54 protein-coding genes and 1 tRNA gene (1 of these 55 only partly in view) are annotated in these 54,762 nt (G+C 76.1%); 35 read left to right on the plus strand and 20 right to left on the minus strand.

Going from position 1 to position 54,762, the window contains the following annotated elements; all coding sequences use genetic code 11:
- Positions 1 to 749: 749 nt before the first annotated feature.
- From SH587_RS20110 to SH587_RS20120, 3 genes are all read left to right on the plus strand, one after another.
- Positions 750 to 1,541, plus strand: coding sequence for a ParA family protein (locus tag SH587_RS20110; RefSeq protein ID WP_320672445.1), 792 nt, complete (start codon positions 750 to 752; stop codon positions 1,539 to 1,541).
- Positions 1,541 to 2,368: a hypothetical protein gene (locus SH587_RS20115; RefSeq protein ID WP_320672446.1), complete on the plus strand. Its 828-nt coding sequence runs from the start codon at positions 1,541 to 1,543 to the stop codon at positions 2,366 to 2,368. The genes SH587_RS20110 and SH587_RS20115 overlap by 1 nt, the downstream gene beginning before the upstream one ends.
- Before the next feature lie 186 nt (positions 2,369 to 2,554).
- Positions 2,555 to 4,057 (plus strand): carboxypeptidase-like regulatory domain-containing protein, encoded by a 1,503-nt coding sequence (locus SH587_RS20120; protein ID WP_320672447.1) that lies wholly within the window; start codon positions 2,555 to 2,557, stop codon positions 4,055 to 4,057.
- Positions 4,058 to 4,144: 87 nt separating this feature from the next.
- Here the strand turns inward: SH587_RS20120 and SH587_RS20125 are convergent, their stop codons facing one another.
- On the minus strand, positions 4,145 to 4,405 hold the full coding sequence (locus tag SH587_RS20125) for a hypothetical protein (RefSeq protein ID WP_320672448.1): 261 nt from the start codon (positions 4,403 to 4,405) through the stop codon (positions 4,145 to 4,147).
- A gap of 174 nt (positions 4,406 to 4,579) precedes the next feature.
- Between SH587_RS20125 and SH587_RS20130 the strand changes: the two genes are divergently transcribed.
- The gene (locus tag SH587_RS20130; protein ID WP_320672449.1) at positions 4,580 to 5,035 is read left to right on the plus strand and encodes an SRPBCC family protein; all 456 of its coding nucleotides are present in this window, start codon (positions 4,580 to 4,582) and stop codon (positions 5,033 to 5,035) included.
- A gap of 8 nt (positions 5,036 to 5,043) precedes the next feature.
- A complete protein-coding gene (locus SH587_RS20135) occupies positions 5,044 to 5,373 on the plus strand; it encodes an ArsR/SmtB family transcription factor (RefSeq protein WP_320672450.1) in 330 nt (109 codons plus the stop codon).
- Between the two features lie 119 nt (positions 5,374 to 5,492).
- Here SH587_RS20135 and SH587_RS20140 read toward each other — a convergent pair whose 3' ends face one another.
- Positions 5,493 to 6,293, minus strand: coding sequence for an enoyl-CoA hydratase/isomerase family protein (locus SH587_RS20140; protein WP_320672451.1), 801 nt, complete (start codon positions 6,291 to 6,293; stop codon positions 5,493 to 5,495).
- Between the two features lie 238 nt (positions 6,294 to 6,531).
- On the opposite strand from SH587_RS20140, the gene SH587_RS20145 reads away from it, so the two are divergent.
- From SH587_RS20145 to SH587_RS20175, 7 genes are all read left to right on the plus strand, one after another.
- Positions 6,532 to 7,716: an acyl-CoA dehydrogenase family protein gene (locus SH587_RS20145; protein ID WP_320672452.1), complete on the plus strand. Its 1,185-nt coding sequence runs from the start codon at positions 6,532 to 6,534 to the stop codon at positions 7,714 to 7,716.
- Positions 7,717 to 7,718: 2 nt separating this feature from the next.
- Positions 7,719 to 8,993 (plus strand): acyl-CoA dehydrogenase family protein, encoded by a 1,275-nt coding sequence (locus SH587_RS20150; protein ID WP_320672453.1) that lies wholly within the window; start codon positions 7,719 to 7,721, stop codon positions 8,991 to 8,993.
- A gap of 242 nt (positions 8,994 to 9,235) precedes the next feature.
- A complete protein-coding gene (locus SH587_RS20155; RefSeq protein WP_320672454.1) occupies positions 9,236 to 9,853 on the plus strand; it encodes a hypothetical protein in 618 nt (205 codons plus the stop codon).
- A gap of 40 nt (positions 9,854 to 9,893) precedes the next feature.
- Positions 9,894 to 10,301: a hypothetical protein gene (locus tag SH587_RS20160; protein ID WP_320672455.1), complete on the plus strand. Its 408-nt coding sequence runs from the start codon at positions 9,894 to 9,896 to the stop codon at positions 10,299 to 10,301.
- Between the two features lie 78 nt (positions 10,302 to 10,379).
- Positions 10,380 to 11,939, plus strand: coding sequence for a helicase HerA-like domain-containing protein (locus SH587_RS20165; protein WP_320672456.1), 1,560 nt, complete (start codon positions 10,380 to 10,382; stop codon positions 11,937 to 11,939).
- 6 nt (positions 11,940 to 11,945) lie between these two features.
- Positions 11,946 to 12,674, plus strand: a complete 729-nt coding sequence (locus tag SH587_RS20170) for an acyl-ACP thioesterase domain-containing protein (protein WP_320672457.1) — start codon at positions 11,946 to 11,948, stop codon at positions 12,672 to 12,674.
- 59 nt (positions 12,675 to 12,733) lie between these two features.
- On the plus strand, positions 12,734 to 13,561 hold the full coding sequence (locus tag SH587_RS20175) for an SDR family NAD(P)-dependent oxidoreductase (protein WP_320672458.1): 828 nt from the start codon (positions 12,734 to 12,736) through the stop codon (positions 13,559 to 13,561).
- A gap of 113 nt (positions 13,562 to 13,674) precedes the next feature.
- Here the strand turns inward: SH587_RS20175 and SH587_RS20180 are convergent, their stop codons facing one another.
- Positions 13,675 to 14,421 (minus strand): hypothetical protein, encoded by a 747-nt coding sequence (locus tag SH587_RS20180; RefSeq protein ID WP_320672459.1) that lies wholly within the window; start codon positions 14,419 to 14,421, stop codon positions 13,675 to 13,677.
- A 114-nt stretch (positions 14,422 to 14,535) separates the two neighbouring features.
- Between SH587_RS20180 and SH587_RS20185 the strand changes: the two genes are divergently transcribed.
- Both SH587_RS20185 and SH587_RS20190 read left to right on the plus strand, forming a co-directional pair.
- On the plus strand, positions 14,536 to 16,866 hold the full coding sequence (locus SH587_RS20185) for a hypothetical protein (RefSeq protein WP_320672460.1): 2,331 nt from the start codon (positions 14,536 to 14,538) through the stop codon (positions 16,864 to 16,866).
- A gap of 627 nt (positions 16,867 to 17,493) precedes the next feature.
- Positions 17,494 to 17,628 (plus strand): hypothetical protein, encoded by a 135-nt coding sequence (locus SH587_RS20190; protein ID WP_320672461.1) that lies wholly within the window; start codon positions 17,494 to 17,496, stop codon positions 17,626 to 17,628.
- 87 nt (positions 17,629 to 17,715) lie between these two features.
- Here the strand turns inward: SH587_RS20190 and SH587_RS20195 are convergent, their stop codons facing one another.
- The 3 genes from SH587_RS20195 to SH587_RS20205 are packed head-to-tail and all read right to left on the minus strand — an operon-like array spanning position 17,716 to position 21,060.
- A complete protein-coding gene (locus SH587_RS20195) occupies positions 17,716 to 18,480 on the minus strand; it encodes a lysophospholipid acyltransferase family protein (RefSeq protein WP_320672462.1) in 765 nt (254 codons plus the stop codon).
- A gap of 10 nt (positions 18,481 to 18,490) precedes the next feature.
- Positions 18,491 to 19,978, minus strand: coding sequence for a glycerol kinase GlpK (glpK, locus tag SH587_RS20200; protein WP_320672463.1), 1,488 nt, complete (start codon positions 19,976 to 19,978; stop codon positions 18,491 to 18,493).
- Positions 19,975 to 21,060 (minus strand): alpha/beta hydrolase, encoded by a 1,086-nt coding sequence (locus SH587_RS20205; protein WP_320672464.1) that lies wholly within the window; start codon positions 21,058 to 21,060, stop codon positions 19,975 to 19,977. Before SH587_RS20205 ends, glpK begins: the two co-directional genes overlap by 4 nt.
- 79 nt (positions 21,061 to 21,139) lie before the next feature.
- Between SH587_RS20205 and SH587_RS20210 the strand changes: the two genes are divergently transcribed.
- The gene (locus SH587_RS20210) at positions 21,140 to 21,946 is read left to right on the plus strand and encodes an enoyl-CoA hydratase/isomerase family protein (RefSeq protein WP_320672465.1); all 807 of its coding nucleotides are present in this window, start codon (positions 21,140 to 21,142) and stop codon (positions 21,944 to 21,946) included.
- A 28-nt stretch (positions 21,947 to 21,974) separates the two neighbouring features.
- Positions 21,975 to 22,793: an exodeoxyribonuclease III gene (locus tag SH587_RS20215; protein WP_320672466.1), complete on the plus strand. Its 819-nt coding sequence runs from the start codon at positions 21,975 to 21,977 to the stop codon at positions 22,791 to 22,793.
- 27 nt (positions 22,794 to 22,820) lie between these two features.
- Here the strand turns inward: SH587_RS20215 and SH587_RS20220 are convergent, their stop codons facing one another.
- Positions 22,821 to 24,146 (minus strand): mannosyltransferase family protein, encoded by a 1,326-nt coding sequence (locus SH587_RS20220; RefSeq protein WP_320672467.1) that lies wholly within the window; start codon positions 24,144 to 24,146, stop codon positions 22,821 to 22,823.
- A gap of 106 nt (positions 24,147 to 24,252) precedes the next feature.
- On the opposite strand from SH587_RS20220, the gene SH587_RS20225 reads away from it, so the two are divergent.
- The 4 genes from SH587_RS20225 (at position 24,253) to SH587_RS20240 (ending at position 27,876) form a co-directional block, all read left to right on the plus strand.
- On the plus strand, positions 24,253 to 24,894 hold the full coding sequence (locus tag SH587_RS20225; RefSeq protein WP_320672468.1) for a TetR/AcrR family transcriptional regulator: 642 nt from the start codon (positions 24,253 to 24,255) through the stop codon (positions 24,892 to 24,894).
- A gap of 129 nt (positions 24,895 to 25,023) precedes the next feature.
- Positions 25,024 to 26,463, plus strand: coding sequence for a DHA2 family efflux MFS transporter permease subunit (locus tag SH587_RS20230; RefSeq protein WP_320672469.1), 1,440 nt, complete (start codon positions 25,024 to 25,026; stop codon positions 26,461 to 26,463).
- 79 nt (positions 26,464 to 26,542) lie between these two features.
- Positions 26,543 to 27,181: a hypothetical protein gene (locus SH587_RS20235; RefSeq protein ID WP_320672470.1), complete on the plus strand. Its 639-nt coding sequence runs from the start codon at positions 26,543 to 26,545 to the stop codon at positions 27,179 to 27,181.
- Complete coding sequence (locus SH587_RS20240; protein ID WP_320672471.1) at positions 27,178 to 27,876, plus strand: alpha/beta hydrolase; 699 nt, start codon at positions 27,178 to 27,180, stop codon at positions 27,874 to 27,876. The genes SH587_RS20235 and SH587_RS20240 overlap by 4 nt, the downstream gene beginning before the upstream one ends.
- Here the strand turns inward: SH587_RS20240 and SH587_RS20245 are convergent.
- The gene (locus SH587_RS20245) at positions 27,873 to 28,043 is read right to left on the minus strand and encodes a rubredoxin (protein WP_320672472.1); all 171 of its coding nucleotides are present in this window, start codon (positions 28,041 to 28,043) and stop codon (positions 27,873 to 27,875) included. The genes SH587_RS20240 and SH587_RS20245 overlap by 4 nt on opposite strands.
- A gap of 132 nt (positions 28,044 to 28,175) precedes the next feature.
- Between SH587_RS20245 and SH587_RS20250 the strand changes: the two genes are divergently transcribed.
- Positions 28,176 to 28,829, plus strand: a complete 654-nt coding sequence (locus SH587_RS20250) for an NUDIX hydrolase (RefSeq protein WP_320672473.1) — start codon at positions 28,176 to 28,178, stop codon at positions 28,827 to 28,829.
- A 115-nt stretch (positions 28,830 to 28,944) separates the two neighbouring features.
- Positions 28,945 to 29,994, plus strand: coding sequence for an NAD-dependent epimerase/dehydratase family protein (locus SH587_RS20255; RefSeq protein WP_320672474.1), 1,050 nt, complete (start codon positions 28,945 to 28,947; stop codon positions 29,992 to 29,994).
- Between the two features lie 29 nt (positions 29,995 to 30,023).
- Here the strand turns inward: SH587_RS20255 and SH587_RS20260 are convergent, their stop codons facing one another.
- Complete coding sequence (locus SH587_RS20260; RefSeq protein ID WP_320672475.1) at positions 30,024 to 30,449, minus strand: SCP2 sterol-binding domain-containing protein; 426 nt, start codon at positions 30,447 to 30,449, stop codon at positions 30,024 to 30,026.
- A 113-nt stretch (positions 30,450 to 30,562) separates the two neighbouring features.
- Entirely contained in the window at positions 30,563 to 31,750 is a 1,188-nt protein-coding gene (gene bktB, locus SH587_RS20265; protein WP_320672476.1) for a beta-ketothiolase BktB, read from the minus strand.
- Between the two features lie 122 nt (positions 31,751 to 31,872).
- On the opposite strand from bktB, the gene SH587_RS20270 reads away from it, so the two are divergent.
- Together SH587_RS20270 and SH587_RS20275 are read left to right on the plus strand one after the other, a co-directional pair.
- The gene (locus SH587_RS20270; RefSeq protein ID WP_320672477.1) at positions 31,873 to 32,571 is read left to right on the plus strand and encodes an MBL fold metallo-hydrolase; all 699 of its coding nucleotides are present in this window, start codon (positions 31,873 to 31,875) and stop codon (positions 32,569 to 32,571) included.
- Positions 32,568 to 33,155 carry a TetR/AcrR family transcriptional regulator gene (locus SH587_RS20275; RefSeq protein WP_320672478.1) on the plus strand — a complete coding sequence of 196 codons (588 nt, stop codon included), beginning with the start codon at positions 32,568 to 32,570 and terminating at the stop codon, positions 33,153 to 33,155. The genes SH587_RS20270 and SH587_RS20275 overlap by 4 nt, the downstream gene beginning before the upstream one ends.
- Here SH587_RS20275 and SH587_RS20280 read toward each other — a convergent pair.
- From SH587_RS20280 to SH587_RS20290, 3 genes are all read right to left on the minus strand, one after another.
- The gene (locus tag SH587_RS20280; protein ID WP_320672479.1) at positions 33,152 to 33,970 is read right to left on the minus strand and encodes an MBL fold metallo-hydrolase; all 819 of its coding nucleotides are present in this window, start codon (positions 33,968 to 33,970) and stop codon (positions 33,152 to 33,154) included. The two genes, SH587_RS20275 and SH587_RS20280, sit on opposite strands and share 4 nt — an antisense overlap.
- A gap of 107 nt (positions 33,971 to 34,077) precedes the next feature.
- Positions 34,078 to 35,100, minus strand: coding sequence for a glycosyltransferase family 2 protein (locus SH587_RS20285; protein ID WP_320672480.1), 1,023 nt, complete (start codon positions 35,098 to 35,100; stop codon positions 34,078 to 34,080).
- A gap of 19 nt (positions 35,101 to 35,119) precedes the next feature.
- Entirely contained in the window at positions 35,120 to 35,737 is a 618-nt protein-coding gene (locus SH587_RS20290) for a TetR/AcrR family transcriptional regulator (protein ID WP_320672481.1), read from the minus strand.
- A 92-nt stretch (positions 35,738 to 35,829) separates the two neighbouring features.
- On the opposite strand from SH587_RS20290, the gene SH587_RS20295 reads away from it, so the two are divergent.
- Both SH587_RS20295 and SH587_RS20300 read left to right on the plus strand, forming a co-directional pair.
- Complete coding sequence (locus SH587_RS20295) at positions 35,830 to 37,221, plus strand: MFS transporter (protein WP_320672482.1); 1,392 nt, start codon at positions 35,830 to 35,832, stop codon at positions 37,219 to 37,221.
- A 20-nt stretch (positions 37,222 to 37,241) separates the two neighbouring features.
- On the plus strand, positions 37,242 to 37,907 hold the full coding sequence (locus SH587_RS20300; protein WP_320672483.1) for an SGNH/GDSL hydrolase family protein: 666 nt from the start codon (positions 37,242 to 37,244) through the stop codon (positions 37,905 to 37,907).
- A gap of 18 nt (positions 37,908 to 37,925) precedes the next feature.
- On the opposite strand, the gene SH587_RS20305 is transcribed toward SH587_RS20300, so the two are convergent.
- Entirely contained in the window at positions 37,926 to 38,957 is a 1,032-nt protein-coding gene (locus SH587_RS20305) for a TerC family protein (protein WP_320672484.1), read from the minus strand.
- Positions 38,958 to 39,140: 183 nt separating this feature from the next.
- Here SH587_RS20305 and SH587_RS20310 point away from each other — a divergent pair, with 183 nt between their 5' ends.
- On the plus strand, positions 39,141 to 41,015 hold the full coding sequence (locus SH587_RS20310) for a nicotinate phosphoribosyltransferase (RefSeq protein ID WP_320672485.1): 1,875 nt from the start codon (positions 39,141 to 39,143) through the stop codon (positions 41,013 to 41,015).
- A 161-nt stretch (positions 41,016 to 41,176) separates the two neighbouring features.
- Here the strand turns inward: SH587_RS20310 and SH587_RS20315 are convergent, their stop codons facing one another.
- Both SH587_RS20315 and SH587_RS20320 read right to left on the minus strand, forming a co-directional pair.
- Positions 41,177 to 41,722 carry a methylated-DNA--[protein]-cysteine S-methyltransferase gene (locus tag SH587_RS20315; RefSeq protein WP_320672486.1) on the minus strand — a complete coding sequence of 182 codons (546 nt, stop codon included), beginning with the start codon at positions 41,720 to 41,722 and terminating at the stop codon, positions 41,177 to 41,179.
- On the minus strand, positions 41,719 to 43,251 hold the full coding sequence (locus SH587_RS20320) for an AlkA N-terminal domain-containing protein (RefSeq protein WP_320672487.1): 1,533 nt from the start codon (positions 43,249 to 43,251) through the stop codon (positions 41,719 to 41,721). The genes SH587_RS20315 and SH587_RS20320 overlap by 4 nt, the downstream gene beginning before the upstream one ends.
- 108 nt (positions 43,252 to 43,359) lie before the next feature.
- Here SH587_RS20320 and SH587_RS20325 point away from each other — a divergent pair, with 108 nt between their 5' ends.
- Together SH587_RS20325 and SH587_RS20330 are read left to right on the plus strand one after the other, a co-directional pair.
- Positions 43,360 to 44,028, plus strand: a complete 669-nt coding sequence (locus tag SH587_RS20325) for a TetR/AcrR family transcriptional regulator (protein WP_320672488.1) — start codon at positions 43,360 to 43,362, stop codon at positions 44,026 to 44,028.
- 261 nt (positions 44,029 to 44,289) lie between these two features.
- A complete protein-coding gene (locus SH587_RS20330; RefSeq protein WP_320672489.1) occupies positions 44,290 to 45,480 on the plus strand; it encodes a S1C family serine protease in 1,191 nt (396 codons plus the stop codon).
- Here SH587_RS20330 and SH587_RS20335 read toward each other — a convergent pair.
- The 4 genes from SH587_RS20335 to SH587_RS20350 form a co-directional block, all read right to left on the minus strand.
- The gene (locus tag SH587_RS20335) at positions 45,462 to 46,499 is read right to left on the minus strand and encodes a nitronate monooxygenase (protein ID WP_375341794.1); all 1,038 of its coding nucleotides are present in this window, start codon (positions 46,497 to 46,499) and stop codon (positions 45,462 to 45,464) included. The two genes, SH587_RS20330 and SH587_RS20335, sit on opposite strands and share 19 nt — an antisense overlap.
- A gap of 126 nt (positions 46,500 to 46,625) precedes the next feature.
- Positions 46,626 to 46,699: transfer RNA gene (locus SH587_RS20340), tRNA-Pro, on the minus strand.
- A 95-nt stretch (positions 46,700 to 46,794) separates the two neighbouring features.
- Positions 46,795 to 47,073, minus strand: a complete 279-nt coding sequence (locus SH587_RS20345; RefSeq protein ID WP_320672491.1) for a hypothetical protein — start codon at positions 47,071 to 47,073, stop codon at positions 46,795 to 46,797.
- A complete protein-coding gene (locus SH587_RS20350) occupies positions 47,063 to 48,673 on the minus strand; it encodes a sigma-70 family RNA polymerase sigma factor (protein ID WP_320672492.1) in 1,611 nt (536 codons plus the stop codon). The genes SH587_RS20345 and SH587_RS20350 overlap by 11 nt, the downstream gene beginning before the upstream one ends.
- A gap of 152 nt (positions 48,674 to 48,825) precedes the next feature.
- Between SH587_RS20350 and SH587_RS20355 the strand changes: the two genes are divergently transcribed.
- The 6 genes from SH587_RS20355 to SH587_RS20380 all read left to right on the plus strand — a co-directional run.
- Positions 48,826 to 49,593 carry a Nif3-like dinuclear metal center hexameric protein gene (locus SH587_RS20355; RefSeq protein WP_320672493.1) on the plus strand — a complete coding sequence of 256 codons (768 nt, stop codon included), beginning with the start codon at positions 48,826 to 48,828 and terminating at the stop codon, positions 49,591 to 49,593.
- A 144-nt stretch (positions 49,594 to 49,737) separates the two neighbouring features.
- Complete coding sequence (locus SH587_RS20360) at positions 49,738 to 51,516, plus strand: AMP-dependent synthetase/ligase (RefSeq protein ID WP_320672494.1); 1,779 nt, start codon at positions 49,738 to 49,740, stop codon at positions 51,514 to 51,516.
- Positions 51,517 to 51,655: 139 nt separating this feature from the next.
- The gene (locus SH587_RS20365) at positions 51,656 to 52,120 is read left to right on the plus strand and encodes a hypothetical protein (RefSeq protein ID WP_320672495.1); all 465 of its coding nucleotides are present in this window, start codon (positions 51,656 to 51,658) and stop codon (positions 52,118 to 52,120) included.
- A 2-nt stretch (positions 52,121 to 52,122) separates the two neighbouring features.
- A complete protein-coding gene (locus tag SH587_RS20370; protein WP_320672496.1) occupies positions 52,123 to 53,235 on the plus strand; it encodes a pyridoxal phosphate-dependent aminotransferase in 1,113 nt (370 codons plus the stop codon).
- A 17-nt stretch (positions 53,236 to 53,252) separates the two neighbouring features.
- Positions 53,253 to 54,356: an adenylate/guanylate cyclase domain-containing protein gene (locus SH587_RS20375; protein ID WP_320672497.1), complete on the plus strand. Its 1,104-nt coding sequence runs from the start codon at positions 53,253 to 53,255 to the stop codon at positions 54,354 to 54,356.
- A 12-nt stretch (positions 54,357 to 54,368) separates the two neighbouring features.
- On the plus strand, positions 54,369 to 54,762 hold the 5' portion of the coding sequence (locus SH587_RS20380; protein WP_320672498.1) for a D-alanyl-D-alanine carboxypeptidase/D-alanyl-D-alanine-endopeptidase. Its footprint extends 896 nt past the window's final position; the window shows 394 of its 1,290 coding nt (coding positions 1-394); the start codon lies at positions 54,369 to 54,371; its stop codon lies off the right edge, out of view.

A 54,762-nucleotide genomic window follows, 5' to 3' on the forward strand; every position in this document is an offset into this window, starting at 1 on the left:
GCCGTGGGCGGGCCGCCGCCCGCGGGGCCGGGCGGACGGCGAGCCGTGCGCTCGCTCGCGGGCGGATCCGGGGGGACGTCCGGCCGCGACGAGGGCCGGCGGAGCGTGCGGTCGCGGCGGCGGACGGTCCGCGGGACGGCCGGGCGACCGGCGGCCGGACCGGACGGACCGCCGGGCGCGCCCCCGCGCGATCAGCCGCGAGGGGCGCCGCGCGACGGGGTGATCGGCCGCGCGGTCGGGCGCGCCGGCGGGCGGTGCGGCGGCCGTGGTGGCGGGCGCGGGGCCGGTCGGGCGGCGGGGCTGGCGTGCGCGGCGGTGGTCGTGGTGGCGGGCGCGGGGCCGGTCGGGTGGCGGGGCGGCCGGACGCGGTGGTGGTCGCGACCGCGTGCGGCCGAACGGTCGGCCGCCCGAGCTGCGGGCCGGGCGAACGGCCGCCCCGACGCGCGGCCGGGGCCGCGAACGGGCGCGGCGCCGGACGGCGGCGGGGGCGCACGGCAGGCCGGACGGCCGAGCGGGTGAGCGCGAGGTCGCCGGGACGGCCGCCCGGACGCGGGTGCGGGCGGCCGGTCGGACGGCGGCGGGCGGGGCCGGCGGGGTGGCCGGACGGGGGCGCGGGGCGGCGGTCGGGCGGTCGCTCGATCGGCGGGAAGGAGAACCGCGGGCGGCGACGAAACGGCATCGGGGACGCGCCCCCGCGCGGTCCGCCATCGCCGCCCGCGCACTCCGCCAGCCAAGGACGCCTGAAACCGATGACCCGCGTGATCGCCATCGCCAACCAGAAGGGCGGTGCCGGAAAGAGCACCGTGACCGTCAACCTGGCCGTCGCGCTCGGTCAGGCCGGTCGCCGGACCCTCGTCGTCGACATCGACCCCCAGTTCGACTCGACCGCGATGTTCGGCCTCTCCCCCGACCAGGCGCCCGGCACGATCGCCGACGTCTTCCTCGGCGAGACCGAGGCCGGCGAGGCGCTCGTCCCCGCCGTGACCGAGAACGTCGACCTGATCGCGGGCGACGGCCGGATGGCGGACGTCGAGCTGACCCTGGTCTCGCAGGTGCGGCGCGAGGAGTTCCTGGCCGAGGCGCTGCGCGAGACGCTGCCCGCCTACGACCTGGTGCTGATCGACTGCCCGCCGAACCTCGGCCTGCTGACCGTCAACGGCTTCCTCGCCGCCGACGAAGTGCTGGTGCCGATCTCGATGGTCGACCGCAACGCCTACAAGGGCGCGGCGACGCTGCTCTCGACCCTCCAGACCCTGCGTCGCCGCCGCGTCAGCGTCGAGACCCTCGGCCTGCTGCGCAACAACGTCGACGAGCGCCGCAACACCTACCAGACGCTGAACGAGGCGCTGCCGGCGCTCGACGCCCCGCTGCTCGACGCCCAGATCCCGATGCGCGCCGGCTTCCACGACGCCACCACCGAGGGCATCCCGCTCGTCGTCCGCAAGCCGGACGGCCGCGCCGCGGAGGCCTTCCGCGAGCTGGCGGCCGAGATCGAGGCGCGCGGCGCCACCCACACCACGACCCTGGCGGAGGCCGCCTGATGGCTCGACTGAAGCTCTCCCCCAGCGGCCTGCGAAGCCCGCTGGACCTGACCGTTCCGACCGAGGAGGAGCCGTCGGCCCCCGTCGCCCTGGCGCCGGCGCCCACGCTGGCCCCGGTCCCGGACGCGCCGGTCGCGGACGCCCCGGCGGTCGACGCAGCGTCGGCTCCGCGGCCCGTGGCCGCGGTCGCGGCTGACGCCGAGGCGCCGGTGGCGCCGGCCGCCCCGGCCGCCGCCGCCGCCGTCGCGGCCGCCCCGACCGAGACGGAGGCCGAGACCGAGGCACCGGCTGAGGTCGAGGCCGAGGTCAAGACCGAGGCCGCCGCCGAGACCCCCGCCCCGGCCACCGCCGACGACGACCGTCCGGCCTGGACCGCGGGCCTGGACGCGGCCGCGCTGCGTCCCGACCGCCTGCTCGGCCGGCCGAAGCAGACGGCGCTGATCCTCGATCGCGAGCTGTCGGCCCGCGCCGACGCCCTGGTGGCCGCGACCGGCCCGCGGGTGACCTTCGCGGCGCTGGTGACGGCGGTGCTGCACTTCCACCTGCCGGCCGACGGCGACGCCGCCGCCCGCGCGATCGGCGGCTACCGCCGTCGCCGGCTGGAGGCGCTCGACCACCCGTGGGAGGAGCGCAACGCCCGCGTGCCCGAGGCCCTGCGTCGCGAGCTGGACGACGTCGTCGCCGGCGCCACCGGGATCGTCGCCTCGGTCCGCCGCTCGACGCTGGTCAACGCGCTGCTCGACGCCCACCTGCCCGAGGACGCCGACGACGCGGCCCGGCTGGTGACGCGGATGGAGATGGTCCGCGGCGGCGCCTTCCTCGACTGACCGTCGGTCCCCCACCGATCCCCCGCGCGCGCCGCCGGTCCTCCGGCGGCGCGTTCGCGTTGCGGGGCCCGGCGAACATCCGTCCACGCTGCCCGGCATCGCTCGCTCGTCGCGGATCGCGAGGCCGACCGGGAATCCATGCGTGTCCAACCACCGTCCTTCCTTCTCGCCGCTCTGCTCCGTCGGTTGCTGACCGTCGTGCTGGCCCTGACGACGGCGGCCGTCCTGGCGGTGCCGGCCTCGGCGCAGGACGACGGGCGAGTCGGGACGATCGCGGGAACGGTCCGCGATCCAGCGGGTGCCGCGGTAACGGGCGTCGAGGTGCGGATCTTCCGCGCTGGCCACCTCTACCAGGACCCCTATCCCGCTCCAGAGGACCTCGTGGCCCTCCAGACGACGACCACGCACGGCGACGGGAAGTTCCGCTTCGACGACCTCGCCGTCGACAGCTCGCAGGGCTACTGGCTGCACGTCCGGCGGGCGGGGTACGAGTCCGCGTTCCACTGGATGCGCTGGACCAACGTCCACAACAACATCGCCGAACTGCGCCCGGACTGGGACGGGCCGGCCTTCGACCATCAGGTCGAGATCCGCCCCCTTGACGTCCTGCTGCGCGGTCGGGTAGCCGACCCGACCGGCCGCGGGCTGGAGGGGGTCGCCGTCGACGTCGCCGAGAGCAACTTCTGGCAGCCTACGGACCTCCGGATCGCGACCACCACCGGCGCGGACGGCCGTTACGCACTGCGCCTGCCCCGTGGCATCTACGTGATGCGAGCCAGCCGCCACGACCTGGTCACGGCGTGGAGCGGTGCCGGAGGCCTGCCCTACCGGGCACCTTCGCGGTGGGACGCCTTCCAGGAGCACGGATACCTCGATCTGCGGGCTGGCGGCAACACGGACGCGGACTTCCAGATGGCGACTCGCCCCCGCCGCAGCTGCTGGGGCCGCGGTCTCCCGCATGACGGCCACAAGACGATGTCGTGGATGATCGGCCTCGAGGACCAGCCCGAGCCGCGCTTCCCGCCGCGGCCCGAGGACCGGTGCGATCCGCCGCTCGCTCCGGACGACGTCGTCCCTGCGAACGAGGGGCCGTTCCTCGTCGGTGACCAGCACATGAACATGTTCGAGGCCGACTTCGCGACGTCGCTGCCGGGTGCGCTCGTGACCCCGATGGTCCGCGCGGGCCTGACACCGGAGGAGAAGCGCGCACAGGCCGACCAGCAAGCGCTGGCCGCGATGCTCGGCGGCTGGTTGCAGGTTGGTGGACCACTGTTGGCGCTAGTGCCGACGCCCGCTCCGCCCCCCACGCGCCCAGGGAGCGCGCCGGCTCCCGAACGGCCTTCCCTCGCTGCCCCGGCCACCGCACCCACGATCGGCGGTCCGAGGACGGCCACGGTCCGGTCTGGGCGGCTCCGGCTCCGGACCCGCTGCGCGACCGCGACCTGCTCGGGGACCATCCGCCTGGTGGCCGCGCGGACCACCGGTCCGCGGGCGCGGCGGGGCGGGGCTCCTGTCACGGTCGCCCGCGGCGTCCTCTCGTCCAAGGCCACCGAGCTCTGGCTGCGCCTCACCCGGACGGGCGCGACGCTGCTTCGGCGGCGGCCGGGCCTGCCGGTCGCGGTCATCTGGACCAGCGGCCGCGGCGGAACCGGACCGTTGGTTCTCCGAACGATCCGCTTGCGTGGCTGACTGATCGACCGGCCCGCCGTCTTCGCCGACGAGCGATCCCCCGCGCGCGCCGCCGGTCCTCCGGCGGCGCGTTCGCGTTGCGGGGGCTCAGCCGGAGCCGTCGGCCGCCCGCGGCGGCAGCCGGTCGAGGACCTGCAGCAGGGCCTCGGTCTGCGAACGACCGATGTCCCGCAGGTCAGCGATCTCGGCCACCATCGCGTTCGTCCCCCGTTCCATCCGCAGGGTCATCTCGCGGATGAACTCGCGGGTGTCGTCGAACATGGCGGCGTGACGCTCGGCGGCCTCGCGCGAGAGACGCACGTCCTCGTCGATCCGGTCCAGGGCCTCGCGGAGGGTGCGGCTTCTCATGCGATCCAGTGTTCCGCCGAAGCCGTCACGGAACAAGAAGTCGACCGATCCAACTCGGGGCCGTCTTCGTGACGAAATCGCACCGCGGCCCGCGACCTGTAACCACAGGGTTGCATTTCATCCCACGACATGTAACCCTGCGGCTACACATCGACCTCCACCAGGGAGACCACCGTGAGCACCGACCAGATCGAACGCGACGTCCTGATCGCCGCCCCGCCCGAGCGCGTCTGGGCGCTCCTGACCGAGGCCGAGCACCTCGGCCGCTGGTTCGGCGACGCCGGCGCCGAGATCGACCTGCGGCCCGGCGGCCGGCTGACCCTGCGCTGGCAGGAGCACGGCAGCGTCGCCGGCGAGGTCGTGGCCGTCGAGCCCCACCGGCGGTTCGTCTTCCGCTGGGCCCCCTACCGCGACCCGGGCGGCGTCGAGCCGGTCGAGGGCAACTCGACCCTGATCACCTTCACCCTCGCCGCCGAGGGCGACGGCACCCGCGTGCGCGTGCTCGAGAGCGGCTTCGACGCCCTCGACTGCAGCCCCGAGCAGCGACTGGAGAACCTGCGCGGCAACACCGAGGGCTGGCAGCTCGAGCTCGGCGAGCTGGTCGCCCACGCCGAGCGGGTCGCGGTCTGAGCGTCCCGATGGCGACCGCCGGCCCCGAGGTCTTCGCCGCCCTCGCCGACCCGACGCGCTGGCGCGTGCTCGAGCTGCTCGGCGAGCGCGGCGCGGCCTCGGCCACCGCGCTCGCCGGCCAGCTGCCGGTCAGCCGGGTGGCGATCGTCAAGCACCTGGCCGTGCTCGAACGGGCCGCGCTGGTCGAGAACCACCGCCACGGACGCGAGGTCCGCTACCGCGCCCGTCCCGAGCGGCTGCGCGAGACGGCCGACGCGATGGCCGCGATCGCCGCCGGCTGGGACGCGCGGCTGGCCGCCCTCAAGCGGCTGGCCGAGGAGGGGCCGGCCTCGGGGTGAACGTCGCACGCCGCCGCCCGCTCCGGGCACCGTGCGACGGTTGCCACGCCGGCGGTGGCGAACGTCGCACAGGCGAGCCGGGCGGCCCGCCGTGCGACGTTCACCCTCTCCCCTTCCCCCTACTGCCCCTTCCACTGCGGCTCGCGCTTGTCGAAGAAGGCGCGCACGCCCTCCTGGATGTCCTCGGTCGAGAAGGCCAGCGCCAGCTGACCGCGGAGGAAGTCGAGCGCGTCGTCGAGCGGCATGTCGGTCTGGCGGCTGATCGCGTCCTTGCCCATCCGCATCAGCAGCGGCGAGCTGACGGCCAGCTTGCGGGCCCAGGCGTCGACCGCGGCGTCGAGCTCGGCCGCCGGCACGACCTTGTTGACGATCCCGATCCGCTCGGCCTCGGCGGCGCTGACCCGCTCGCCCAGCAGCAGCAGCTCGGTCGCCTTCTTGCGCCCGACGTTGCGGTAGATCAGCGCCATGATCATGAACGGGAAGACCCCGACGTTGATCTCGGGCGTGCCGAACTGGACGTCCTCGTGGGTGACGATCAGGTCGCAGGCCAGGGCCAGGCCCAGCGCACCGGCCAGCACGTGGCCGTTGGCGCGGCAGATCGTCGGCTTGCCGAGGTCGGCGATCAGTCGGAAGAGCCGCGGGAAGCGGTCGATCGCCCCGTACTTCCGGACCAGCGGGACCTCAGCCGCGAAGCCGGCCAGGTTGCCGCCGGCCGAGAAGACCTTCTCGTGGGTCGAGGTCAGCACCACGCAGCGGATCGCGTCGTCGTCGCGGGCCCGCTCGAAGGCGGCGATCAGGGCGTCGAGCAGTTCGTCGGAGAGGGCGTTGCGCGTCTCGGGCTGGTCGAGGGCGATGGTCGCGACGCCGTCGGCCGCCGCGTAGGCGACGGGGGCGTCGGGGGTCGGCTGCTCGTCGGGCACGGGATCTCCTCGTTCGCGGGACGCGGCGACGGGCGCGACGCGCGCCGCCGCCGGCGATCCTGCCGCACCGGGCGCCGCGACGCTTGGCGATCGCCCCCGTCCACCCCCGCCGGAGGTCGCGATTCCCCACAACGGCGGGACCGTCGCCACTCGATCCCGGGAAGTGAGAAGTAGCACGTGCTACTTTGCCGCCGTGGCCCGCTCCCGCGGCCACCGAGCGCGCCCGAGGAGACCCCGCATGGCCACCGACCAGGCCCTGAAGCCCGACCACGCCGCCCCCGGCCGGCACCCGATCTTCACCGACGAGCACGAGGCGATGCGGGCCCAGATCCGCCGCTTCGTCGAGAGCGAGCTGACGCCCCACGCCGAGGAGTGGGAGCGCACGACCTTCCCCGACTGGGTCTTCACGCGGATGGGCGAGCTGGGCTTCCTCGGCCTCTCGTACCCCGAGGAGTACGGCGGCCAGGGCGGCGACTACGCCTACAACCTGGTGCTGGCCGAGGAGCTGGCCCGCTCGCACTCGGGCGGGATGGTGATGGGCGTCGCCGTCCACACCGACATGGCCAACCCGCCGATCAAGATGCTCGGCACCCACGAGCAGAAGCTGAAGTACCTGGTGCCGGCGATGAAGGGCGAGAAGATCGCCTGCCTCGGGATCACCGAGCCGGACGCCGGATCCGACGTCGCCGGGATCAAGACCACCGCGGTCCGCGACGGCGACGAGTTCGTGATCAACGGCTCGAAGGTGTTCATCACCAACGGCCACCGGGCCGACTACATCGTGCTGGTCACCAAGACCGACCCGGAGGCGGGCTACGCTGGCTTCAGCCTCTTCATCGTCGACATGGACTCGCCCGGGATCGTCCGCGAGAAGAAGCTGGAGAAGGCCGGGATGGAGGCCTCGGACACGGCGCTGCTGTCGTTCACCGACGTCCGCGTGCCGGCCGAGAACCTGCTCGGCGAGGAGGGCAAGGGCTTCTACCACATCATGTGGGAGCTCCAGGGGGAGCGGCTGATCGGCGCCGTCGGGGCGGTCGCCTCGGCCGACCTGCTGATCGAGCGGACGCTCCAGTACGCCCAGGAGCGGACCGCGTTCGGCCGCCCGATCGGCAAGTTCCAGGGGATCCGCTGGAAGTTCGCCGAGATGGCCACGAAGACCGAGGCCGCCCGCCAGCTGAGCTACAACACCGCCCGCCGCGTGATGGCCGGCGAGTACCCGGTGCGGGAGATCTCGATGGCCAAGCTCTACGCCTCGCGAATCGCCTGCGAGGTCGCCGACGAGTGCCTCCAGATCCACGGCGGCAACGGCTACATGAAGGAGTACGGGATCGAACGGGCCTGGCGCGACCTGCGCCTGAACCGGATCGGAGCGGGGACCGACGAGACCCTGCTCGAGTACATCGGCCGCTCCTACGGGGTCTGAGCATGAGCACCACCAACCGTCCCCCCGCGCCCGACCACGCCTCGGCGGGCCTGCGCGCCAGCAGCGCGACCAACCCGGCGACCGGCTGGGAGCACCTCTTCACCGACGAGCACGAGGCCCTGCGGACCAGCATCCGCGCCTGGGTCGACGCCGAGATCCGTCCCCACGTGCAGGCCTGGGAGGACGCCAAGTGGGTGCCGCAGTCGGTCTTCCGCCGGCTCGGCGAGACCGGCTTCGCCAACACCTGGTTCCCGACCGAGCTCGGCGGCCAGGGCGGCGACCACGTCCACGACGCCGTCTGGACCCAGGAGATCGCCCGCGCCGGCAGCGGCGGCGTCTCGGCCGCGCTCAGCGCCCCGACGACGATCGCCGCCCCGCCGATCGTGAAGTTCGGCACGGAGGACCAGAAGCGACGCTGGGTGCCGCCGGTCCTGCGCGGCGAGCAGGTGGCCGCGCTGGCGATCACCGAGCCCGGCACCGGCAGCGACGTGGCCGGGATCCAGACCCGGGCCGAGAAGGTCGACGGCGGCTTCCTCGTCAACGGCGAGAAGTGCTTCATCACCGGCGGTGTCCGGGCCCAGTTCTACGTCGCCGCGGTCAAGACCACCAGCGACGGAGGCCACGGCGGGATCTCGTTCCTGGTGATCGAGCGCGGCGCGGCCCCCGAGGGCGCCGAGGACGACCCGCGGGCGCTGGGCGCGGCCCGCGGCGACGGGATCGCGGCGAGCGAGATCGAGAAGCTCGGCTGGCACGCCTCGGACACCGCCCTGATCAGCTTCCAGGACGTCTTCGTGCCCGAGGACCACCTGCTCGGCGAGCTGCACGGCGGCTTCAAGCTGATCATGGCCAACTTCCAGTGGGAGCGGCTGTCGATGGCGCTCGGCGCGGTCGCCGGGATGGACCTGGCGTTCGAGCAGGCGAAGGCCTACGTGGCCGAGCGGACCGCCTTCGGCCGCCGGATCGCCGATTTCCAGGGCACCCGCTGGGCGCTGGCCGAGATGGGCACCCAGATCGAGGCCTGCCGGGCCCTGACCTACGAGACCCTCCGCCGCCACGTGGCCGGCGAGCAGGTGATCAAGGAGGTCTCGATGGCGAAGCTGATGACCCAGCGCGGCCTGGTCGAGATCGTCGACCGCTGCCTGCAGCTGCACGGCGGCGCCGGCTACACCAAGGAGTACGGGATCGAGCGGGCCTGGCGCGACGCCCGCCTGGGCCCGATCGGCGGCGGCACCGACGAGATCATGAAGGACGTGATCGGCCGCCTGATGGGGGCCTAGCGGGAGGCGATCGCCGCCAGCGCCGGCCGGGCCGAGGACGCGGCCCGGCCCTGCTCGCGACGGGCGCGGGCGGCGGCGGTGCCGGCCCGCTCGCGCTCGCCGCGGCCGTTCCAGGCCGCGGCCAGGTGCTCGTAGGCCAGCGCCAGGTCCCAGCGCCGGTCCTGGGCGCCGGTCGCCTCGCGGCGGTGCGGCAGCGCGCGAATTCATCGCTCGGCCGCCGCCCCCGCTGCGAGGATCGGGCGATGGACCCGGTGCGCGTGGCCGACGGACTCTGGCGCTGGACCACCCCGCACCCGGACTGGCGCCCCTCGTCCGACCCCGAGCGGCCGAACAGCTGGGAGCGGGACGTCGGCAGCGTGCTGGTCGAGGCCGCCGACGCGACCGTCCTGATCGACCCGCTGGTGGCGGACGACGGCTGGGGCTGGATCGACGGCCGGGTCGGCGATCGCGGACGGCCGGTGGTGGTGCTGACGACGCTGAAGTGGCACCGGCGCAGCCGCGACGCGGTCGTCGCCCGCTACGACGCCAGCGACCTCCGTCCCGGCGGCGGGCGGACGCTGCCGGCGGGGATCGAGCCGATCCGGCTGCGCGGGGCCGGCGAGACCGTCTACTGGCTGCCGGACGCGGCCGCCCTCGTCCCCGGCGACCGGATCCTCGGCGGCCACGGCGGCCGCGGGCTGCGGCTGAACCCGGACTCGTGGATGACCTACCTGTCGCGACCGCCCGGCCGGGCCGGCCTGGCGCGGCTGCTGCGGCCGCTGCTGGAGCTGCCGATCGAGCGGGTGCTGGTCTCGCACGGCGCGCCGGTGCTCCGCGACGGCCGCGCGGCCCTGGCGGCGGCGCTGGAGGAGCACGGCTGAGATCGGCGCACCGCCCGCGGCTCCCGCATACGCTGCCCGCATGAAGCGCGCGACCGCCCTCCTGCTCGCCGGCGCCGCCCTCGGCGCGGCCCCCGCGGCCGCCCAGGCCGACGGCCCGACCCGCGTCCGCAGCGATGCTTTCCGGCACTACGCCTGCAAGGAGCGCCACCGCAGCGACGGCCCGTGGTGGGTGCGGACCACGACCCAGATCGGCACCAGCACCGACGCCGAGAAGCACGAGATCGGCGTCTACGCGGCGATCGCCCGCGGCGCCGACGACCGGATCCCCGTCCGCCGCACCGCCACCCGCTGGCGCGGCGGCGAGATCCGGCTGACCCTGCGCGACGTCCGCAGCGGCGACCGGCTGTGGATCCAGGGCAGCTACTACGGGCCGGCGAAGCCGTGGAGCGACGGCTTCCCGGTCTCGCGCCTGCGCCGCTGCGACTGAGCCGCCGCCCGAGCGCGCGGGCGCCACGTCGACCGTCCGTTCACGCTGCCGTGTACAGCGCCCGGTAGGTTCCCCGCCATGCCGGACTTCGCCCCCACCATCGCCCAGGCCTACGCCGTGGAGGGGCCGGCCGTGACCCTCGGTCGGGGCGTGCACGAGGGCCAGGTCTTCCCGGAGGCCGCCGTCCAGGTGCCGCTGCGGATGATGAACCGCCACGGGCTGATCGCGGGCGCCACCGGCACCGGCAAGACGGTCACCCTCCAGGTGCTGGCCGAGCAGCTGTCGGCGGCCGGCGTGCCGGTCTTCGTGGCCGACATGAAGGGCGACCTCTCGGGCGTCGGCGCGCCCGGCGACGCCGAGGGCTGGGCGTCGAAGCGGATGGCCGAGCTGCAGGTCCCGCGGACCCCGACCGGCTTCCCGGTCGAGTACCTGGCGCTGGGCGGGATCGGCGCCGGCGTCCCCGTCCGCGCAACGGTCTCCGACTTCGGCCCGCAGCTGCTGGGCAAGGTCCTGGGCGCCAACGAGACCCAGGAGCAGAGCCTGCAGCTGGTCTTCCACTACGCCGACAGCAAGGCGCTGCCGCTGCTCGACCTCTCCGACCTGCGGGCGCTCCTGACCTTCCTCGACTCCGACGACGGCAAGAGCGAGCTGGCGGGGATCGGCGGGCTCTCCGGCCAGACCGTCGGCGTGCTGCTGCGGGCGCTGGTCGGACTGGAGACGACCGGCGGCACCGAGCTGTTCGGCGAGCCGCAGTTCGAGATCGCCGACCTGCTGCGGACCGCCCCCGACGGCCGCGGCGTGATCTCGTGCCTGGAGCTGCCCGGCGTCCAGCAGCAGCCGCAGCTGTTCTCGACCGCGCTGATGTGGATCCTGGCCGAGCTGTTCGAGACGCTGCCCGAGGCCGGCGACCTCGACAAGCCGAAGCTCGTCTTCTTCTTCGACGAGGCCCACCTGCTGTTCCGCGACGCGACCCCGGCCTTCCTGGCCGCCGTCACCAACACGGTGCGGCTGATCCGCTCGAAGGGCGTCGGCGTCTTCTTCGTCACCCAGACCCCGAAGGACGTCCCCGGCGACGTCCTGGCCCAGCTCGGCAACCGCGTCCAGCACGCGCTGCGGGCCTTCACCCCCGACGACGCGAAGGCGCTGAAGGCGACCGTCTCGACCTTCCCGACCTCGGAGTTCTACGACCTCAAGGAGACCCTGCCGGCGCTCGGGATCGGCGAGGCGGCGGTCACGATCCTGTCGGAGAAGGGCGTCCCGACCCCGGTCGTCCACACGCGGCTGGTCTCGCCGGCGTCGCGCGCGGCGCCGGCCGACGACGTCGACGGGACCGCCAAGGCGTCGCCGCTGTGGGCCAAGTACGGCACCCGGGTCGACAACGAGAGCGCCCGCGAGAAGCTGGCCGCGCGGGTCGAGCAGGCGGCGGCCAAGGCCGAGGCCCCGGCCCCGGATGCCCCGCCGGCCAAGGACCCGAACGCGCCGATCGGGGCGCCGAAGTCGAAGCCGGCCCCGAAGGCCCCGCCGAAGCAGGACGACGGCGGCGGTGCGCTCAGCGACTTCCTCAACTCGCGCCAGGGCAAGCAGATCCAGCGCGAGGTGATCCGCGGCGTCTTCGGGATGCTGCGCAAGAAGCTCTGAGCGGCGATGTCCGACGCGCTGCCCCCGCTCCCGACCACCGGCCGGGTCTACCGCGCGACCCGCCGGGTCGGCCCCGGCGAGGTCTCCCCCGTCCGCCGCGCCCGGCTCGACGCGCTCGCCGACTGGCTCCAGCAGGTGGCCTACGAGGACGTCGTCCAGGCCGGGCTGGAGCACGACTCGCTCTGGCTGGTGCGGCGGACGACGATCGTCGTCCGCCGCTTCCCGGTCTTCGGCGAGCGGGTCGAGCTGCGCACCGCCTGCAGCGCGATCGGGACCCTGGTCGCCGAGCGGCGGACGTCGATCGTCGGCGAGCAGGGCGCGGCGGTCGAGGCGTCGGCCCTGTGGGTGCCGCTCGACCCGGCGACGCTGCGGCCGCGCAGGACCGAGGCCTTCACGGCCGTCTACGGGCCCTCGGCCGCGGGCCGGCGGGCGAAGGCGCGGCTGCGCCACCCGGCCGAGCCGACCGCGGCGGCCACCGCCGGCCCGTCACGGCCGTGGCGGTTCGCCGTCGCCGACCTCGACCTGGCCGACCACGTCAACAACGCGGCCTACTGGCGGATCCTCGAGCAGGAGCTGCGCGAGCACGACGCCGCGGCGCCGCTGCGGGCCGAGGTCGAGCACCACGCCGAGGCCGGCGCCGGCGACTTCGCGATCGTCGCCGACGGTCCCCAGCGGTGGCTGGTCGACGGCGACGGCGCGGTCCGGGCGACCGCCCGGATCGAGCCCGGGGCCTAGGATCAGGCGATCCGACCGGGCCGCGAGGCCGGTGCACCACGACCGCAGGGAGACGGAGCATGGGAGTCCTCGACGACAAGGTGGCGATCGTCACCGGATCGGCGCGCGGGATCGGCCGCGCGACGGCGGCGCTGCTGCTGGAGCAGGGCGCGAAGGTGGTCGTCAACGACCTCGACGCCGACCTCGCCCGCCAGGCCGCCGACGAGCTCGGCGGCGAGACCTCGGTCTTCCACGGCGACCTGACCAAGGAGGGCGTGCCGGACGCGCTGGTCCAGCACGCGATCGACAGCTGGGGCAAGCTCGACATCGTGGTCAACAACGCCGGCTACACGCTCGACGCGCCGGTCCACAAGATGCGCGACGACTGGTTCCAGCGGATGCTCGACATCCACGTCGTGGCTCCGTTCCGGATCGTCCGCGCCGCCGCGCCGCACCTGCGCGAGCCGGCCAAGAAGGAGCGCGAGGAGGGCCGCGAGGTCTTCCGCAAGATCGTCAACGTCAGCTCGATGTCGGGCACTATGGGCAACGCCGGCCAGGCGAACTACGCCGCCGGCAAGGCCGGGGTGGTGGGCCTGACGAAGACCCTGGCCAAGGAGTGGGGCCAGTTCAAGGTCAACGTCAACGCGGTCGCCTTCGGCTGGATCGAGACCCGCCTGACCGCGGCCAAGGACGAGTCGAACGTGACCGAGATCGACGGTCAGCAGGTCCAGCTGGGGATCCCCGACCAGCTGCGGGAGCTGGCGCCGATGATGGTGCCGCTCGGCCGTCCGGGCACGCCCGAGGAGGCCGCCGGCGGGATCTTCTTCCTCTGCTCGCCGTGGTCGAACTACGTCCACGGCCAGACGCTGCACGTGACCGGCGGCCAGTTCGGCGGGATGACCGGCTGAGGCCACGGCCGCTGCGACGTTCCGGTCGCTGGGCGACCGGAACGTGAGAGGCCGCCGACGCTGCCGGCGCCGCGGATCGCCGCGGCGCCGGACGGTGCGTCGGCGAAGGGGGATCAGGCCAGCGGGGTGCCGCCGGAGTCCGGCGCGACCGGGGTGGCCGGGGCGGTCGGCGCGGGCGCGGTCGGCGCGGTGCCGCCCGACTGCGGCTCGGCCGGGGCCGGCGTCGGAGCCGGGGCCGGTGCCGGGCGGCCGCCGCGGGCCGGCGCGGTCGTCGCCGGGTTGCGGACGGTCGTCCTGCGGGAGGGCTTGCGGCGGACGCCGCGGGACGGCTTGCGGCGGGCGGCGGCGGCGGTGCGGGTGGTCGCGCGGCCGCTGGTCGTGGTGGTCCGGGCGACCTCCAGCCGGTAGGGGATCGCGCCCGGGGCGCTGCAGGCCGCGCCGGCGGCGCCGCAGCGGACCTCGAGCAGCAGCCGGCCGTCGGCCCCGATCCGGGCCTGGGCCACGATCGCCTCGCCGCTGCGGGCCCGCCGCCAGCGGAGCGCGCCGCCGACCGTCCGCGGGACGCCGAGGACGAGCGGCCGGCCGTCGACCTCGCCGCCGTGCTGGAGCCGGATCGTCACCGCGCTGCCGGCCGTGCCGCGGGCGACGAAGAAGTCCTCGTCGCGGACCGCGGTCGGGCCGAGCACGACCCGCTGGTCGACCGTGGCGCCGAACGTCAGCCGCTGGGCGGTGGCCGCCGTGTCGGTGCCGGCGTCGGGCTCCAGCAGGTCGCGGCCGGCGACCGCGCCGGCCGACGACGGGAGCAGCAGGAGCAGGGCGCCGGAGGCGGCGAGAGCCAGCGGCAGGACGGGACGGGGCATGGCCGGGCTTTCGGTGCCCTTCCGCTCGTTCCTCGCCGCCGGTGGCCGACGAACGGCGGATTGCAGCGCGGGCTCCGGCGCAACGTCGGCGGGCCGTCCGGGTTCCCACTCCTGATGGTGGTCCGACCACGCCCTGCCCGCACGCTCCGCCCCGCTGCCGCGCTGCTCGCCGCGGCCGCGCTCGCCGCCCTCGGCCCCGCCGCCGCCGGTGCCCGCACCGTCGCGGTCGCCGACGGCAGCGACCGGGTGCGGCTGCTCGACCTGCGGCGGCTGACGGTCGAGCGGACCGTGCGGCTGCCCGGCGCGAGCCGCGCGATCGCCTTCGCTCCCGACGGCACTCGGCTGCTGGCCGGCAGCGGCCGCCAGCTGGTGGCGATCGACCCCGACAGCGGCCGGATCACCGCCCGGCGGACGCTCGCCGCGACGACCGGTGGGCTGGCGGCGGCGTCGAACCGGCTGGTGGTCGGCGGCGACCGGCGGCTGCGACTGCTCGACCCGGCGTCGCTGGCCGGCAGCGCGACCGTGACCCTGCCCGCGGGCGCGGCGATCGACGGCGTCGCGATCGGCCCCGGCGGCGGGCGGGCGCTGGTCGCCGCCGGCCGCCGCGGCGCCTACCTGGTCGACCTCGACCGCCGGCGGGTGGTCCGCCGGATTACCGCCAGCGCCCCGCGCGGGGTCGCGATCCGGGCCGACGACCGCACCGGGCTGGTGGCGTTGCCGCCGCGCGGGCGCCGCCGCGGGCAGCTGCTGGTGGTCGACGTGACCAGCGGGCGCACGCTGCGGCGGATCGCGCTGCCGGCCGGCGTCGGCGGCGGGGTCGCGGTGTCCGGCTCGCCGGCCCGGACCGCGGTCGGGCCGGCCGACCGCCGCGCCCGCCGGACGGCGATGGTCGACGTCGCCAGCGGCCGGGTGGTGCGGACGGTGACCGCCGGCCGCGGCCCCGGCCTGCCCGCGATCGGCGACGCCGACAGCAAGCTGCTGATCGCCGACGGCGGCGACCGCAGCCTCTCGCTGGCCCCGGTCGACGGCCGCCAGCGGACCCGGATCCGCCACCTCGGCCGCCGAGCCCCGACGGCGATCGCGGTCCAGCCGGGCCTGGCGCTGCAGGTCGGGACGGCGGGGAACGACCTGCTGCTCGGCACCCGCGGCCCCGACCGGCTGGTCGGCCTGGGCGGCGACGACGACCTCCGCGGCGGCCGCGACCTGGACGTGCTCGAGGGTGGCGAGGGCAACGACCGGCTCGACGGCGGCACCGGCCAGGACCAGCTCGACGGCGGTCCCGGCGACGACCGGATCGTCGGCCGCGACGGCAGCGACCGGGTGCTGGGCGGCGACGGCGCCGACAGCGTCGAGACCGGCCAGGGCGACGACCGGATCGACCTCGGTCCTGGCGACGACCGGGCCGACGGCGGCGACGGCGACGACACCGTCCTCGGCGGTCCCGGCAACGACCAGATCGTCGAGCGCGGCCTCGGCAACGACCCGCTGCTCGACGGCGGCGAGGGCGACGACGTGATCGTCGCCGGCCGCGGGACCGACAAGCTCGTCGGCGGCCCCGGCGACGACCAGCTCGACGCCGGCAGCGGCAGCGACCGGATCGACGCCGGGCCGGGCGCCGACCACGTCCTGACCGGGACCGGCGACGACCGGGTCGAGGCCGGCAGCGAGGACGACGTGGTGGTCGGCGACATCGGCGCCAACCGGATCGGCGGCGGCACCGGCAACGACCAGCTCGACGGCAACTCCGGCAACGACACGATCGACGGCGGAGCGGGCGACGACGTGATCGTCGGCGGTCCCGGCCGCGACGTGATCGAGGCCGGGTCCGGCGACGACCAGGTGCGGGCCGCCGACCAGAACACCGACACGGTCGACTGCGGCCCCGGCGAGGACACCGTCTTCGTCGAGGACCACGACCCGACCCGCGACCGCCTGACCCGCTGCGAGCACGTGGTGCCGGTCCCCGCCGAGCCCGGCCACGACCTCGGGCGGCCGTCGAACGTGATCTTCGGGACTCCGGGCGACGACGTCCGGATCGGCACCGACGGGATCGACTCGCTGATCACCGGGCCGGGCAACGACCAGCTCGACGGCCGCGGCGGTGACGACTACGTCGACGGCGAGGACGGCGACGACATCGTCCACGGCGGCAGCGGCAACGACGACGTCCACGGCCGCAAGGGCAACGACCAGGCGTTCGGCGACGAGGGAGACGACCGCGTGACCGGGGCCAGCGGCGACGACCGCGTCTCGGGCGGGCCCGGCGACGACGTGGTGATCGGCAGCGCCGGCCGCGACGAGATCAGCGGCGACGAGGGCGACGACCGGATCGAGGCGATCGACGGCGAGGTCGACCGGATCAGCTGCGGCCCCGGCACCGACACCGCCCTGGTCGACCTCGACGACGTGCTCGTCGACGGCACCTGCGAGCGGGTCGTCCGCTGACCGGCGTCGTCGATCGTCCGCCCGGGCGCGGCGGGGGGCGGGGGGCCGTCGAATCGCGGTCTCGCGGGCGGTCGGCCCGCGAGATCGCGTTCCGACAGCGTGGGGACGCCGAACCGCGATCTCGCGCGCGGCAGGGCGGCGAGATGGCGACCGTCCGGCCTAGGACGCCGAATCGCGGTCTCGCGCATGGCCGGCCGACGAGATCGCGTTTCGACGGCGTGGGGACGCCGAATCGCAGTCTCGCGCGGAGGGGTGGGGCGAGATGGCGACCGTCCGGCGTGGGGACGTCGAATCGCGGTCTGGCGAGTGGTCGGCCGACGAGATCGCGTTTCGGCGGCGCGGGGACGTCGAATCGCGGTCTCGTGGGCGGGGCGGGAGCGAGACGGCGTTCCGCCCGCCCGGAGACGTCGAATCGCGGTCTCGCGCGTGGCCGCTGGCGAGATCGCGTTTCGACGGCGTGGGGACGTCGAAACGCCGTCTCGGTCTCGTCGTCGCGACGGATCCGCGATTCGACCGGGCCGCCTCGACCGTCCGCCAGGGCGACCCACGACCGTCCGTGACCGACGACTCGTCCAGGCGGTGGCCGACGGCGCGGAGGCGGGCGCTCGGACGGCCGATGATCCTCCCATGAGCCACCCCGGAAGGAGCCACGACATGCCCCACCACCGCCTCGCCTGGGCGGCCGCCGCGACCGCCTACGTGGCCCTCTGGCGGGCCGCCTACCGCAACGTCACGGCGCCGGCCGCCCGCCCGTCGCGCTGAACCGCTTGCGACCGGCTCAGCCACCGGCGGCGCCCGCCCGCCCCGCTGAGCCCGCCCGCCCGCCCGGCCGGCTGAAGCCCCCCCGGCTCAGCCCCCCGCCACGTGCGCCCGCGCCGCCGCCCGGGCCCGCGCGGGATCGGCGTCGAGGACCGCGTAGAGCTGCTTGATCGCGTCGAAGATCTCGTCCGCCGCCGCCCGCGCGTCGTCACGGGCGACGTTGCCGGCACCCTGCGCCTCGTAGCGGAACGGGTGGCCGAAGAGGACGGTGATCCGGGGCAGCTGGCCGCGCTTCCAGTTGCGCACGTGCGAGCTGCCGTGGATCGCCGCCGGCACCACGGTCGCCCCCGACTCGAGCGCGAAGCGGCCGATCCCCGGCTTGGCCCGCGCCGCCAGCTCGCCGGTCCGCGAGCGCCCGCCCTCGCAGTAGGTGGCCATGCAGCCGCCGCGGGCGAGGATCGCCGAGACGGTCGCGAACGCCTCGACGTCGGCCCGGCCGCGCTGGATCGGGAAGGTGCCGCCGGTCGTGTAGACCCAGTCGAGCGGCCGCACGAACATCTGCGACTTGGCCATGAAGTGGATCTTCCGCCGCAGCCCGAGGCCGAGGAAGAAGTGGTCCATGTTCGAGAAGTGGTTGGGGGCGATGATCAGCGGCCCCGACCGCGGCACCCGCTCGGTGCCGTAGGCGCGGGTCCGGAAGAACCCCAGCCCCAGCAGCGTCGTCAGGCAGCGGACGATCTCGTAGGTCGGCCCCGGCTCGGCCCGCCGGGTCCGCTCGTGGTAGCGGCGGAACTGCTCCGGCGGACGCTCGTCGCGGTAGACCTGCGGCTTCAGCTGGACGAGGTCGTCGGCCATCGCCGCGAGCCTACTCCGGCAGCGCCTGCCGCAGCGAGCGCCCGACCGCGTCGCGCCAGCCGGCGTGCAGGGTCTCCGCCTCGTCGCGGCTCATCAGCGGCTCGTAGGCGGCGGCCTGGCGCCAGCTGCGGGTGATCTCCCGCTGGTTCCAGGCGCCGACTCCGACCCCGGCCATGTAGGCCGCGCCGAGCGCCGTCGTCTCGTGGATCGCCGGCACCACCACCGGCACCCCGAGCACGTCGGCCTGGAACTGCATCAGCCAGCGGTTGGCGGTCGCCCCGCCGTCGGCCTTCAGCACCCGCAGCGGCTCGTCGGCGGCGGCCTCCATCGCCCGCACCGCGTCGAGCGTCTGGTAGGCGATCGACTCCAGCGTCGCCCGCGCCAGGTGGGCGCGGGTCGAGCCGCGGGTCAGGCCGGTGATCGTGCCGCGCGCGTACGGGTCCCAGTGCGGCGACCCGAGCCCGGCGAAAGCCGGCACCAGGTGGACGCCGTCGTTGGAGGCGAGCGAGGCGGCCAGCGGCTCGGTCTCCCCCGCGCTGTCGATGATCCGCAGCCCGTCGCGCAGCCACTGGACCGCGGCGCCGGTGGCGAAGACCGAGGCCTCGAGGGCGAACATCGTCCGCTCGCCGATCCGCCAGGCGACGGTCCGCAGCAGGCCCGCGGGCGGGGCGCCGGTCGGGGCCTCGTCGCCGGTGTTGAGGAGCACGAACGAGCCGGTGCCGTAGGTGTTCTTGCCCTCGCCGCGATCGAGGCAGGCCTGGCCGTAGAGGGCCGCCTGCTGGTCGCCGGCGACGCCCGCGACCGGGCAGGCGGCGCCGCCGAGCACGCCCGGCTGGACGCGGCCGAAGCCGCCGATCGAGGGCCGGATCTCCGGCAGCGACCGCAGCGGCACCCCGAGCAGGTCGCACAGCTGCTCGTCCCAGCCGCCGCTCGCGAGCCCGTAGAGCATCGTCCGCGAGGCGTTCGACGGGTCGGTGACGTGCTCGCCGGTCAGCTGGAAGAGCAGCCACGAGTCGATCGTCCCGAAGACGGCGGTGCCGCGGCGGGCGCGCTCCCGCAGCTCGGGCGCGTGCTCCAGCAGCCAGGCGATCTTGGTGCCGGAGAAGTAGGGGTCGAGGACCAGCCCGGTCCGCTCGCGGATCAGCGGCTCGTGGCCGTCGGCCCGCAGCCGGTCGCAGATCCCCGCCGTCCGCCGGTCCTGCCAGACGATCGCCCGGTGCAGCGGCTCGCCGGTGGCGGGATCCCAGACGCAGATCGTCTCGCGCTGGTTCGTGATCCCGATCGCGTGCAGCTGCGCGGGGTCGATCCCGGCGTCGTCGCAGGCCTCGAACGCGACCTCGCGGGTGACGGCCCAGATCTCGGCCGCGTCGTGCTCGACCCAGCCGGGCTGCGGGAAGTGCTGGGCGAACTCGCGGTAGCCGCGGCCGAGCAGCTCGCCGTCGCCGTCGACGACGAAGCAGGTCGTGCCGGTGGTGCCCTGGTCGATCGAGAGGATCACGAGACGAGCGGGTCGGTCGGGGCCGCGGTCTCGGCGGTGTCCTCGGTGGTCGTCTCGTCGGCGACGGCCGCGGCCGCCTCGGCCGGGGTCGGCCGGTGGGCGGCGCCGTCGGGCAGGACCGCGGCCAGGAAGCGGCCGATCCGCTCGGTCGCGTCGCGGCCCTCGGGCAGGTTGCCCCAGATCGGCGGCACGTGCGGGACCCGCTCGTAGATCTCCAGCTCGGCGCGGACGCCGGCGTCGGCCAGCCGCTGGGCGACCCGCCGGCTGTCGTCGCGCAGCAGCTCGGTGCTGCCGACCTGGAGCAGCGTCGGCGGCAGCTGGGCCTGCAGCTCGGCGGGACCGAAGAGCGGCGAGCAGCGCCAGTCGGCCGGGTCGAGCCCGGCGCAGGCGACGCGGGCGCAGCGCCAGAGGGCGACCTCGGGGATGAAGGGGTCGATCCCGTCGTGCTCGCGGACGCTCGGACCGCTCATCGACAGGTCGCTCCAGGGCGAGAGCAGGACCAGGCCGGCCGGCATCGGCAGCCCGGCCTCGGCGGCGTGCAGCAGCAGCGCGTGGGCCAGGTTGCCGCCGGCCGAGTCGCCGGCGACGACGATCCGAGCCGGGTCGTGGTCGCGGAGCAGGGCGCGGTAGACGGCCAGCGCGTCCTCGACCGGCGCCGGCAGGGTCGCGACCGGCGGCAGTCGGTAGTCGGGGACGACGGCCGGGATCCCGCTGGCGTGGGAGAGCTGCGAGGTCAGGACCCGGTGCGTGCGGGGCGAGCCGAAGACGTAGCCGCCGCCGTGGAGGTAGAGCAGCACGGCCTGGTCGGGGCCGCGGCGCTGCTGGGCGCGCGGACCCCAGACCCGCTCGACGGGCACGCCGTCGATCGTGGTCTCCTCGACCAGCGTTCCCTGCTTGGCGCGGATCCGGCGGCCGCGCGGCTCGCTGATCCGCTGCAGCAGCAGGACGCCGCGCGGAGTCATCCGCCAGCCGGCGGCGAGCGGACGCAGGATCCGCCGCAGCCGGCGCTCGAAGACGAGCGCCGCCGGGCTCGGCGGCCCCAGCTGGCGGACGACGGGGCCGACGGCCGGACCGGAATCCATGGCCGGCAGCCTATAGCGGCCGGCCGCTCGGCCGATCGGCGAACGTGCTCGTTCGCCGCGGCCTCTATCGTCCGCCGCGATGGCCGGCCAGCTGCTGCGCGACCACCCCGCCGAGGGCGTCCTGCGCCTGACGATCTCCCACCCGGAGAAGCTCGGCGCGCTCGACCACCCGCTGCTCGACGCGATCGCCGCAGCGGTCACCGACGCCTGCGCGCCAGGCTCGGGCGTGCGGGCGATCCTGCTGACCGGCGCCGACGGGCGGTTCTCGTCCGGCTACGACCTGGGCGAGGTGGCGGGCGGCCCGGCCGACGCCTTCGCCGAGCAGGCCGAGGCGCTGGTCGCCCACCCGTTCACGGCGGCGATCGACGCGGTCGAGGCTTGCGAGCTGCCGACGGTGGCGGCGCTGCCGGGCCACACGATGGGCGGCGGGCTGGAGCTGGCGCTGGTCTGCGACCTGCGGATCGCCGCCGACCACATCCGGCTGGCGATGCCGCCGGCGAAGCTGGGGCTGATCTACTCGCACACCGGCCTGCGGCGGTTCGTCGACGCGATCGGCAGCCCCCGGACCCGCGAGCTGTTCCTGCTCGGCCGCGCGATCGACCCGCCGACGGCGCTCGCCTGGGGCCTGGTCAACCGGGTGGTGGCGGCCGACGCGCTGGAGGCGGCCGCGCTCGACCTGGCCGTCGGCCTGGCGGCGGGCGCCCCGCTCGCCCAGCGCGGCAACAAGCGGATCCTGCGGGCGCTGCTCGACGGCGAGGGCGAGCTGCGGCGTGAGGTCGAGGAGGAGCTGCTGGCCCTGCGCCGCGCCAGCTTCGCCAGCGAGGACCTGCTGGAGGGCGTGCGGGCGTTCGCCGAGAAGCGGCCGCCGCAGTGGCGGGGGCGGTGAGCGGGGCGGGGACTGCAAGGATCCCCCCGTGCGCCTGATCAGCTGGAACGTCGCCTCGCTGCGCGCCCGCCTGCCGCGGGTGCTGGAGCTGCTGGAGGAGCTGGAGCCGGACGTGCTCTGCCTGCAGGAGACGAAGTGCAGCGCGGCCCAGTTCCCGCGGCTGGAGCTGGAGGCGGCCGGCTACCGGATCGACGAGCACTCGGCGGGGCCGTGGAACGGGGTGGCGATCCTGTCGCGGGCCGCGACGGCCGGCGACGCGCCGAGCGAGCCGCTGGCCGGGCTGCCGGGCCAGCACGACCCGACCGAGGCGCGGTGGATCGAGGCGACGGTCGGCGGGCTGCGGATCGCCTCGGTCTACGTGATCAACGGCAAGGCCCTCGACCACCCCGACTACCGGGCCAAGCTGGCCTTCCTCGACGCGATGGCCGAGCGGGCGCGGACCCTGGCGGCGGGCGGGCCACTGGTGATCATGGGCGACATGAACGTCTGCCCGACCGACCGCGACTGCTACGCGCCGGACCGGTTCGTGGCCGGCACCCACACCTCGGAGCCGGAGCGGACGGCGCTGCGCGGGGTGCTGGAGGCCGGCGACCTGGTCGACGGCTTCGTCGCGGTCAACGGCGAGGACTTCCCGGCCGACGATCCCAAGGGCCCCGGCGGTCCCCGCTACACCTGGTGGGACTACCGGGCCGGCAACTTCCACAAGAACCTGGGCCTGCGGATCGACCTGGCGCTGCTCGACCGCGAGACCGCCGCCCGCGCCGAGCGGGTCTGGGTCTCGCGCGAGTTCCGCAAGGGCCAGAAGCCCTCCGACCACGCGCCGCTGGTGGTCGACCTGGCCGATTGAGCGCGGGCCGCCCGGCGGCCCCCGTCCCTACGGCGCCCAGACCCAGCTGACGAACAGCACCGCCCACGCCGCCTGCAGCACCAGCAGCAGCGGCGCGACCCAGCGCATCCGCTGGCCCTGGTGGGCCCAGAGGCCGAGCGCGACGACGATCGGGAAGCAGGCCATCGCGAACCGCGGCATCGACATCAGCGGCTGCTGCATCGACGGCACCGACAGCGGATAGGCGAGCGAGATCGCGCCCCACGCCACCCAGCTGACCGGCAGCCGCCGCCGCGCCCACCAGAGCACCGCCCCGGCCACGGTCACGATCGCCAGCAGGACGACGTCGCGGGCCAGGGCCAGCCCCGCCACCTGGCCCGGCGCCAGCGGGTCCATCCGCCACGCCCCCGCCAGGTCGCCGATCCGGCCGACGACGGCCCAGACGCCGGCCCCGAGGCCGCCGATCGGGGTCAGGAAGGTCCGCGCCCAGTCGCCCTGGGCCCGGATCGCCCCGATCGGGTCGCCGGTCTCCAGCCCCAGGTAGAGCGCGTAGGCCAGCAGGCCCGCCGGCACCAGCGCGATCCACCGCCACTCGCTTCCCCGCAGCGACCGCCGGCCGCCGACCCGCCACCAGGCGACGTCGCCGCGCAGCGGGGTCGCCCCCGGCCGCCGGCCCCACAGGTACTCGACCATCAGCGGCAGCACCAGCAGGATCCCGATGCTGCGGCAGGAGGCGGCAACCGCGCCGAGCGCCCCGGCCAGCAGCCAGCGGTCCTGGCGCGCCGCCCACAGGCAGCCGAGCGAGAGGACCAGGAACAGCGCCTCGGTGTAGATCGCCGAGAGGAAGATCGCCGGCGGCACGTAGGCCGCCACCCGCACCACCGTCCGCGCCGTCGCCACGTCGCGGGCCTTGGCCACGATCCGGTGCAGCGCGGTCAGGAAGCCGATCGCGCAGGTCCACGAGATCAGCAGCCCGGCCGGCACCAGCGCGCCGCCGAGCGGGGCCGAGACGACGTTCATCAGCAGCGGGTAGAGCGGGAAGAACGCCGAGCGCGAGGGGTCGGTCGGCGTGTAGCCGCCCTGCGCGATCGTCAGGTACCAGGAGCTGTCCCAGCGGCAGCCGGGCGCGATCAGGGCGTCGAGGCCGCCGATCGCCGTCGGCCGGCACTCCCACATCGGATCGAGCCGCGCGCCGCGCGATCCGGCCCAGCCGAAGAGCGCGATCGTCAGCAGCCCGGCGGTCCAGACCACCGCCCGCGAGAGCGCGAAGGCCCGCACCGCCTCGCGCAGCGCGAGCAGGAGGTCGGCCCCCAGGGCCTCCTCCAGCACGCCCGTGGCGGGGCGCGGAACGGTGCGCGCGGTGCGGTCGTCCACGGGCCAAAGGATCGCGGGTCGCGCGCGCGGATGCGGTGACGGCGGGGTGAAGCGGCCCCGCGCGGCGCTTGACAGCCCAAGGAAGTAAGTGCATACTCACCTCGCGATGGCGACCACCCGACTCTCCGCCGAGGAACGCCGCGAGCAGGTGCTCGACGTCGCCACGCCGCTGGTCGCGGCGCGCGGGTTCGACGCCACGCCCACCGCCGCGATCGCCGAGGCGGCCGGGATCTCCCACGCCTACCTCTTCCGGCTCTTCCCGTCCAAGCTCGACCTGGTCCGCGCGTTGGTGGCCCGCTGCAACGCGAAGATCGGCCACGTGATGGAGCGCGCCGCCGCCGAGGCCCGCGCCGCCGGCGACCCGGTGCTGCCGGCGATGGGGATGTCGTACAGCGCGCTGCTCGCCGACAGCGACCAGCTGCTGCTCCAGCTCCACGCCCACGCCGCCTCGCCGACGATGCCCGAGGTCCGGCAGGCGATGCAGGAGTCGTTCCGCTCGCTCTCGGCGCTGGTCCGGCGCCAGGCCCCCGACGTCACGCCCGAGGAGCTCCGTGCCTTCTTCGCGCAGGGAATGCTCTGCAACGTCGCCGCGGCGCTCGACCTCTACGCGATCGACGCCGACTGGGCCCGCGCCCTGACCGGCGCCCCGCCCTGGGCCGAGGAGCCCTGCCTGCCGCCTGCCGAGGCCGCCGCCGCAGCGGCCGCCGCGGCCGCCACCCCGTCCCCGGAGGACGCCGCCCGCGGCTGACCTCCCCCACCCTCCTCGTGACCCCGGCGGCCTCGGCCGCCGTTCTTCGGGCCACTAGGAGAGTGAGCACTCACCACCTTCACGCCCCCGCGCGACCCACGCCCATCCCACCCGAAGGACAGATCCACCATGCCCACCAGCGCCGGCCCGACCGGCTTCCCCCTGCGCGTCGTCGTGATCGTCGCGCTCGCCGTCTTCATGACCTCGCTCGACAACCTGGTCGTCGGCGTCGCCCTGCCCTCGATCCAACGCGACCTCGGCGGCTCGCTCGAGGCGCTGGAGTGGACGGTCAACGGCTACACGCTCGCCTTCGCCGTCTTCCTGCTGACCGGCGCCGCGCTCGGCGACCGCTTCGGCCGCCGGCGGATGTTCCTGCTCGGCCTGAGCCTCTTCACCGCCGCCAGCGCGCTGGCCGCGCTCGCCGGATCGGTCGAGCTGCTGGTCGCCGCCCGCGCGCTCCAGGGCCTCGGGGCGGCGATCGTCACGCCGCTGACGCTGACGATCCTGGCCGACGCCGTGCCGCCGCGGCAGCGCGGCCTGGCGATCGGGATCTGGGGCGGGATCGGCGGCCTCGGGGTCGCGATCGGCCCGGCCGTCGGCGGCGCCGTGGTCGAGGGCCTCGACTGGTCGTGGATCTTCTGGCTCAACGTCCCGGTCGGCCTGCTGCTGCTGCCGATCGCCGCCCGCCAGCTGCGCGAGTCGTTCGCGCCCGACGGCCGCACCACCCCGATCGACCGCCGCGGCCTGCTGCTGGCCACCGCCGGCCTCTTCGGCCTGACCTTCGGGATCGTCCGCAGCCAGGTGCTCGGCTGGGGCTCGGCGACGGTCGTCGCGGCGCTCGCCGCCGGCCTCCTGCTGCTGGTCGCCTTCGTCGCCTGGGAGCGGCGCGCGGTCGCCCCGATGCTGCCGCTGCGGCTCTTCCGCTCGGCCCCCTTCGCGGCCGCCAACGGGCTCTCGTTCGCGATGTTCTTCGGGATGTTCGGGGCGATCTTCCTGCTCAGCCAGTTCTTCCAGATCGCCCAGCAGATGGGCCCGCTCGAGGCCGGCCTGCGGACGCTGCCGTGGACCGGGATGCCGGTCCTGGTGGCCCCGATCGCCGGCCTCCTGAGCGACCGGATCGGCCCCCGGCCGCTGCTGGTGACCGGGATGGCGCTGCAGGCGATCGCGCTCTTCTGGCTCTCCCAGGTCTCGACCCCGACCGTCCCCTACGGCGAGCTGATCGCGCCGTTCGTGCTGGCCGGCGTCGGGATGGCGCTGGTCTTCAGCCCGGTCGCCGGCGCGGTGCTCGCGTCGGCCCCGGCGGCGCTGGCCGGCAAGGCCTCGGGGACGACCAACGCGATCCGCGAGAGCGGCGGCGTCTTCGGGGTCGCGATCCTGGCCACCGTCTTCAGCGCCCACGGCGGCCACGCCGATCCGCAGGCGTTCAGCGACGGGCTGGTGGCGGCGCTGCCGGTCGGCGCGGCGGTGCTGGCGGTCGGGGCCGCGATCGGCCTCCTGACCCCCGGCCGCGCGCGTCCGCAGGCGGCCGCGGCCGAGGCCCCGGCGACCGCCGTCGGCGAGCCGGCCTGAACCGCGGGGCCGGTCGAGGCTCTAGGGTGGGGGACGGCGCGCCGTTCGACACAGCGCCGTCCCCGACACCCAAGGTGCCATGATCCGAACCCGCCTCCTGCCGCTGCTGCTGGCGGCCGCGCTCCCCCTCGCCGCCGTCGGCTGCGGGGGCGACGACGAGCCGAACACCACCGCCGCCAGCACGCCGACGACCAGCGCCAGCACGTCCGCCTCGACGCCGACCACGACGAGCGAGCAGCCGACGACGACGACCAGCGAGCCGTCGAAGGACGACAAGGGCGAGCAGCCGAAGCCGGAGACGACGGCCCAGCCGGCCCCGGACAACCCGCTGGCCAACTACACCAAGGGCGGCAAGCCGGCCGACGACCAGACGGCCAACGAGGTCCGGACCGCGATGCGCGACTTCCTGACCGCGGTCTCGAAGGGCGACGGCGCCAAGATCTGCTCGCGGATCATCGGCTTCGACGAGGTCGCCAAGAAGCTGCGCCAGAAGGACGTCACCTGCGAGTCGTTGATGAAGAACAACGTCAACGCCGCCGCCGCGCCGTCGAAGCAGGCCCTGGCCGCGATCGGCAAGGCGAAGGTCACGGTGAAGGGCGACCGCGCCACCCTCGGCGGCAACATCGGGCCGCCGCTGCGCAAGGTCGACGGGGTTTGGAAGATCGACTACGGCGCCCTGATCCCGGCGATGCCCTCGGCGTCGTCGCTGCCGAAGTGAGCGACGCGCGCGGTCCGCTGGCCGCGCGCACGGTCGTCGCCGACGGCCTGACCGTCGACCTCTACGACGTCCCCGATCCGGTCGGGGGCGTCGTGCTCCTCCACGGCGCCGGCTCGCGGCGCCAGAACCACGCCGCGGTCGCCGCCGCGCTGCAGACCGCCGGCCTGGCCGTGGCGGTGCCCGACCAGCGCGGCCACGGCGACAGCGCCGGCGGGCCCGACGGGCGGCTCGACGGCCGCGCGGTCGAGGACGTCGCGACGGTCGCGGCACTGCTGCCGCCCGGGCCGCGGCTGCTGCGCGGGGCCTCGATGGGCGGGCTGCTGGCGCTGCTGGCCGCCGAGCGGGTCGGCGCCCGCGCGGTGGTCGCGATCTGCCCGGCGGCGCCGCGGATGCTGGCCGCGCGGCTGGCCGAGGGCGCCTACGACGCGGCGGTCGACCCGGCGCCGCTGCGGGCGCTGCTCGACGCCGCCGATCCGGTCGCCGCGGTGGCGGCGCTCGGCGAGCGGCTGCTGCTGGTCCACGCCGCCGGCGACGAGGTGGTGCCGGTGGCCCACAGCCGCGCCCTGCACGCGCAGAGCGGCGGCCGCTCGAGCCTGGTGGTGCTGCCGGGCGGGGACCACCCGTCGACCGGCCACGACCCGGCGGTCGTGGCGCTCGGCGCGCGGTTCCTGCGCGGCTGGGCCGCCGAGGGCTAGTCCATCCGGGTGAACTCGCGCTTGCGGGCGCCGCAGACCGGGCAGAGCCAGGTGTCGGGGATGTCCTCGAACGGCGTTCCGGGCGGGATCCCTCCGTCCGGATCGCCCTCGGAGGTTTCGTAGACGTAGCCGCAGGCCTCGCAGATCCACTGCGCGTCGTCACTCATGGCGGCAAGAGTAGATGAGTCGATCGGCGATCGTCCTGGGCGTCGAACACCGCGTCCGCCGCGACCGTTGTCGTGCCCGCCACCGCCGACGCGCGCCCGCCCGCCCGCCGGCCGACGGGCTAGGCTGGCTGCGTGGCCAGTTCCGTCGATCCCTCCGCCCGGCCGCCTGTGACGCCGCGTCCCGCCGCCGCCGTCGTGCCGCTCCGCGACGGGCCGACGGGGCTCGAGGTGCTGGTCGGCCAGCGGACGCCCGCCGCCCGCTTCATGGGCGGCTTCTGGGTCTTCCCCGGCGGCCGGGTCGAGCCGAGCGACGGCGAGGGCGACGCCGCCAACCGCGCCGCCGCCGCCCGCGAGCTGCGCGAGGAGGTCGGCCTGACCGTCGCCGCCGACGCGCTGGTGGCGCTCGACCGCTGGATCACGCCCGAGCCGCTGCCGGTGCGGTTCGACACCGCCTTCTTCCTCGGCCGGATCGAGGGCGATCCGCCGATCGTGATCGACGGCGAGGAGATCGTCGCCCACCGCTGGGTCGCGCCCGCGCAGCTGCTCGAGGACGCGGTCGCGCAGGGGCTCGCGGTGGTCGCGTTCCCGACCCGCTGCCAGCTCGAGGAGCTGGCCGGCTGGGCGACCACCGACGAGGCGCTCGCCGCCTGCGAGGGCCGCGCGATCGAGCCGGTGACCCCGGTCGTCGACCCGCGCGACGGCGACCCGATCCTGCGGATCCGCCGGGCCGGGATCGAGCGGGCGTTCCCGCTGACCGACGTGCCGGCGGCCGAGCGCCCGCGCTGACGCCCGATCGGGGGGACGACGGCCCCGCGGCGGTCCGGCGGCGCACCGCTCCCGGGGTAGCATCGGCCGAACCCGCCGGCGGCGGTGCCGGCGGTCCCGCGAGCAGGAGCGCAGCATGCCCACGAACTCCGACGCCGGCCGTCCCGACGGCCTGACCGTGGCCGTGACGGGGCCGACCGGCGCGGTCGGCCGGGCGGCGATCGCGGCGCTCGAGCGCGCCGACGAGGTCGGGCGGATCGTCGGCCTCTCGCGCCGCGGCGGCGACGCGGCCGCCCACGGCTGGACGAAGACCGAGCTGCGCCGCGGCGACGTCGCCGATCCGGACGCGGTCCGGGCGCTGGTGGCCGGCGCCGACGTCGTCCTGCACCTGGCGTTCGTGATCATGGCCGGCGACGACGACGGCGAGCGGACCAACGTCGGCGGCTCGCGGACCGTCTTCGACGAGGCGGTCGCCGCCGGGGTCGGCCGGATCGTCCACGTCTCCTCGATCACCGCCTACGGCTCGCCGCCCGGCGGCGGCCTGGTCGACGAGCAGCAGCCGCTCCACCAGCCGGGGCCGGGGCGGCCCTACGCGGCCCACAAGGTCGAGGCCGAGCGCGAGCTGGAGGTCCACGTCGAGGGCACGGAGACCGAGGCCTACGTGATCCGGCCGGCGCTGGTCGCGGGCCCGAGCGCGCACCTGGTGATCCGCTCGCTGCCGTACGTGCGGCTGGGCGAGCGGCTGCCGTCGGCGATGCTCTCGCTGCTCGACCAGGTGCCGATCCTGAAGCCGGTGCTGCCCGACCCGGGCGCGGCGTTCCAGCTGGTCCACCACGACGACCTGGCCGAGGCGCTGGTGGCTGCGGTCCTCGGCCGCGGCGCGCCGGGGGCCTACAACGTGGCCGGGCCGGGCACGTTCAGCGTCCGCGACCTGGCCTCGGCGCTCGGCTGGTACACGGTGCCGCTGCCCGAGCTGGCCGCCGACGCGGTCGCCGAGATCGCCGACCGGCTGCCGTTCCTGCCGCCCGAGGCGCAGTGGGTCGACGCCGCCCGCCGTCCGGTCCACGTCGACGCGACCAAGGCCCGCCACGAGCTGGGCTGGGAGCCGCGGCACGACGCGGTCGAGACGATCGAGGCGACCGTCCGCGCCCACCGGGCCGACCTCACGGCCGGCGTCGACGTCTAGCGGCGGAGGCCGCCCGCGCCCGGCCCCGCTCAGGCGACGGTCAGCAGGTCCTCGCGACCCGCCGCCCGCAGCAGCTGCTGGTAGCGGGGCACGATCTCGCCGGTCATCCCGAGCAGGTCGAGGACCTTGCGCGCGTCGCCCTTGGCCTGGATGAAGCCGCGGGCGATCCCGATCGCGATGTTCTGCTGGCCGAGCCACAGGTGATGGGCGACGTCGGCGTCCATCGTCAGCACGACGTCGGGCTCGGGGACGTCCTCGCCCGGCTCGCCGAGGGCGACGCGGGCCGGCTCGCTCGTCCGCGCGACGAGCGTGACCGTCGCGTCGGGGTGGCGGCACTTCAGCTGCACCACCGTGTCGAGGTGCGTCAGCCGGTTCCCCAGGTCTGGGTCGGTGGCCAGCTCCTGCAGCAGGCGGCCGAGGCTCTCGTGGACGTCGTCGGCGGTGGTGAAGAGCACGTCGGCCCGGACCCTAACGCGATCGGCGTCGCCGTGCACCCTGCTCGTGCCGGATGCCACGGGGCTTGCGCGACGGTGGCCGCACGGGCCGCCGTCGCGCAAAACGTTTCGAATCAGACGCGCTCGATCAGCAGCGCGATCCCCTGGCCGCCGCCGATGCAGAGCGAGATCAGGCCGTACTGGGCGGCGGTCCGGTGCAGCTCGCTGATCGCCTTGACGGTGATCGCGGTGCCCGAGGCGCCGATCGGGTGGCCGAGGGCGATCGCGCCGCCGTTCGGGTTCACGCGCGGGTCGTCGTCGGCCAGGCCGAGCTCGCGGGTGACGGCCAGCGACTGGGCGGCGAAGGCCTCGTTGAGCTCGATCACCGCGACGTCGTCGAGCGCGACGCCGGTCCGGTCGAGGACCTTGCGGATCGCCGTCACCGGGCCGATGCCCATGATGTTCGGGTCGACGCCGGTGACCGCGTAGCCGAGGATCCGCGCCTTCGGGGTCACGCCCAGCTCGGCGGCCTTCTCCTCGCGCAGCAGCGTGACGGCGGCGCCGGCGTCGTTGAGGCCCGAGGCGTTGCCGGCGGTGACGGTGCCGTCCTCGCGCTTGAAGGCCGGCTTCAGCTTGGCCAGCGCCTCGATCGAGATGTCCTCGCGGATGTGCTCGTCGCTATCGAAGACGACCTCGCCCTTGCGGGTCTTGATCACGACCGGGGCGATCTCGTCGGCGAACTTGCCGGCGGCGCGGGCGGCGGCGGCCTTCTGGTGGCTGCGGAAGGCGAAGGCGTCCTGGTCCTCGCGCGAGATCGTGTCGCGGACCGAGAGGTTCTCGGCCGTCACGCCCATGTGGATCTTGCGGAACGGGTCGGTGAGCCCGCCGACGACCGGGTCGACCAGCTTGCCAGGGCCCATCTTGCTGCCCCAGCGGCCGTCGGCGACCCAGTAGGGCGCCTGCGACATCGACTCGGCGCCGCCGGCCAGCGCGACGTCGACGTCACCGGTCTGGATGTGCATCGTCGCGGTCACGATCGACTGCACGCCCGAGCCGCAGAGCCGGTTGACGGTCAGGGCCGGCGTCTCCTGCGGGATCCCGGCGTTGATCGAGACGACGCGCGCCATGTACATGTCGTCGGTCGAGCTGTGGATCACGTTGCCGAAGACGACGTGCTCGATCTGGTCGGGGCGCAGGCCGGCCCGCTCGATCGCGGCCGTCGCGGCCGTGACGCCGAGCTGGGTCGCGGGCACGTCCTTCAGCGACTTGCCGTAGCTGCCGATCGCGGTGCGAGCGGCCGAGGCGATGACGACACCGGTCATGAGGTCTCCTGCGTCTTTCCGGGGCGAACCGGCGCGGCTACCGCGCCGTAGGCCGGGGAGGGTAGCGAGCGCCCGGCGGCGACCGCTTGCCCCGCCAGACTAATGTGCGTAGTCTATTTCCTATGAGCAGTCACCAGCCGTCGGCGACGCCCGCCGGAATCGTGCGCCTGAACCGCCTCCACCTGGTCAACGCCTACCTCGTGCCCGAGGAGGACGGGCTGACCCTGGTCGACACGATGCTCGGCGGGTCGGCGAAGGCGATCCTGGCCGCCGCGGCCGAGCTCGGGCAGCCGATCGCGCGGATCGTCCTGACCCACGCCCACGACGACCACGTGGCCAGCCTCGACGCGCTGGCCGCCGCGCTGCCCGACGCCGAGGTGCTGATCTCGGCCCGCGACGCGCGGCTGCTGGCCGGCGACCGCAGCCTCGATCCCGACGAGCCGGCGGCCAAGCTGCGGGGCGCGATCAAGGGCCAGCGGACGGCCCCGACCCGGCTGCTGGCCGACGGCGACCGGGTCGGCTCGCTGCGGGTGATCGCCGCGCCCGGCCACACCCCCGGCCACGTGGCGCTGCTCGACGAGCGCGACGAGACGCTGCTCTGCGGCGACGCCTTCACCACCGTCGGCGGGGTCGCGACCACCGCCACGATCCCCTGGCGCTTCCCGCTCGCCGGCGTCGCCACCTGGCACCGGCCGACGGCGCTCTCCAGCTGCCGCACCCTCCAGGCGCTCGAGCCGGCCCGCCTGGCTCCCGGTCACGGCGCGATCGTGGAGGGGCCGGGGCCTGCGATCGCCCGCGCGATCGAGCGGGCCGCCCGGTGACCGCGCCCACCCGCCGGCGGGCCGGGCTCGACGGGCCGCAGGTGATCGACGCCGCGCTGCGGATCGCTGACGAGCAGGGCCTGGACGCGCTCTCGGTCGCGCGGGTGGCGGCGGCGCTCGGGGTCCGCGCGCCGTCGATCTACAACCACGTCGACGGGCTCGACGGGCTCCGCCGCGGGATCGCCCTGCGCGCGCTCGGCGACGTCGAGGCGGCGCTGGCCCGGGCCTCGATCGGCCGCGCCGGACCCGACGCCGTGCGCGCCGCCGCCGCGGCCTACCGGGCCTACGCCCACGCCCATCCCGGGGCCTACGCGGCGATCCAGCGCGCCCAGCCGGCCGGCGACGACGCGCTGACCGCGGCCGCGCGCCGGACCACCGAGCTGCTGCTGGCGCTCTTCCGCCACTGGCGGCTGGAGGGCGACGCGCTGGTCCACGCCGCGCGGGCGCTGCGCAGCGCGCTGCACGGGTTCGTGGTGCTGGAGGCGGGCGACGGCTTCGGCCTCGCCGTCGACCGCGACGCCTCGTTCGCGTGGCTGGTCGAGCAGCAGCTGACCAGCCTCGACGCGATCGCGGCGGCGACCTAGAGTCCGTCGAAGTCGCCGAACTGCTGCCGCTCGACCCCGTCCGGCAGCCGGCCCTCGGTCTCCAGCTTGTCGAGGTGGGCCTGGAGCGTGACCGCCGCGGCCAGCCGCAGGATCCCGGGGGCGTCGTCCCAGACCCGGTCGAGCAGCTGGTCGACCGTCCGCAGGCCGTCGTCGAGCGCCGCCACCAGCCGCCGCTCGCGGTCGAGCCGGTGGGCGACGTACTCGTCGAGCTTCGCCGCCGGGTCGTCGACCCGCGGCCCGTGCCCCGGCAGCAGCAGCGCCAGCTCGCGCGTGCGCAGCTCGCGGAGCGCGGCCAGGTAGCCGATCAGGGCGCCGGCGTGCGGGACCAGCAGCACGCTGCCCGTCCCCAGCACCGTGTCGCCGGCGAAGACCGCGTCGCCGGCCAGGAAGACCACGTGGTCGGCCGCGTGACCGGGGGTCGCGACGACGGCGAAGGGGCCGACGCGGTCGCCGTCGCCGACCGCGACCGCGGTCGTCCCGGCGGGCGCGTCGTCGGGCAGCCAGCCGCTCTTCGAGGCCAGCGGCGCCGGCCCGGTCCGCCGCAGCAGCCCGGCGACGCCGTCGGCGTGGTCGGGATGGCGGTGGGTGAGGGCGATCCCGGCCAGGCCGCCGCCCTCGGCGACCGCCGCCGCGACCGCGTCCAGGTGCTCGTCGAGGTCGGGCCCGGGATCGACCACCCAGGTGCGACCGCCGTCGGCGAGCAGCCAGGTGTTGGTCCCCTCCAGCGTCTTCGGCCCGGGATTGTCGGCCCGCAGCAGGCGAATCCCGCGGGCGGTGAGGGGCGCGTCCGGCATCGGCCGAGCCTACCGGCGCCGCGTCGCCGCCCCGCCCTGCCCGCCGCCTGCGACGTTTCGGTCGCTGAGCGTCCGGAACGTCGCAGCGGGCGGGGGCACGGGGGCCGTCAGAGCATCACGATCCGGTGGCGGACCGCTCCGGTGCCGATCGCCGCCACCTCGACCAGGTCGCAGGCCAGCCGGTAGGGGGCCAGCAGCGGCCCGCTGCGGTAGTCGACCAGCCGCAGCACGTAGGGCATCGCCAGCCACCAGCGGAGCAGCGCCCAGCCCGGCCCGCGCCGCGGCCCCCGCAGCCCGCCGGGACGGGCTGCCCGGGCCGGCGCCCGCGGTCGCAGCAGCAGCGCCGCCGCGGCCCGGAACAGCCACCAGTGCCAGCGGCTCCAGAAGACGCCGGCGATCAGCTCGCGCCGCAGGCCCGGGTGGCGGCGGAAGACGGCCGGCACGTAGCGCCACCGCCAGCCCTTGGCCAGCCGGCCCCACGGTCCCTGCTGGATCACCCCGTGGTGGACGAGCGCCGCCCCGGCCCAGATCACCCGCGCGCCGGCCTCGATCGCCCGCCAGCCGAGGTCGGTGTCCTCGCCGGCGATCACCAGCGACTCGTCGAAGCCGTCCAGCCGCTCCAGCAGCGCGCGCGGGTAGGCGATGTTCGCCGTCTCGAACCGCGGACCGGCCTCGTGGACCCAGAGCGTGGTCGAGAACGGCCCGAAGCGCTGCGGGTACTCGGCCGGGTCGGGCAGCACCCGGCCCTGGACCAGCGCCAGCGCCGGATCGCCGTCGGCGGTCCCGGTCTGCCAGCCGTCGAGCAGCGCCTCCAGCCAGCGCGGCTGCGGCACGCAGTCGTCGTCGACGAACGCCACCAGCGGCGCGGTCGCCGTCCGCCAGCCGCGGTTGCGGGCGACCGCCGGGCCCCGCGGTCGCTCCTGCCGCAGCACCCGCAGGGCCAGGTCGCCGCGGGCGACGGCGGCGTCGAGCAGCGCCGCGACCGCCGGCTCCGCCGAGGCGTCGTCGCAGACGATCACCTCGATCCGCTCCGCCCCCAGCGTCTGCGCGCGGAGGCCGTCGAGCAGCCGCGCCAGCCGCTCGGGCCGGTCGCGCGTGGGCACGACGACGGAGACGAGCGGCGCGGGCACGGCGCGCAGGCTACCGCGGTCAGGCGGGGACGCCGGCCCCGCGCCCGAGCACCCAGTGCATCGCCCGCAGCGTCCGCTCGGCCGCGGCGGTGGCGTCGTGGATGCCGCGCTCGGGGTTGGTGTTGACGGCCAGCGAGTCGAGCGTGAAGGCGACCAGCTCGGGATCGCAGTCGGCCGGCAGGTCGCCGTCCTCGATCGCGGTCCGGACCTCGGCCACCAGCGTCCGCCGCCAGCGCCGCAGGACCGCCGCCAGCTGCTCGTGGACGGCGCCGTCGCGGTCGTCGAACTCGAAGGCGGCGGCGGCCATGAAGCAGCCGCCGCGGAAGGGCGGGTCGGCGGCGTAGGCGGTCCAGGCGGCGCAGATCGCCAGCAGCCGCTCGATCCCGGGACGGGCCTCGGCCGCCGGCGTCCAGACCCGCTCGCGGAAGAGCGCCGCGGCGTGCTCCAGCGTCGCGAGCTGCAGCCCCTCCTTGGTCCCGAAATGCCCGAGGACGCCGGCCTTGCTGAGCCCGACGTCGGCGGCCAGGCGGCCGATCGTCAGCCCCTCGAGGCCGTCGACGGAGGCGCTGTCGGCCGCCCGGGCGAGGATCGCAGCGCGGGTCTCGCGCGCTTCGGCGTCGCTGCGGCGGCCGGCCATGCGCCGATCATAGCAACCGATCGATCTCCTTTTTGACTTCCGATCGATCGGTATCTATATTCGCCGGCACCGTCCCCGACCGCGGAGCCCCGATGTCCGCCGACCGTCCCTCCCCGCTGCCGCTGCTGCTCGCCTGCGGCGGCTCGTTCCTGGCCTTCCTCGACGTCACGATCACCAACCTCGCCGTCCCCGACCTGGCGCGCGACCTCGGCACCGGCGTCACGACCCTCTCGTGGGTCGTCACCCTCTACACCGTCCTGCTGGCGGCGCTGCTGGCCCCCGCCGGGCGGGTCGCCGACGTGCTCGGCCGGCGGCGGCTGTTCGCGATCGGCGTCAGCCTCTTCACGCTCGCGTCGCTCGCCGCCGCGCTCGCGCCCGGGCTCGGCGCGCTGCTCGCCGCCCGGGCTGTCCAGGGCGCGGGCGCCGCGGCGATGATCCCCGCCTCGTTGGCCTTCGTCCTGGCCGACACCGCGCCCGAGCGGCGGACGGTCGCGATCGGGCTCTGGAGCGCGGCCGCCTCGGTCGCCGCCGCGCTCGGCCCGTCGCTCGGCGGGATCCTGGTCGAGGCCTTCGGCTGGCGGGCGCTGTTCCTCGTCAACGTGCCCGCCGGGGCCGCGCTGGCCTGGCTGGCGCTCCGCGCGCCGACGGTCGAGGCCCGCCGCGAGCGGCTGCCCGACGCGCTCGGCACCGCCCTGGTCGCGGTCGCCGTCGGGCTGTTGGTGCTGGCCGTGACCGAGGGCGAGCGGTGGGGCTGGGGCGACCCGCGGACGCTGACCGCGCTCGCCGCCGCCCTCGTCGCGGGCGGATGGGCGCTGGGCCGCTCGCGCGTCCACCCGGCCCCGGCGCTCCAGATCGACCTCTGGCGCAGCCGCAGCTACGCGGCCGCCAACGCGGTCTCGCTGCTGTTCGGCGCCGCGCTCTACGCCTGGCTGCTGATCGGAGTCCTGTTCCTGACCGGCGTCTGGGCCTACTCGCCGCTGGAAGCCGGCTTCGCGATGACCCACGGGGCGATCGCCTCGGCCGCGGTCGGGGTCGCGATCGGCCGCGCCCGCCGCCGGCCCTCGCCGCGGACGCTGGTGGTCGGCGGCGCGCTGCTGATGGCCGCCACCGGCGCGGCGATCGCGATCGCGCTGCCCGCCGAGCCGGCCTTCCTGGCCCTCTGGCTGCCGGCCGGGCTGGTCGGCGGGGCCGGCATGGGCGCGGTCAGCGTCGGCGCCTCGACCGCCGCCGCGCTGGCCGTCGCGCCGCCCCGCTTCGCCGCCGCGACCGGGCTCAACATCGCCGCCCGCCAGATCGGCGGCGCGATCGGGGTCGCCCTGCTCGCCGCGCTGCTGGCCGGCCGCGACGGCCACCTGGTCGCGCCCTTCGCCGACGTCTACCTGGTCTGCGCCGGCGCCTCGCTGCTGGCCGCCGGCGCCGGCCTGCGGCTGCGAGCCGCCGCCCCGTCGGCCCTCCCCTCCGCTCCGCCGCTGCCCGCCCGCTGACCCACCAGAGAGGCGTTCCGATGACGTCCACCGCCACGGTCCTGCTCGAGGACCGCGATCCCCACGCGCTGCCCCCCGACCGCGCCGCCGCGCTGCTGGCCGACGCCCCCTGGCGACGGCTGGCGGTGCTCGGCGACAGCGTCGCCGCCGGGCTTCGCGGTCCCTGCCCCGGCTACCGCGACCGCAGCTGGGCCGACCGGCTGGCCGACGCGCTGGCCCCCGACCGCTACGACAACCTCGGGGTCCGCGACCTGCGCACGGCCGAGATCCGCGAGCAGCAGCTCGACCGCGCGCTGGCGCTGACGCCCGACCTGGTGGTGGTCGCCGCCGGCGGCAACGACGCGCTCTCGCGCCGCTTCGACCCGGTCGCGCTGCGGCGCGAGCTGCGGGCGCTGCTGGAGCCGCTCGCCGCCAGCGGCGCCCAGCTGGTGACGATCGGGCTCTTCGACCTGCCGCGCAGCGGGCTGCTGCCCGCCCCGCTCGGCGACCGCCTGGCCGAGAGCTTCGACCTGCTCGACGCCCTCACCCGCCAGCTGGCCGACGATCTCGGCGCGATCCACGTCGACGGCCACCGCCACCCGCTGGCCGCCGACCCGGGGATCTTCGCCGACGACCGGATGCACGCCAACGCCCGCGGGCACGCGATCGCCGCCGCCGGCGTCGTGCGGGCGCTGGCGGCGGCGTAGGGCGGGCCCGGCTCAGGCTCAGGCCGCGGCGGCCGGCGCCGGCGGGCTGCCGTCGCCGTCGCCGTGGTCCTTCGGCCAGCGGTTCGAGGCCCAGGCCGCGACCAGCAGCGTGCCGACGATCACGCCGAGCGAGATCCCGATCGGCATGTGGTAGACGTCGGCCAGCAGCATCTTGATGCCGACGAAGCCGAGGATGAACGCCAGCCCGTAGTGCAGGTAGTGGAACCGCTCCAGCAGCCCGGCGATCAGGAAGAAGAGCGAGGTCAGGCCGAGCAGCGCGAAGGCGTTGGCGGCGAAGACGATGAAGGTCTCGCGGGTGACCGCGAAGATCGCCGGGATCGAGTCGATCGCGAAGATCACGTCGAAGGTCGCCACCATCGCCAGCGCGGCCAGCATCGGAGTGCCGATTCGCTTGCCGTTCTCGATCGTGAAGACCTTCGACCCGTCGTAGCTGTCGCTCATCGGGAAGACCCGCCGGATCAGCTTCAGGATCGGGTTGTTCTCGGGGTCGACCTCCTCGTCGGAGTGGGTCGCCATCCGGATCGCCGTGATCACCAGGAACGCGCCGAAGACGTAGATCATCCAGTGGAACGCGTTCAGCAGCGCGCCGCCGACGAGGATGAAGATCGCGCGCAGGACGATCGCGCCGATGATCCCGTAGAAGAGCACCTTCCGCTGCGCGTAGAGCGGCACGCTGAAGAAGCCGAAGAGGATCGTGAAGACGAAGAGGTTGTCGAGCGAGAGGCTGCGCTCGATCACGTAACCGGTCAGGAACTCGCCGGCCTGCTTGCCGCCGAAGCCGTCGTGGACCAGCGGCACGACCGCGGTGAAGGCCAGCGCCAGCACCGTCCAGCCGATGCTCCAGATCACGCTCTCGCGGAAGGGCGGGACGTGCGAGTCGCCGGGACCGTCGCCCTCGCTGTGGCGGTGGACGACGAGATCGAGGATCAGCATCGCCACGATGAACGCGGTGAAGGCGATCCAGACGAGCGGCGCGACCTCGGAGCCGGTGCTCTCGGACGAGGACGCGGCGAGCAGGGTGACGGACATGAAGGGTGCTCCGACCTGTGGTTGGCGTGGTCGAAGGTCTCTCCCACCCTCCCTGGGCGGACGCACCGGGCCACATAGGGCGACCGGACTGACGGCAACGTCGCTTGCGGGATACTGCCCTTCGCTGCGAAGGCTACCGGACGAGCGGCCACGCGCCGAGCGCCGCTCCGTCCCCCCGGTTCGATGAGCGTCCTCCAGACCGACCTCTACACCCTGACCATGGCCGACGGCTTCGTCCGCCACGGCCGCGACGACCTGGTCTCGTTCGAGCTCGTCTTCCGGCGGCTGCCGGCCGGCCGCTCGTGGCTGATGGCGGCCGGCGTGGCCGAGGCGGTCGCGGCGCTGGCGGCGCTGCGGGCGACACCGGAGGAGCGGGAGTGGCTGGCCGCCGACGGCCGCTTCTCCCCCGCGCTGCTGGAGCGGCTGGACGGGCTGCGGTTCAGCGGCAGCGTCTGGGCGCTGCCCGAGGGCACCTGCGTGCCGGCCGGGGTGCCGGTGCTGCGGGTGACGGCGCCGCGGGTCGAGGCGGCGCTGGTCGAGCCGGTGGTGCTGGCCCACGTCAACTACGGCACCCGGATCGCCAGCACCGCGGCCGACGTGGTCGCCGCCGCCGCCGGCCGCCCGGTCTACGACTTCTCGCTGCGGCGGCTGGACGGGCCCGAGGCCGGGCCGGCGACCGCCCGCGCGGCCTGGCTGGCGGGGATCGCCGGCACCGCGCTGCCCGAGGCGGGGCTGCGGTACGGGATCCCGACGGTCGGCACGATGGCCCACCACGCGGTGATGGCCTACGGCGAGGAACACGAGCAGGAGGCGTTCGCGACCGCCCTCGCCGACCACCCGCAGGGCACGGCGCTGCTGGTCGACACCTACGAGGTCGAGCGCGGGGTCGCACGGGCGATCGCCGCGTCGGCCGCGACGGGGGTACCGCTGCGCGGGATCCGGATCGACTCCGGCGACCTGGCGGCCGAGGCGCGGCGGGCCCGGGCCCAGCTCGACGGCGCCGGCCTCGGGCAGACCGAGATCCTGCTCTCGGGCGACCTCGACGCGGCGGCGATCGCGCGGATGGTCGCCGACGGGGTGCCGGTCGACGCCTTCGGGATCGGCACCCGGCTCCGCTCCGGCGAGCCGCTGGGGGCGGTCTACAAGCTCTGCGCCCAGCACGACGCGGCCGATCCGGCGCTGCGTCACGTGATGAAGCGCTCGCCGGGCAAGGAGACCGATCCCGGCGTCCACCAGGTGACGCGGCGGCGCGGGCGCGACGAGCGCGGGCCGACGGTCGAGCACCTGATCCACCTCGGCCACGAGGCGACGGCCGGCGTGCCGCTGCTGCGGCCGGTGATGGTCGAGGGTCGCCCGCGGCCGGCGGCGCTCGACCTGGCGGCCGCTCGCGACCACGCCGCGGCCGAGCGGCGCGAGGTCGCGGCCGGCGCGGGCTTCCCGCCGGCCGAGCGGTCGCCCCAGCTGCTGGCGCTGCGCGACCGCCTCTCGCACCCGGCGGCGCTGTCGCCGCGCGACGCGCTGATCGTGGTCGACGTCCAGCACGACTTCCTGCCCGGCGGCGCGCTGGGGGTGGCCGGCGGCGACCTGATCCTCGGTCCGGTCGGCCGGCTGCTCGACGCCGCGCGCGAGGCGGGCGCCACGATCGTCGCCTCGCGCGACTGGCACCCGGCCGGGCACGTCTCGTTCGCCGAGCGCGGCGGGCCGTGGCCGCCGCACTGCGTGGCCGGGACCGACGGCGCCCAGATCCACCCCGCGCTCGACCTGCGCGGGGCCACGATCGTCGACAAGGGCACCGCGCCGGACGTCGACGCCTACTCGGCCTTCGACGGGACCGGCCTGCTCGACCTGCTGCGCGAGCGCGGCGTCGAGCGGGCGGTGGTCTGCGGCCTGGCCACCGACTACTGCGTCCGCGCGACCGCCCTCGACGCGCTCGACGGCGGCCTCCACGTGCTGGTGGTGACCGACGCCGTCGCCGCCGTCGACGTGGCGACCGGCGACGGCGACCGCGCGCTCGACGAGCTGCGGCGGGCCGGGGCGGCGGTCGCGACCGCGCCCTAGCCGGTGGGCGGGGCGGCCGGGGCGGGGCCAACGTCACACCCCCCCGGCTCTCGGGCCGCCGTACGACGTTCGCCGTCACGGGCGGTGGGAAACGTCACACGGCGGGAAGACCGGGGACGGCGTGCGACGTTCGCCCCCTCCCTCCCCACCCGGCGCCCGAGCTACGCCGCGCCCTCGTGGGCCAGCAGCCGGCGCTTGACGTCGAGCCCCCAGCGGTAACCGCCGAGCGAGCCGTCGCCGCGCAGGATCCGGTGGCAGGGGACGAACGGCGCCGCGGCGTTGCTGCTGCAGGCCAGGCCGGCGACCCGTGGCGCGCGCGGCAGGCCGGCCTCGGCGGCCAGCTCGGCGTAGGTCCGCGTCTGGCCGGCCGGGACCGCCCGCAGCCGCCGGCGGACGGTCGCCACCGCCCGGGCCGGATCCGGGTCCTGGACCACGCGGACCGTGTCGATCGCTCCGAGATCGCCGGCGGCGTAGGCGGCCAGCGCGGCCAGGGCGACGGCGGTCGGGCTGCCCGAGGCCAGCGCCGCCGGCCCGTCGACGTCGACCACGGTCACCGTCGCGGCGGCCGCGCCGAGCCGCTGCAGCAGCGCCGCGCGGTCGTCGGTGAAGCCGCTGGCGTGGACCCCGCCGCGAGCGTCGACCAGCACCGCCAGCGGGCCGAGCGCGGTCGCGATCCGGCCGTGGTGGAGGACCGTCCCGCCGCTCACGCCGCCGCGTCCCGCGTCGACCCGCCGCGCCGCCCCGACCCGGACGCCGACCCCGCCGCCCGCGTCGGCGCCGCCGACCAGACGTGCTGCGCCGCGTAGGCCCGCCACGGCGACCAGATCGCCGCCCGCTCGGCCAGCGCCCGCCGGTCCGCGGGCAGCCCGAGCGCCGCCGCTCCGTGGACGATCCCGAGGTCGGTCAGGGGGATGCTGTCGGGGTCGCCGAGCGCCCGCGCGGCCACGTAGTCGACCGTCCACGGCCCGATCCCCGGCAGCGCCAGCAGCTGCTCGCGGACCCGCTCGCGCTGCTCGCCGCCCTCCAGGTCCAGATCACCGGCGGCGACCGCGGCGGCCAGCGCCCGCACCGCCCGGGCCCGCGCCCGCGGCATCGGCAGCGCCTCGTCGGGCAGCTCAGCGACGACCTCCGGCGCGGGGAAGGTCCACGACGCCTCGCCCTCCCCCGCCAGGTCGCCGACCGGGCGTCCGTGGGCGGCCACCAGCCGGCCGACGATCGTCCGCGCGCCGGCCACCGACACCTGCTGGCCGACGACCGTCCGCAGCGTCAGCTCGAAGCCGCTGACCGCCTGCGGCAGCCGCCGCCCCGGCGTCGCCGCCACCAGCGGGGCCAGCGCCGGGTCGCTCGCCAGGTGGTCGTCGATCGCCTGCGGGTCGGCGTCCAGGTCGAGCAGCCGCCGGCAGCGGGCGACCGCCGCCGGCAGGTCGCGCAGGTCGGCCAGCCGCAGCGTGCAGAGGACCGCGCCGTCGCCCTCGCGCAGCACGCAGACCCCGGGCCCGCGCGGCAGCGTCAGCGTCCGTCCGTAGGCCGTCCCGTCGCACCACTCCAGTCCCGGGACCGCCCGCCGGTCGAGGAACGCCAGCAGCGCGTCCCAGGCGAACGGCTCGCGGCGGCCGAGCCGCACCGTCACCGTGCCGGGCAGCGCCGCCCCCGCGTCGGCCCGCCGCCGCAGCTCGGTCGGACTGCGACCGAAGACCTCGCGAACGGTGTCGTTGAACTGCCGCAGGCTGCCGAAGCCGGCCGCGAAGGCGACCTCGGTGAAGGTCATCGCCGTCGACTCGATCAGCAGCCCGGCGGTCCGCGCGCGCTGAGCCCGGGCGAGCGCCAGCGGCCCCGCGCCCAGCTGCTCGACCAGCACCCGCTGGAGGTGGCGCTCGGAGTAGCCCAGCCGCCGCGCCAGCCCGCCGACCCCCTCGCGGTCGACGACCCCGTCGCCGATCAGCCGCATCGCCCGCCCGGCCACGTCGGCCCGCACGTCCCACTCCGGCGACCCGGGGCTGGCCTCGGGCCGGCAGCGCAGGCAGGCCCGGAACCCGGCCTGCTGGGCGGCCGCCGCGGTCGGGTAGAAGCGGACGTTGCCGCGCCGCGGGGTGACCGCCGGGCAGGAGGGGCGGCAGTAGATCCCGGTCGTCGCGACCGCCGTCACGAAGCGGCCGTCGAACCGCCGGTCGCGGCTGCGGACCGCGGCGTAGCGCTGGTCGAACTGGGGGTCCTCGATCGCCGGCGGCGCGTGCATCGCCATCGATGGTGACAGGGGTCCGGGCCCGCGACCGGCGGAAAACGGACATCCACGCGCGAGCGGTCGGCGAGGGTCGACGCCGCCGCCGGCACTACCCTGGACGTGGTGACGACCCCCGACGCCAAGCCGGGCCGGCCCCGCGCCCGCCGCACGCAGGAGGAGCGTCGCGCCGCGACCCAGGCCGCGCTGCTCGACGCCACGATCGACTGCCTGGTCGACTACGGCTACGCGGGCACGACGACGACCAAGATCGTCGAGCGGGCCGGCGTCTCGCGCGGGGCCCAGGTCCACCACTTCCCGACCAAGGCCGCGCTGGTGGCCGAGGCGGTCCGCCACCTGGCCCGCCGCCGCACCACCGAGGCGGTCGAGGAGCTGCGGTCGATCGCCGAGAGCCCCGACCCGCTCGACGCCGTGCTCGACGTGCTGTGGGAGAGCCACCAGGGCCCGCTCTTCCAGGCCGTTCTCGAGCTGTGGGTCGCCGGCCGCAGCGACCCGGCGCTGCTGGAGCACATCGTCGAGGTCGAGAAGGCGGTCACCGAGTCGCTGTTCGAGGCGGTCTCGGAGCTGGTCGGCGGCGACGCCGAGATCTCCGCCGACCTGGTCCAGGACCTGAACGTCGCGATGTCGACGATCCGCGGCCTGGCCCTGATCAACCAGGCGATGGCGGTCGACGGTCCGGCGGCCGAGCGCCGCTGGCAGCACACCCGCGAGCGGCTGCGGCGGATGGCCCGCCCCGAGCTGCGGGCCGAGCTGGACCGCCTGCGCGGCGCCTGAGCGACCGCCCCGGAGCGGCCCCGCGGCGGCTCTCCGGCGACTCGACTGGAAAACAGACCGTCCTGTCGGTATCTTTCCCGGGACCGCTTGGCGGGCCGACGGCCCACCGGGACGGCGTCGCCGGGGAGACGACGCCCTCCCGGTGGGCCGTTCGCCCTTCGCCTTCCCTTCGCTGCCGCTGGGGAAGCCCTTCGGGAGTCTTGGGGAAGGTCTTCGCCGCGCTTGGGGGACCGGTCAGCGCACCGCGACAGGGTGGGAGCCATGCTCCGCCCCTCCCGCTCCCTGATCGTCCTCTGCAGCGCCGCCGTGGCGGGCGGCGCCGGAGGCGCGGTGCTCGTCGCCGCGGTCGCGCCCGACGGTCGCACGACCACCGTCACCCAGGCCGCCGCCGTGACCGCCGCCAGCCGCCCGGTCGCCGACACCGGCGGGACCGCGCTCTCGGCCCGCGAGATCTACCAGCGGAGCAAGGACGCGGTCGCCTTCGTCACCGCCGCCGGCGGCCAGGGAACGGCGACCGGCTCCGGCTTCGTGGTCTCGGCGGACGGCTACGTCGTCACCAACGAGCACGTGATCGACGGCGCCCGCCGGGTGACGGTCGAGATCGGCGACCGCAAGGCGGTGCCGGCGCGGGTGGTCGGGGTCGACGCGTCGACCGACGTCGCGCTGCTGAAGGTCGACAGCGGCGGGACGCGGTTGCCGGTGCTCTCGCTCGGCGACTCGACCAGCGTCCAGGTCGGCGACGCGACCTACGCGATCGGCAACCCCTACGGCCTCGACCGGACCCTGACCACCGGCGTGATCTCGGCCCTCCACCGCAGCATCCAGTCGCCCAACGGCTACGCGATCAACGACGTGCTGCAGACCGACGCGGCGCTCAACCCGGGCAACTCGGGTGGCCCGCTGCTCGACGCCGGCGGGCGGGTGATCGGCGTCAACTCGCAGATCGCCACCAGCTCCAGCGCCTCCGGCGGCGAGGGCGGCAACACCGGCGTCGGCTTCGCGGTCCCCTCCTCGACCGTCGCGCGGGTGGTCGAGCAGCTGCGGACCAGCGGCAAGGCGAGCCACGCCTACCTCGGCGTCAGCACCGCCGACGGCAGCAGCGGCGGCCGCGACGGCGCGACCCTCGCCGCCGTCTCCGCCGGCGGGCCCGCGGCCGACGGCGGCCTGCGGCGGGGCGACGTCGTGACCGCGATCGACGACCGCGCGGTGGCCGACGCCGCCGCGCTCGGCACCACCGTCGACGCCCACCGGCCGGGCGACGAGGTCACCGTCCACTACCGCCGCGGCAGCGACCAGCGGACGGCGAAGGTGAAGCTCGGCGAGCGGCCGGCCGGGACCGCCACCGACAGCAGCGGCGGCAGCGGTCAGCCCGGCGGCGCCGCGCCCGACGGCGGCAACGGCAGCGGTGGCGGCGCGGGCAGCGGCGCCCTCCCCTACGACCTGGTCCCCTGAGCCGCGGCCGGCCCGCTGCCGAATCGCCCGGCGGCCGCGGCCAGCGCCGCCCGCGCGTCGGCGGCCAGCGCGGCCGCCAGCGCGGCGGCCGGCTGCTCGCGGGCCAGCGGGTAGGCCTGGCCGGCCCACAGGTTGACCCGCTCGCCGTCGCCCGCTGCCCGCGCCGCCGCCCGCAGCGGCGCGGTCGCGTGGTGGATCTCGGGGTAGGCGACCGGCGCCCCCGCCGAGTGCTCGCGGAGGAAGCGGTTGCGGAGGCCGCGGGCGGCGCGGCCGGTGAAGGCGCGGGTCAGCGCGGTGCCGGCGTCGCCGGCCAGCGCCTGCCGGTGGCCGTCCCAGGTGCCTGCCTCGGGGCAGCGCAGGAACGCGGTGCCCAGCTGGGCGGCGTCGGCGCCGGCCGCCAGCGCGGCGGCGATCCCGGCCCCGGTCATGATCCCGCCGGCGGCCACCAGCGGCCGGTCGACCGCCGCCCGCACCAGCTGCAGCAGCGCCAGCAGGCCCAGCTCCTCGACCTCCGGCCCGTCGGCGAAGGTCCCGCGGTGGCCGCCGGCCTCGCTGCCCTGGACGATCAGCGCGTCGGCCCCGGCCTCGGCGGCGACGCGGGCCTCGTCGGGGCGGGTGACCGTCACCCAGACCGCGCTGCCGACGGCGTGCAGCGCGGCGACCGCGTCGGCGGCCGGGCAGCCGAAGGTGAACGAGACCACCGGCACCGGGTCGTCGCGCAGCAGCGCCAGCTTGGCCGCGAAGCCGTCGTCGTCGAACCGCGGCGTCCCGACCTCGGCCCCGACCGCCGCCGCCTCGGGCGCGATCGCCGCCAGCGGCGCGGCCAGCGCGGCGGGCGCGGCCGGCCGTCCCGACGGGGCGAAGAGGTTGACCCCGAACGGCGCGTCGGTCAGCGCGCGGGTCGCCGCCAGCTGCTCGGCCAGCGACGGCGGCGTGCGGTAGCCGGCGGCCAGGAAGCCCAGCCCGCCGGCGTCGGAGACGGCCGCCGCCAGCTCCGGCGTGGTCGGCCCGCCGGCCATCGGGGCGAGGACGATCGGCAGGGCCAGGTCGGTCGCGCGCAGCACGTTCCCCAGCCTCGCAGACCGGGGCTCCGGCCCCGGAACGACGGAGGCCCGCCGTCCTCAGGACGGCGGGCCTCGCTGCAGTCGGGGCGCCCGGATTCGAACCGGGGACCTCGCCGACCCGAACGGCGCGCGCTACCAGGCTGCGCCACGCCCCGACGCGGTCCAGAAGTATGCCACGGCGGCTGCCGCGACGACCTGCGCCCTCGAACCGCGCCGCGGGACGGGGGTTCGGATCCTTCGCGGCCGACCGTCAGCCCGCGGCGCGGCCGCCGGCCGCGCTGTCGATCGCCTCGCCGGCGAGCGCCGTGTAGAAGCGGATCGCCAGTCCGGTGACGAGCGTCTCGAAGGCGTCCTGGAGCGCGACCTCCTCCTGCGCCGCCCAGCGGCGGAGGCCGTCGCGCTCGATCGCGTCGGCGTCGGCCAGGACCTCGTCGACGAGGTCCGGGTTGCGGTCGCAGAAGTAGGCGCCGATGGCGTAGAGGGTCGAGTGCGACGCGACGTCGACGACGCCGTCGCGCTCAGCGGCCACCGTCGGCCCCGCCGCCCAGCAAGCTCGTGGTGATCGAGGTCAGCAGCGTGGTGATCGGCCGCCGCGGTGCGGACGACGACGGCTTGGCGGCGGGAGACTTCGCCGGGACCTCGGCGACCTCGCCGCCGCTGCCGCTGCCGGTCGACGGCGTGCTGCCCGTGCCGGACGGCGTCGCGGGCGGCGGGCTCGCCGGCCGCGTCCCCTCGCCGGTCGAGGGCCGCGGCTGCTGGGTGGCCGGCGGCGTCGAGTCGTCGCCGGTCGACTCGCCGGGGACCATCACGTCGGGCTGCCGCAGCGGCGCGGTGCTGTCGTCGCCGGAGCTGGCGCCGGCCTCGTCGGCCGGGCCGCCGGCGTGGCGGGCGCCGGGGGTGCCGGGCTGGCCGGCGTCGCTGCCGGCCTGGGCGCCGTCGGCGGTCGTGCGGGCGTCGCGGCCGGCCACCAGCGTGCCGTCGCCGCCGTGGCCGGTCGGCGCGCTGGCGCGGGCGTCGCGGAGGACGCCGCCGCCGGCGTTGGCGAACGCCCCGTGGCCGCCGCTCCCGCCGCCGTTCGCGCCACCCTCGTCGATCGGGGCGGCGGCGGTCTGGATCGCGGTCGTGTGGCGCGGCACCGGCGCGACGTCGGTGACGACGATCGCCCCCGTGCCGCTGGCCGCGACCAACGCGGCGCCGACCAGCATCTTGCCGCCGAGCAACCCGCCGGCCGCCTCGCCCGCGACCGCCGGCTCGCCGAACGGCAGCCGCTTCAGCAGCGGCACCGGCAGCAGCAGCGCGACCTTCGCCAGCACCCCCTGGTCGAGCAGGCCGACGTCGACGCCGGCGACCGCCGCGTGGCGGCGGCAGGGCTCGCAGGTGCGCAGGTGGACGGCCAGCCGGCGCCGCTCGCGGACGCCGATCGAGCGGTCGGCGGCGGCGTCGCAGAGGGTCCGCGCGCCGCGGCAGCGCTCGCCGCTCTGCAGCTCGCGGTAGGCGACGGTCAGCGAGCGCCGGCCGCGGGCCAGCTGGCCCTCGACGACGCTGCGGCTGATCCCCAGCCGCTCGGCGATCTCGAGCGTCGAGCGGCCCTCCAGCTCGCGCTGGACGAGCACGTCGTGCTGCAGCTGCGACAGCTCGCCGAAGGCGCTCCGCAGCAGCGTCAGCGCCTCGCGGTCGCCGGCGCCGCGGAGCGCGGTGTCGTCGCTGATCGCCAGCCGCCGGGCGTCGGCCGGGCCGAGCCGGTCGGTGTCGTCGAAGCTGACCTCGCCGCGGCGGGTCGTGCCCCGCCACTGGTCGATGCAGGCGCGGCGGGCGATCTCGTGCAGCCAGGCGCGCAGGTGGGTCGGCCGCTGGCCGGCCTGGAGCGCCCGCATCGCGCTGAAGAAGACCTCCTGGACCACGTCCTCGGCCCGCGCGTGGTCGGTCAGCATCCGGTGGGCGTAGGCCTGGATGCCGTCGCGGTGGCGGCGGAAGAGCAGCTCGAAGGCGCGCGGATCGCCGCGGCCCGCCAGCTCGACCAGCGCGCCGTCGCCGTGGTCCGGGCGCGCGGCCGCCGTCGAGCGAACCCGACGGGGGTCGGGCGGCGCGACCGGAACGGCCGACGAGCCGGGAGGGGCGGAGGCGTGCATCGGTGGGGTGGCGAGGCGGCCGAGGCGGGATAGGACGGGGGCCGCGAACGACCCGGGCTCCCCGAGGGGAGGAACGCCGATCATAGACCTGGCGTGGCCCGCTGTCACGGGCCGACCGACGGCCGTCGCGACGGCTCTGGGAGGATCGGGCGATGGCCCCGCTGCGCGCGCTGCTCGCCGACCTCGACGCGGCGCTCGAGCCCGAGCGCTTTCGCGACCACTGCGTCAACGGGCTGCAGGTGCCGCCGCCGGCCGGCCTCGACGGCGAGATCGCCACCGTGGTGACCGCCGTCAGCGCCGACGCGGCGACCCTCGACGCCGCCGCCGAGCTCGGCGCCGACCTGGTGCTCGTCCACCACGGGCTGTTCTGGGACGGCGACCCGCGCGCCCTCGACCCGGCCCTGGCCGGGCGGCTGCGGACCCTGCTCGGCCGCGGGATCGCGCTCGCCGCCTACCACCTGCCGCTCGACGGCCATCCGCAGCTGGGCAACAACGCGCTGCTGGCCGACGCGCTGGGCGCGACCAGCCGGCCGTGGGCGGCGTCCGGCCGGCCGCCGATCGGCGTCGTCGCCAGCTTCGACGTGCCGCTGCCGATCGCCGAGCTGGAGCAGCGGGTGGCGACCGTGACCGATCGCGAGCCGCTCTGCTTCCGCGGCGGGCCGGAGCGGGTCTCGCGGCTGGCGATCGTCTCGGGCGCGGCCGCCGGCCTGCTGCCCGCGGTCGCCGCCGACGGCCTCGACGGGCTGCTGACCGGCGAGCCGCGCGAGCCGACCCGGGCGCTGGCGGCCGAGCTCGGCGTCCACGCCCTCTGCGCCGGCCACCACGCGACCGAGACCCGCGGCGTCCAGGCGCTCGGGGCCCAGCTGGCCGAGCGGTTCGGGGTCGGGCACCGGTTCGTCGACAGCGCGAACCCGGTCTGATGTGGCGCCGTTGGGCGACTGGCGCGTAGCCACTCGTCGAGAGTGGGCGCCGATCCCTCCCGCGGCGGGTCGCCAGCGGCATAGGATCGCGCCACGGCGGCCGCGCAGGGAGGCCGCGCCAGCACGACCAGGAGCATCGTCTCGATGACGACGACCATCGCGGGAACGACCATCGCCGACCTCGCCTTCCGCGCGGCCGAGGCGTACGGCGACCGGACGGCCGCCCGCTACCAGACGGCGCCCGGCGAGTGGCAGGAGATCTCCTACGCCGAGCTGGCCGACGGCGCGAGCGAGATCGGGCTCGGCCTGATCGACCTCGGGCTCGATCCCGGTGACCGGGTCGCGGTCCTCGGCACCACCCGCCCGCTCTGGTCGATGGCGCACCTGGGGATCGTCGCCACCGGGGCGGTCCACGTCTCGGTCTACCCGACCAACGCGCCGGAGGAGTGCGCCTGGGTGGTCGGCAACTCCGAGTCGCGCGGGATCGTCTGCGAGGACGCCGAGCAGGTCGCCAAGATCCAGCAGGTCCGCGACCAGCTGCCCGCGCTGGAGTGGATCGTGATCCTCGACGGCCAGGCCGACGGCGCGATCGGACTCGACGAGGTCCGCCGCCGCGGCGGCACCCGCGACGCCGCCGAGCTGCGCGACCGCGCGGCCGCGGTCCGCCCCGAGGACCCCTACGTGTTCATGTACACGTCGGGCACGACCGGGCCGCCGAAGGGCTGCGTGCTCTCGCACGGCAACTACCGCTGGATCATGGGCGCCAGCGACGAGCTGGCCGGGATGGAGGACGACGGCGTCCTCTACCTGTTCCTGCCGCTGGCCCACGCCTTCGCGCTGCTCTTCCAGCTGCTCTGCTTCGACCACGGCGGCGTGATCGCGTACTGGGGCGGCGATCCGACGAAGATCGTCCCCGAGCTGATGCAGGTCCAGCCGACCCACCTGCCGTCGGTGCCGCGGATCTTCGAGAAGATCTACACCCTCGCGGTCGGCTCGAAGTCGCCCGAGGAGCAGGCCCAGATCCTCGGCGCCGCCCGCCTCGGGGTCCAGGTCCGCGAGCTGCGCCAGCGGGGCGAGCCGGTGCCCGCCGAGCTGCAGGCCAAGTTCGACGAGGCCGACGCGGCGCTGTTCCAGAACGTGCGGGCGCTGTTCGGCGGCCGGCTCAGCCGCGCGATCACCGGCGCCGCCCCGATCGCCAAGGAGATCCTGGAGTTCTTCTACGGCTGCGGGGTGCCGGTGATGGAGGGCTACGGGATGACCGAGACCTCGACCGGCGCCACCATCAACACCCCCGAGCACCACCGCTTCGGGACCGTCGGCCGGCCGCTGCCGGGGCTCGAGGCGCGGATCGCCGAGGACGGCGAGCTGCTGGTCAAGGGCGGCAACATCTTCCAGGGCTACTACAAGATGGAGGACGCCTCGTTCGGCGCCGTCACCGACGGCTGGCTGCACACCGGCGACCTGGCCGAGATCGACGCCGACGGCTACGTCTCGATCGTCGGCCGCAAGAAGGACATCATCATCACCGCCGGCGGCAAGAACCTGACCCCGGCGAACCTCGAGAACGACCTCAAGACGTCGCCCTGGATCAGCCAGGCGGTGATGCACGGCGACCGCCGGCCCTACCCGGTGGTGCTGATCACGCTCGACCCCGAGACGATCGTCCCCTGGGCCCAGGAGCAGGGGCTGCCGACCGAGATCGCCGAGCTGGCCAAGCACCCGAAGGTCCACGCGCTGATCCAGGCCGAGGTCGACCGGGCCAACGCCAAGCTGGCGCGGGTCGAGCAGGTCAAGAAGTTCCTGATCCCCGACCGCGACCTGTCGCCGGAGACGGGCGAGCTGACGCCGACGCTGAAGGTCAAGCGCAACGTCGTCAACGAGCGCTTCGCGGCCGACTTCGACGCGCTCTACGCCGAGAGCTGAGCCGCGGCGCCGCGAGACGCCCGCCCGCCGTTCGTCCCTGGCCGAACGGTGGGCCGCGGCGGCCTCCGGCGCATCGGACGTCGGTCCACTGGCGTGTGACCGCGGTCACCCCCGTTCCGACCATCGGTACGATCGAGGGGTGCGTACCGACCCGACAGAGAACGGCGGCCTGTTCCTCGGGCGCCGCCCGGGCACGGCGCCGCTGCGCTACGCCGCGATCCCCCAGCAGGGCTCCGCCGCCCGCCGCCGGATCGACCGCGTGCTGGCCGCGGCGATGCTGGTGGTGATGGCGATCCTGACCGCGATGGTCTGGGGCCCGCTGCCGATGGGCGCGATGTGGATCGCGTCGCAGCTGTCGTCCGAGAACGTCGGGCTCTGGATCCTGATCGCCTTCGTGCTGGTGCTGGTCTTCGTCTTCGGCGCGCTGGTGATGCTGCGGCGCGTCGACCAGGCCTGGATCCTGGTCCGGCGGGCCGGCGGCCACGACCAGCGCACTGGCGTCCTCGGCCGGGTCTTCGCCGTCACGACCTTCATCGTGGTGCCCGCCTTCGCGGTCTGGTTCCTGCTCCTCGGCGGGATGCAGCCGACCACCGGCGGGCTCTGAGCGTGGGCCTCTTCGGGCACTACAAGCAGTTCGAGGCGCTGACCGAGGAGGAGGTCAACGCCGGCCTCCGCGAGGTCGCCCGCGAGCGGCGGTCGAAGGCGCTGGCGCGGGTCGAGCCGCTCGACCTCAGCCGCACCACCTGGCCGGAGCTGCCGCCGTCGGAGATCGTCAGCGCGATCACCTTCGCCGCCCGTCGCGGGCTCCACCGCTACGCCGAGGGCCGCGACGGCGAGCTGCGCGACGCGCTGGCCGAGCGGCACGGGATCGAGGCCGATCGGATCGTCGTCGGCGAGGGCGCGTCGGGCCTGCTCCAGCGCGCCGCCCACGAGCTGCTCGACCCGGGCGACGAGGTGGTGCTGCCGTGGCCCGGCTACCCGCTCTACCCGCTGCTGGCGCGCGACGCCCAGGCGGTGCCGGTGCCGGTCCCCGAGCTCGACCCCGAGCAGCTGCTGGCCGCGGTCACCCCGCGCACCCGGCTGCTGCTGCTGGGCGGGCCGAACGACCCGACCGGCGACCTGCTGCCGGAGACGGCGCTGGCCGAGCTGCTGGAGCGGCTGCCCGAGCGGGTCGTGGTGCTGGTCGACGAGGCGCTGCGCGAGTTCGTCGACGGCGAGCCGGTCGACGCCACCGTCCGCCTGACCGACCGCTTCCCGCGGCTGGTGCTGGTGCGGTCGTTCAGCAAGGCCTGGGGCCTGGCCGGTCTCCGCTGCGGCTACGCGATCGGCGGCGCCGAGGCGGCCCGCCCCGGCGGCGTGCTGCCGATGCTGGCCCCGCGGCTGGGGATCGGCGACCTCTCGCTGGCCGGGGCGCTGGCCGCGGTCCGAACCGCCGGCCCGGCGGTCGAGGCCCGCGCCCGTCGGGTGGTCCGCGAACGGGCGGTCCTGAGCGGGCAGCTGCGGGCGCTCGGCCTGACCGTGCGGCCGTCGCAGAGCTGCGCGCTGTGGGTCCGCGCCCCCGGCCTCGACGCCGGCGGCCTCCGCTCGCAGCTCGAGCGCGGCGGCGTGATCGTCCAGTCCGGCGACGCCGTCGGCGACGCCAGCCACGTCCGGATCAGCGTCCGCGACGAGGCGGCGAGCACCCGCCTGCTGCGGGCCGTCGAGAACGCGGTCCGCTGACCAGGCCCGACCGTCCGATGACCGACCGCGACGACGAGCCGCTGCTCGCCGGCCTCGAGGGCGAGCAGCGCGACGCCCGGGCCGCGCTGCTCCGCGACCTGCGCGCCGCCGGCGCCGGCGAGCAGGAGCTGGAGGAGGCCGCCGCCCGCGGCCGGCTGGTGCTGCTGCCGGTCGAGCGGACGCTGCGCGGCACGCCGACGCTGACCACCGCCGACCTGGTCCGCCGGACCGGCGTCGACCCCGAGCTGCTGGAGCGGGCGCTGCAGGCGGCCGGGATGCCGATCCCGGCCGAGGACGAGCGGGCCTGGAACGAGCGCGACCTGGCCCTCGCGCGGCTGATCGCGCGGCTGGTCGCCGCCGGCGTCGCGCCCGACGCGGTCGTCGACCTGGGCCGCACGCTCGGCGAGGCCGGGGCCCGGATCGGGGCGGCGGCGATCGTCGGCCTCGGCGCCAGCCTGACCCGCGAGGACGACCGCGAGGACGCCCTCGCCGCGCGGCTGACCGAGGCGACGCTGCCGACGGTCGAGGAGCTGGGCGACGCGCTGGCCGTGGTCGTCCGCGAGCGCTCGCTCGACCAGCTGGCCCGGATCCAGCTCTCGCGCGAGCAGATCGCCGAAGGCCGGCTGGCCGGCGCGACCCAGGTCACGATCGGCTTCGCCGACGTCGTCGGCTTCACCCGGATGGGCGAGGAGCTGGGCGCCGAGCGGCTGCAGGACGTCGCCGTGCGGCTGGCCGCGCTCGGCGAGCAGGCGGCGACCGCCGACGTGCGGGTGGTGAAGACGATCGGCGACGCGGTGATGCTGGCCGGCGCCGACCCGGCCGCGGTGGTGGCGGTCCTGCTCGATCTCCAGCAGCGGGTCGCGGCCGACCCCGAGTTCCCGCGGATCCGGGCCGGCGCCGCGACCGGCGACGGGGTCCCGCGGGCCGGCGATTGGTTCGGGCCGGCGGTCAACCGGGCCTCGCGGGTCTGCTCGACGGCCCGTCCCGGGACGCTGCTGATCGACGACGCCACGCGGGTCCTGATCGACGACGACGCCTACGCCTGGCGGACGATCGGCCGGATGCACCTGAAGGGGGTCGGGCGCGTGCTGCTGCATCGCGTCCGCCCCGTCGACCGCTAGCGTGCGGTCGCGATGCCTCGCCCCCCGCTGTCGCTCGCCGGCGTCCTCGCCCTCGCCCTGCTCCCGGCCGTCGCCGCCGCCCCGTCGGCGTCCGCGGCGATGCCCTCGACCAGCGGGATCGGCGCCCGCGCCGGCGCCACCGTCGTCGACCTGCGGACCGGCCGCACGCTGCTCAGCCGCTCGGCGACCACCAGCCGGATCCCGGCCTCGGTCACGAAGCTGTTCACCACCTGGGCGGCGCTCGAGCGGCTCGGTCCCGGGTGGACGCCGCGGACGCGGGTGCTGGCGACCGGCGCGCTGGCGCCGAGCGGCACCTGGAAGGGCGACCTGTACCTGGTCGGCGGCGGCGATCCGACGCTGACCCGGGCCTCGCTGACGGCGCTGGCGCGGCAGACGGTGACCGCCC

This window comes from Patulibacter defluvii (assembly GCF_034096925.1).
GTDB classification, from domain to species: domain Bacteria; phylum Actinomycetota; class Thermoleophilia; order Solirubrobacterales; family Solirubrobacteraceae; genus Patulibacter; species Patulibacter defluvii.

Excerpts from the sequence above, each read along its gene's own strand:
- SH587_RS20115 (WP_320672446.1), top strand. The coding sequence starts at position 1,541 with ATGGCTCGACTGAAGCTCTCCCCCAGCGGCCTGCGAAGCCCGCTGGAC.
- SH587_RS20270 (WP_320672477.1), top strand. The coding sequence starts at position 31,873 with ATGAGCAGTCACCAGCCGTCGGCGACGCCCGCCGGAATCGTGCGCCTG.
- SH587_RS20255 (WP_320672474.1), top strand. The coding sequence starts at position 28,945 with ATGCCCACGAACTCCGACGCCGGCCGTCCCGACGGCCTGACCGTGGCC.
- SH587_RS20225 (WP_320672468.1), top strand. The coding sequence starts at position 24,253 with ATGGCGACCACCCGACTCTCCGCCGAGGAACGCCGCGAGCAGGTGCTC.
- SH587_RS20295 (WP_320672482.1), top strand. The coding sequence starts at position 35,830 with ATGTCCGCCGACCGTCCCTCCCCGCTGCCGCTGCTGCTCGCCTGCGGC.
- SH587_RS20205 (WP_320672464.1), bottom strand. The coding sequence starts at position 21,060 with ATGGATTCCGGTCCGGCCGTCGGCCCCGTCGTCCGCCAGCTGGGGCCG.
- SH587_RS20125 (WP_320672448.1), bottom strand. The coding sequence starts at position 4,405 with ATGAGAAGCCGCACCCTCCGCGAGGCCCTGGACCGGATCGACGAGGAC.
- bktB (WP_320672476.1), bottom strand. The coding sequence starts at position 31,750 with ATGACCGGTGTCGTCATCGCCTCGGCCGCTCGCACCGCGATCGGCAGC.
- SH587_RS20360 (WP_320672494.1), top strand. The coding sequence starts at position 49,738 with ATGACGACGACCATCGCGGGAACGACCATCGCCGACCTCGCCTTCCGC.
- SH587_RS20355 (WP_320672493.1), top strand. The coding sequence starts at position 48,826 with ATGGCCCCGCTGCGCGCGCTGCTCGCCGACCTCGACGCGGCGCTCGAG.
- SH587_RS20150 (WP_320672453.1), top strand. The coding sequence starts at position 7,719 with ATGAGCACCACCAACCGTCCCCCCGCGCCCGACCACGCCTCGGCGGGC.
- SH587_RS20155 (WP_320672454.1), top strand. The coding sequence starts at position 9,236 with ATGGACCCGGTGCGCGTGGCCGACGGACTCTGGCGCTGGACCACCCCG.
- SH587_RS20170 (WP_320672457.1), top strand. The coding sequence starts at position 11,946 with ATGTCCGACGCGCTGCCCCCGCTCCCGACCACCGGCCGGGTCTACCGC.
- SH587_RS20375 (WP_320672497.1), top strand. The coding sequence starts at position 53,253 with ATGACCGACCGCGACGACGAGCCGCTGCTCGCCGGCCTCGAGGGCGAG.
- SH587_RS20330 (WP_320672489.1), top strand. The coding sequence starts at position 44,290 with ATGCTCCGCCCCTCCCGCTCCCTGATCGTCCTCTGCAGCGCCGCCGTG.
- SH587_RS20195 (WP_320672462.1), bottom strand. The coding sequence starts at position 18,480 with ATGGCCGACGACCTCGTCCAGCTGAAGCCGCAGGTCTACCGCGACGAG.
- SH587_RS20280 (WP_320672479.1), bottom strand. The coding sequence starts at position 33,970 with ATGCCGGACGCGCCCCTCACCGCCCGCGGGATTCGCCTGCTGCGGGCC.
- SH587_RS20185 (WP_320672460.1), top strand. The coding sequence starts at position 14,536 with ATGGTGGTCCGACCACGCCCTGCCCGCACGCTCCGCCCCGCTGCCGCG.
- SH587_RS20175 (WP_320672458.1), top strand. The coding sequence starts at position 12,734 with ATGGGAGTCCTCGACGACAAGGTGGCGATCGTCACCGGATCGGCGCGC.
- SH587_RS20320 (WP_320672487.1), bottom strand. The coding sequence starts at position 43,251 with ATGCACGCGCCGCCGGCGATCGAGGACCCCCAGTTCGACCAGCGCTAC.
- SH587_RS20300 (WP_320672483.1), top strand. The coding sequence starts at position 37,242 with ATGACGTCCACCGCCACGGTCCTGCTCGAGGACCGCGATCCCCACGCG.
- SH587_RS20160 (WP_320672455.1), top strand. The coding sequence starts at position 9,894 with ATGAAGCGCGCGACCGCCCTCCTGCTCGCCGGCGCCGCCCTCGGCGCG.
- SH587_RS20335 (WP_375341794.1), bottom strand. The coding sequence starts at position 46,499 with ATGGCCGGCGGGCCGACCACGCCGGAGCTGGCGGCGGCCGTCTCCGAC.
- SH587_RS20190 (WP_320672461.1), top strand. The coding sequence starts at position 17,494 with ATGAGCCACCCCGGAAGGAGCCACGACATGCCCCACCACCGCCTCGCC.
- SH587_RS20145 (WP_320672452.1), top strand. The coding sequence starts at position 6,532 with ATGGCCACCGACCAGGCCCTGAAGCCCGACCACGCCGCCCCCGGCCGG.
- SH587_RS20110 (WP_320672445.1), top strand. The coding sequence starts at position 750 with ATGACCCGCGTGATCGCCATCGCCAACCAGAAGGGCGGTGCCGGAAAG.
- SH587_RS20180 (WP_320672459.1), bottom strand. The coding sequence starts at position 14,421 with ATGCCCCGTCCCGTCCTGCCGCTGGCTCTCGCCGCCTCCGGCGCCCTG.
- SH587_RS20305 (WP_320672484.1), bottom strand. The coding sequence starts at position 38,957 with ATGTCCGTCACCCTGCTCGCCGCGTCCTCGTCCGAGAGCACCGGCTCC.
- SH587_RS20245 (WP_320672472.1), bottom strand. The coding sequence starts at position 28,043 with ATGAGTGACGACGCGCAGTGGATCTGCGAGGCCTGCGGCTACGTCTAC.
- SH587_RS20290 (WP_320672481.1), bottom strand. The coding sequence starts at position 35,737 with ATGGCCGGCCGCCGCAGCGACGCCGAAGCGCGCGAGACCCGCGCTGCG.
- SH587_RS20235 (WP_320672470.1), top strand. The coding sequence starts at position 26,543 with ATGATCCGAACCCGCCTCCTGCCGCTGCTGCTGGCGGCCGCGCTCCCC.
- SH587_RS20350 (WP_320672492.1), bottom strand. The coding sequence starts at position 48,673 with ATGCACGCCTCCGCCCCTCCCGGCTCGTCGGCCGTTCCGGTCGCGCCG.
- SH587_RS20165 (WP_320672456.1), top strand. The coding sequence starts at position 10,380 with ATGCCGGACTTCGCCCCCACCATCGCCCAGGCCTACGCCGTGGAGGGG.
- SH587_RS20135 (WP_320672450.1), top strand. The coding sequence starts at position 5,044 with ATGGCGACCGCCGGCCCCGAGGTCTTCGCCGCCCTCGCCGACCCGACG.
- SH587_RS20310 (WP_320672485.1), top strand. The coding sequence starts at position 39,141 with ATGAGCGTCCTCCAGACCGACCTCTACACCCTGACCATGGCCGACGGC.
- SH587_RS20210 (WP_320672465.1), top strand. The coding sequence starts at position 21,140 with ATGGCCGGCCAGCTGCTGCGCGACCACCCCGCCGAGGGCGTCCTGCGC.
- SH587_RS20230 (WP_320672469.1), top strand. The coding sequence starts at position 25,024 with ATGCCCACCAGCGCCGGCCCGACCGGCTTCCCCCTGCGCGTCGTCGTG.